The organism is Roseibium algicola (genome assembly GCF_001999245.1).
Classification (GTDB): domain Bacteria; phylum Pseudomonadota; class Alphaproteobacteria; order Rhizobiales; family Stappiaceae; genus Roseibium; species Roseibium algicola.
On sequence record NZ_CP019630.1, the window covers coordinates 908,008 to 964,467 of the forward strand.

Annotated in this window: 54 protein-coding genes and 2 pseudogenes (2 of these 56 cut by a window edge); 21 read left to right on the forward strand and 35 right to left on the reverse strand. The window is 58.5% G+C overall.

Going from position 1 to position 56,460, the window contains the following annotated elements:
* The 3 genes in view from B0E33_RS04290 to B0E33_RS04300 are tightly spaced (at most 34 nt apart) and all read right to left on the reverse strand, a layout consistent with a single transcriptional unit that may run on beyond the window.
* Positions 1-36, reverse strand: partial view of a KpsE/RkpR family capsule polysaccharide export protein gene (locus B0E33_RS04290; RefSeq protein WP_077290522.1) — the start only. 1,290 nt of this gene lie to the left of the window's left edge; only the first 36 of its 1,326 coding nucleotides appear in the window; its start codon is at positions 34-36; its stop codon lies beyond the left edge, outside the window.
* A 34-nt stretch (positions 37-70) separates the two neighbouring features.
* Positions 71-730 carry an ABC transporter ATP-binding protein gene (locus tag B0E33_RS04295; protein WP_077290523.1) on the reverse strand — a complete coding sequence of 220 codons (660 nt, stop codon included), beginning with the start codon at positions 728-730 and terminating at the stop codon, positions 71-73.
* Positions 727-1,515 (reverse strand): ABC transporter permease, encoded by a 789-nt coding sequence (locus B0E33_RS04300; RefSeq protein ID WP_077290524.1) that lies wholly within the window; start codon positions 1,513-1,515, stop codon positions 727-729. Before B0E33_RS04300 ends, B0E33_RS04295 begins: the two co-directional genes overlap by 4 nt.
* 595 nt (positions 1,516-2,110) lie before the next feature.
* Between B0E33_RS04300 and B0E33_RS04305 the strand changes: the two genes are divergently transcribed.
* Entirely contained in the window at positions 2,111-3,403 is a 1,293-nt protein-coding gene (locus tag B0E33_RS04305) for an Hsp70 family protein (RefSeq protein ID WP_077290525.1), read from the forward strand.
* A gap of 69 nt (positions 3,404-3,472) precedes the next feature.
* On the opposite strand, the gene B0E33_RS04310 is transcribed toward B0E33_RS04305, so the two are convergent.
* A complete protein-coding gene (locus B0E33_RS04310) occupies positions 3,473-3,823 on the reverse strand; it encodes a DUF1905 domain-containing protein (protein WP_206051407.1) in 351 nt (116 codons plus the stop codon).
* A 30-nt stretch (positions 3,824-3,853) separates the two neighbouring features.
* Positions 3,854-4,372 carry a glycine cleavage system transcriptional repressor gene (locus B0E33_RS04315; protein ID WP_031269595.1) on the reverse strand — a complete coding sequence of 173 codons (519 nt, stop codon included), beginning with the start codon at positions 4,370-4,372 and terminating at the stop codon, positions 3,854-3,856.
* A gap of 317 nt (positions 4,373-4,689) precedes the next feature.
* Between B0E33_RS04315 and B0E33_RS31345 the strand changes: the two are divergent.
* Positions 4,690-5,187: pseudogene (locus B0E33_RS31345) on the forward strand (Tll0287-like domain-containing protein); the annotation flags it as partial.
* 144 nt (positions 5,188-5,331) lie between these two features.
* Positions 5,332-6,135, forward strand: a pseudogene (locus B0E33_RS04320) (PP2C family protein-serine/threonine phosphatase); the annotation flags it as partial.
* A 145-nt stretch (positions 6,136-6,280) separates the two neighbouring features.
* Here the strand turns inward: B0E33_RS04320 and B0E33_RS04325 are convergent.
* Positions 6,281-7,681 (reverse strand): PepSY-associated TM helix domain-containing protein, encoded by a 1,401-nt coding sequence (locus B0E33_RS04325; protein ID WP_077290527.1) that lies wholly within the window; start codon positions 7,679-7,681, stop codon positions 6,281-6,283.
* Between the two features lie 85 nt (positions 7,682-7,766).
* Positions 7,767-8,141, reverse strand: coding sequence for a DUF2946 family protein (locus B0E33_RS04330; RefSeq protein ID WP_077290528.1), 375 nt, complete (start codon positions 8,139-8,141; stop codon positions 7,767-7,769).
* 406 nt (positions 8,142-8,547) lie between these two features.
* Between B0E33_RS04330 and B0E33_RS04335 the strand changes: the two genes are divergently transcribed.
* The 9 genes from B0E33_RS04335 (at position 8,548) to B0E33_RS04375 (ending at position 16,275) form a co-directional block, all read left to right on the forward strand.
* Positions 8,548-8,787: a DUF6732 family protein gene (locus B0E33_RS04335; protein WP_031269597.1), complete on the forward strand. Its 240-nt coding sequence runs from the start codon at positions 8,548-8,550 to the stop codon at positions 8,785-8,787.
* Positions 8,784-9,947, forward strand: coding sequence for a sirohydrochlorin chelatase (locus B0E33_RS04340; protein WP_077290529.1), 1,164 nt, complete (start codon positions 8,784-8,786; stop codon positions 9,945-9,947). Before B0E33_RS04335 ends, B0E33_RS04340 begins: the two co-directional genes overlap by 4 nt.
* 22 nt (positions 9,948-9,969) lie before the next feature.
* Positions 9,970-10,611, forward strand: coding sequence for a precorrin-8X methylmutase (locus B0E33_RS04345; protein ID WP_077293142.1), 642 nt, complete (start codon positions 9,970-9,972; stop codon positions 10,609-10,611).
* Position 10,612: 1 nt separating this feature from the next.
* Entirely contained in the window at positions 10,613-10,867 is a 255-nt protein-coding gene (locus B0E33_RS04350) for a hypothetical protein (protein ID WP_077290530.1), read from the forward strand.
* Positions 10,864-12,078 (forward strand): precorrin-6y C5,15-methyltransferase (decarboxylating) subunit CbiE, encoded by a 1,215-nt coding sequence (cbiE, locus tag B0E33_RS04355; protein ID WP_077290531.1) that lies wholly within the window; start codon positions 10,864-10,866, stop codon positions 12,076-12,078. The genes B0E33_RS04350 and cbiE overlap by 4 nt, the downstream gene beginning before the upstream one ends.
* The gene (gene cobI / locus B0E33_RS04360) at positions 12,075-12,800 is read left to right on the forward strand and encodes a precorrin-2 C(20)-methyltransferase (protein WP_197923118.1); all 726 of its coding nucleotides are present in this window, start codon (positions 12,075-12,077) and stop codon (positions 12,798-12,800) included. The genes cbiE and cobI overlap by 4 nt, the downstream gene beginning before the upstream one ends.
* Positions 12,770-14,692: a precorrin-3B C(17)-methyltransferase gene (cobJ, locus tag B0E33_RS04365; protein ID WP_077290532.1), complete on the forward strand. Its 1,923-nt coding sequence runs from the start codon at positions 12,770-12,772 to the stop codon at positions 14,690-14,692. The genes cobI and cobJ overlap by 31 nt, the downstream gene beginning before the upstream one ends.
* On the forward strand, positions 14,689-15,462 hold the full coding sequence (cobM, locus tag B0E33_RS04370; RefSeq protein ID WP_023001619.1) for a precorrin-4 C(11)-methyltransferase: 774 nt from the start codon (positions 14,689-14,691) through the stop codon (positions 15,460-15,462). The genes cobJ and cobM overlap by 4 nt, the downstream gene beginning before the upstream one ends.
* 183 nt (positions 15,463-15,645) lie before the next feature.
* Positions 15,646-16,275 carry a class I SAM-dependent DNA methyltransferase gene (locus B0E33_RS04375; RefSeq protein WP_077290533.1) on the forward strand — a complete coding sequence of 210 codons (630 nt, stop codon included), beginning with the start codon at positions 15,646-15,648 and terminating at the stop codon, positions 16,273-16,275.
* Here the strand turns inward: B0E33_RS04375 and B0E33_RS04380 are convergent.
* Positions 16,272-17,591, reverse strand: coding sequence for a cobyrinic acid a,c-diamide synthase CobB (locus B0E33_RS04380; protein ID WP_077290534.1), 1,320 nt, complete (start codon positions 17,589-17,591; stop codon positions 16,272-16,274). The genes B0E33_RS04375 and B0E33_RS04380 overlap by 4 nt on opposite strands.
* Entirely contained in the window at positions 17,581-18,471 is an 891-nt protein-coding gene (cobA, locus tag B0E33_RS04385) for a uroporphyrinogen-III C-methyltransferase (RefSeq protein ID WP_208997758.1), read from the reverse strand. Before cobA ends, B0E33_RS04380 begins: the two co-directional genes overlap by 11 nt.
* 130 nt (positions 18,472-18,601) lie before the next feature.
* Here cobA and B0E33_RS04390 point away from each other — a divergent pair, with 130 nt between their 5' ends.
* Together B0E33_RS04390 and B0E33_RS04395 are read left to right on the forward strand one after the other, a co-directional pair.
* Positions 18,602-19,696: a cobalt-precorrin-5B (C(1))-methyltransferase gene (locus B0E33_RS04390; protein WP_077290535.1), complete on the forward strand. Its 1,095-nt coding sequence runs from the start codon at positions 18,602-18,604 to the stop codon at positions 19,694-19,696.
* The gene (locus B0E33_RS04395; RefSeq protein ID WP_077290536.1) at positions 19,686-20,447 is read left to right on the forward strand and encodes a cobalt-precorrin-6A reductase; all 762 of its coding nucleotides are present in this window, start codon (positions 19,686-19,688) and stop codon (positions 20,445-20,447) included. The genes B0E33_RS04390 and B0E33_RS04395 overlap by 11 nt, the downstream gene beginning before the upstream one ends.
* On the opposite strand, the gene B0E33_RS04400 is transcribed toward B0E33_RS04395, so the two are convergent.
* Positions 20,444-21,232, reverse strand: coding sequence for a WecB/TagA/CpsF family glycosyltransferase (locus B0E33_RS04400; protein ID WP_077290537.1), 789 nt, complete (start codon positions 21,230-21,232; stop codon positions 20,444-20,446). The two genes, B0E33_RS04395 and B0E33_RS04400, sit on opposite strands and share 4 nt — an antisense overlap.
* A 163-nt stretch (positions 21,233-21,395) precedes the next feature.
* Entirely contained in the window at positions 21,396-22,010 is a 615-nt protein-coding gene (locus B0E33_RS04405) for an LbetaH domain-containing protein (protein WP_055658374.1), read from the reverse strand.
* Positions 22,011-22,364: 354 nt separating this feature from the next.
* Here B0E33_RS04405 and B0E33_RS04410 point away from each other — a divergent pair, with 354 nt between their 5' ends.
* The 4 genes from B0E33_RS04410 to B0E33_RS04425 all read left to right on the forward strand — a co-directional run bounded on the left by B0E33_RS04410 (position 22,365) and on the right by B0E33_RS04425 (position 28,864).
* Positions 22,365-23,585 (forward strand): glycosyltransferase, encoded by a 1,221-nt coding sequence (locus B0E33_RS04410; RefSeq protein WP_077290538.1) that lies wholly within the window; start codon positions 22,365-22,367, stop codon positions 23,583-23,585.
* Entirely contained in the window at positions 23,582-24,904 is a 1,323-nt protein-coding gene (locus tag B0E33_RS04415) for a glycoside hydrolase family 5 protein (protein ID WP_077290539.1), read from the forward strand. Before B0E33_RS04410 ends, B0E33_RS04415 begins: the two co-directional genes overlap by 4 nt.
* A gap of 152 nt (positions 24,905-25,056) precedes the next feature.
* Complete coding sequence (locus B0E33_RS04420; RefSeq protein WP_139314023.1) at positions 25,057-26,370, forward strand: O-antigen ligase family protein; 1,314 nt, start codon at positions 25,057-25,059, stop codon at positions 26,368-26,370.
* Between the two features lie 145 nt (positions 26,371-26,515).
* Positions 26,516-28,864, forward strand: a complete 2,349-nt coding sequence (locus tag B0E33_RS04425; RefSeq protein WP_077290540.1) for a GumC family protein — start codon at positions 26,516-26,518, stop codon at positions 28,862-28,864.
* An 18-nt stretch (positions 28,865-28,882) separates the two neighbouring features.
* Here the strand turns inward: B0E33_RS04425 and B0E33_RS04430 are convergent, their stop codons facing one another.
* A complete protein-coding gene (locus B0E33_RS04430) occupies positions 28,883-30,700 on the reverse strand; it encodes an alpha/beta fold hydrolase (protein WP_077290541.1) in 1,818 nt (605 codons plus the stop codon).
* 152 nt (positions 30,701-30,852) lie between these two features.
* Between B0E33_RS04430 and B0E33_RS04435 the strand changes: the two genes are divergently transcribed.
* Positions 30,853-31,761, forward strand: a complete 909-nt coding sequence (locus B0E33_RS04435; protein ID WP_077290542.1) for a glycosyltransferase family 2 protein — start codon at positions 30,853-30,855, stop codon at positions 31,759-31,761.
* 31 nt (positions 31,762-31,792) lie between these two features.
* Here the strand turns inward: B0E33_RS04435 and B0E33_RS04440 are convergent, their stop codons facing one another.
* Positions 31,793-32,656 (reverse strand): polysaccharide deacetylase family protein, encoded by an 864-nt coding sequence (locus B0E33_RS04440; RefSeq protein WP_156912342.1) that lies wholly within the window; start codon positions 32,654-32,656, stop codon positions 31,793-31,795.
* Positions 32,657-32,708: 52 nt separating this feature from the next.
* Here B0E33_RS04440 and B0E33_RS04445 point away from each other — a divergent pair, with 52 nt between their 5' ends.
* Positions 32,709-34,016 carry a lipopolysaccharide biosynthesis protein gene (locus B0E33_RS04445; RefSeq protein WP_023001634.1) on the forward strand — a complete coding sequence of 436 codons (1,308 nt, stop codon included), beginning with the start codon at positions 32,709-32,711 and terminating at the stop codon, positions 34,014-34,016.
* A gap of 21 nt (positions 34,017-34,037) precedes the next feature.
* Here B0E33_RS04445 and B0E33_RS04450 read toward each other — a convergent pair whose 3' ends face one another.
* The 10 genes from B0E33_RS04450 to B0E33_RS04495 all read right to left on the reverse strand — a co-directional run bounded on the left by B0E33_RS04450 (position 34,038) and on the right by B0E33_RS04495 (position 43,994).
* A complete protein-coding gene (locus B0E33_RS04450) occupies positions 34,038-36,488 on the reverse strand; it encodes a glycoside hydrolase family 2 protein (RefSeq protein WP_077290544.1) in 2,451 nt (816 codons plus the stop codon).
* Positions 36,489-37,511: a DUF1839 family protein gene (locus B0E33_RS04455; protein WP_077290545.1), complete on the reverse strand. Its 1,023-nt coding sequence runs from the start codon at positions 37,509-37,511 to the stop codon at positions 36,489-36,491.
* Between the two features lie 11 nt (positions 37,512-37,522).
* Positions 37,523-38,431 carry an amino acid--[acyl-carrier-protein] ligase gene (locus tag B0E33_RS04460; RefSeq protein ID WP_031269603.1) on the reverse strand — a complete coding sequence of 303 codons (909 nt, stop codon included), beginning with the start codon at positions 38,429-38,431 and terminating at the stop codon, positions 37,523-37,525.
* Between the two features lie 2 nt (positions 38,432-38,433).
* A complete protein-coding gene (locus tag B0E33_RS04465; protein ID WP_023001638.1) occupies positions 38,434-39,615 on the reverse strand; it encodes an acyl-CoA dehydrogenase family protein in 1,182 nt (393 codons plus the stop codon).
* Between the two features lie 3 nt (positions 39,616-39,618).
* Positions 39,619-39,867 (reverse strand): acyl carrier protein, encoded by a 249-nt coding sequence (locus tag B0E33_RS04470; protein WP_006933785.1) that lies wholly within the window; start codon positions 39,865-39,867, stop codon positions 39,619-39,621.
* Positions 39,868-40,078: 211 nt separating this feature from the next.
* Positions 40,079-40,609: a cytochrome b gene (locus tag B0E33_RS04475; protein WP_077290546.1), complete on the reverse strand. Its 531-nt coding sequence runs from the start codon at positions 40,607-40,609 to the stop codon at positions 40,079-40,081.
* A gap of 87 nt (positions 40,610-40,696) precedes the next feature.
* Positions 40,697-41,479, reverse strand: a complete 783-nt coding sequence (locus tag B0E33_RS04480; RefSeq protein ID WP_077290547.1) for a class I SAM-dependent methyltransferase — start codon at positions 41,477-41,479, stop codon at positions 40,697-40,699.
* A complete protein-coding gene (locus tag B0E33_RS04485) occupies positions 41,476-42,528 on the reverse strand; it encodes a glycosyltransferase family 4 protein (RefSeq protein ID WP_077290548.1) in 1,053 nt (350 codons plus the stop codon). Before B0E33_RS04485 ends, B0E33_RS04480 begins: the two co-directional genes overlap by 4 nt.
* A 6-nt stretch (positions 42,529-42,534) precedes the next feature.
* The gene (locus B0E33_RS04490) at positions 42,535-42,933 is read right to left on the reverse strand and encodes a 6-pyruvoyl trahydropterin synthase family protein (protein ID WP_077290549.1); all 399 of its coding nucleotides are present in this window, start codon (positions 42,931-42,933) and stop codon (positions 42,535-42,537) included.
* 38 nt (positions 42,934-42,971) lie between these two features.
* Positions 42,972-43,994 carry a zinc-dependent alcohol dehydrogenase gene (locus tag B0E33_RS04495; RefSeq protein ID WP_077290550.1) on the reverse strand — a complete coding sequence of 341 codons (1,023 nt, stop codon included), beginning with the start codon at positions 43,992-43,994 and terminating at the stop codon, positions 42,972-42,974.
* A gap of 147 nt (positions 43,995-44,141) precedes the next feature.
* Here B0E33_RS04495 and mdoH point away from each other — a divergent pair, with 147 nt between their 5' ends.
* Positions 44,142-45,914, forward strand: coding sequence for a glucans biosynthesis glucosyltransferase MdoH (gene mdoH / locus B0E33_RS04500; protein ID WP_208997759.1), 1,773 nt, complete (start codon positions 44,142-44,144; stop codon positions 45,912-45,914).
* Between the two features lie 159 nt (positions 45,915-46,073).
* Here mdoH and ptsN read toward each other — a convergent pair whose 3' ends face one another.
* The 12 genes from ptsN to B0E33_RS04560 all read right to left on the reverse strand — a co-directional run.
* On the reverse strand, positions 46,074-46,541 hold the full coding sequence (ptsN, locus tag B0E33_RS04505) for a PTS IIA-like nitrogen regulatory protein PtsN (RefSeq protein WP_023001645.1): 468 nt from the start codon (positions 46,539-46,541) through the stop codon (positions 46,074-46,076).
* A 60-nt stretch (positions 46,542-46,601) separates the two neighbouring features.
* On the reverse strand, positions 46,602-47,189 hold the full coding sequence (hpf, locus tag B0E33_RS04510) for a ribosome hibernation-promoting factor, HPF/YfiA family (RefSeq protein WP_023001646.1): 588 nt from the start codon (positions 47,187-47,189) through the stop codon (positions 46,602-46,604).
* Positions 47,190-47,480: 291 nt separating this feature from the next.
* Positions 47,481-49,034, reverse strand: coding sequence for an RNA polymerase factor sigma-54 (gene rpoN, locus B0E33_RS04515; RefSeq protein WP_077290552.1), 1,554 nt, complete (start codon positions 49,032-49,034; stop codon positions 47,481-47,483).
* An 89-nt stretch (positions 49,035-49,123) separates the two neighbouring features.
* Positions 49,124-49,879 carry an LPS export ABC transporter ATP-binding protein gene (lptB, locus tag B0E33_RS04520; RefSeq protein WP_023001648.1) on the reverse strand — a complete coding sequence of 252 codons (756 nt, stop codon included), beginning with the start codon at positions 49,877-49,879 and terminating at the stop codon, positions 49,124-49,126.
* A 124-nt stretch (positions 49,880-50,003) separates the two neighbouring features.
* Positions 50,004-50,582 carry an LptA/OstA family protein gene (locus B0E33_RS04525; RefSeq protein WP_023001649.1) on the reverse strand — a complete coding sequence of 193 codons (579 nt, stop codon included), beginning with the start codon at positions 50,580-50,582 and terminating at the stop codon, positions 50,004-50,006.
* Between the two features lie 3 nt (positions 50,583-50,585).
* Positions 50,586-51,236: an LPS export ABC transporter periplasmic protein LptC gene (lptC, locus tag B0E33_RS04530; protein WP_208984459.1), complete on the reverse strand. Its 651-nt coding sequence runs from the start codon at positions 51,234-51,236 to the stop codon at positions 50,586-50,588.
* 45 nt (positions 51,237-51,281) lie between these two features.
* Positions 51,282-51,902: a ribonuclease D gene (locus tag B0E33_RS04535; protein ID WP_031269608.1), complete on the reverse strand. Its 621-nt coding sequence runs from the start codon at positions 51,900-51,902 to the stop codon at positions 51,282-51,284.
* A 465-nt stretch (positions 51,903-52,367) separates the two neighbouring features.
* The gene (locus B0E33_RS04540; protein WP_077290553.1) at positions 52,368-52,793 is read right to left on the reverse strand and encodes a c-type cytochrome; all 426 of its coding nucleotides are present in this window, start codon (positions 52,791-52,793) and stop codon (positions 52,368-52,370) included.
* The gene (gene cueR / locus B0E33_RS04545) at positions 52,793-53,218 is read right to left on the reverse strand and encodes a Cu(I)-responsive transcriptional regulator (RefSeq protein ID WP_055658337.1); all 426 of its coding nucleotides are present in this window, start codon (positions 53,216-53,218) and stop codon (positions 52,793-52,795) included. Before cueR ends, B0E33_RS04540 begins: the two co-directional genes overlap by 1 nt.
* Positions 53,219-53,229: 11 nt before the next feature.
* Positions 53,230-55,587: a heavy metal translocating P-type ATPase gene (locus tag B0E33_RS04550; protein WP_077290554.1), complete on the reverse strand. Its 2,358-nt coding sequence runs from the start codon at positions 55,585-55,587 to the stop codon at positions 53,230-53,232.
* A 97-nt stretch (positions 55,588-55,684) separates the two neighbouring features.
* A complete protein-coding gene (locus B0E33_RS04555; RefSeq protein WP_077290555.1) occupies positions 55,685-56,395 on the reverse strand; it encodes an ABC transporter ATP-binding protein in 711 nt (236 codons plus the stop codon).
* Positions 56,395-56,460: the final stretch of an ABC transporter ATP-binding protein gene (locus B0E33_RS04560; RefSeq protein ID WP_077290556.1), read on the reverse strand. 666 nt of this gene lie beyond the right edge of the window; the window shows 66 of its 732 coding nt (coding positions 667-732); the start codon falls outside the window, past its right edge; the stop codon is at positions 56,395-56,397. The genes B0E33_RS04555 and B0E33_RS04560 overlap by 1 nt, the downstream gene beginning before the upstream one ends.

A 56,460-nucleotide genomic window follows, 5' to 3' on the forward strand; every position in this document is an offset into this window, starting at 1 on the left:
GGCCTTTTCTCCAGGCATTTTTTCGACAGCTGACATGTTCAATCAAACCTTCAAGTATTCAGAGACCGGCCTATCGGCGTGCCATGTTGTCATTGTGCATGTTAATTGCATCGTCAATATCGTTAAAGAAGGTTAAGTTGCCATCTTCTAACACAATTCCGGTCGTGCAATATTCCTTTAGTGCACCGTTTGAGTGAGACACCATGATGATGTCAGAATTCTGGAGTTTTTCTTCAAAAACCCGTTTGCACTTTTTCTTGAAATTCGAATCGCCGACGGCCGTGATTTCGTCGACCAGATAGTAGTCAAAATCAATCCCCATGCTGACGCCAAAGGCAAGTCTGGCTTTCATTCCGGAGGAATAACTTTTTACCGGCATGTAATAGGATTTCCCAAGTTCGGCAAAATCCTGAACGTAATCGACCAGCTGTTCCGTGTCGTGCCCATAAATGCGGGCAACGAAGCGAACATTCTGCTCTCCGGTTAGAGAGCCATTGAAACTGCCCTGAAAACCAAGCGGGAATGACACGTTGGCAAGACGGATGATCCTGCCCGAGGTCGGCTTGATCGTACCCGCTATCAGCCTCAGCAATGTGGACTTGCCAGCACCATTACGCCCCAGCAGACCAATACTGTTTCCCCTGGGCACCGTAAACGACACGTCCCTTGCGATGTAACGCATCTCTCCCTTGAGCTTGAAGCGTTTGGTCAAGCGATCCAACCTGATCATTTCGCCTCCCGTAGCTGCGCGTCATAAAGCCATACCAGAAAAAATCCGAAAACAATCGAAAACACGGTTAGCCCTATGATGTAAGGCATGTCGACGTAAGACGCCCGGTAGGTGGGATAGAACCCGGTTCGAAAAAGGCCAACAATGTGAACCAGCGGGTTCCACATGAGCCATTCCCTGAAAGGATGCGGAACGGTGTCTGGCAGAAAAAACACTCCGGAAACGATGAATGCCGGCCGGTTAATAATACCCCAGATCTGCTGGTAGGTACTGCTCAAGTGAAACCATACGATGTTCGAAGCCCCTACTCCTGCACCAAGTGCAATTGCAATCAGGGAAGCCTGGAAGATGGGTGCCAGGTTGATACTCTCAAACGGAACCACGAAATAAAGTGCCCCGAAAAGAAGAGCATTTACGACGAAAAGCGTCGCTACCTGTAAAAAAATCCTTCCCAAAATCGTGTCGTAAGGCCGTACGACAGGATAGTTCAGCAGCGCTCTGTTTGCCTCGACTGCAGAACCTACTTGCTCAGAAGTTGAACGATACATGTAGAATGCGATGTAGCCGGTCGCAAAAAACAAGGTGAAGCTTCTTCCCAGTGGCGGGATATGAGCAACTGCCGAAAAAACCGTCGTCAGGATGGCGATCGTCAAAACCGGATCCAGAACCGCCCACATGTAACCGCCGAACTTGTTTCCGTAGCGGGTGGTCATTTCGCGAACGACCAACGCAAACGTGATCGCGAATTGGCGTTTCAGGCCCTGGCGCAAAGGTTCTGAGTGCATACTGTCAATCTGCAGTTATTGATCTCTGTTGACGCGTTCTTCGAATGCCAACTGGTTGTCTTGACTAGACCTTTAGACAGTTCATGTCCATCTTCTGACAGACCATATCATAACGGAATTTCGCACAGCAACATAGTGTCACGATGCCACAATGATTTCGAAGGCAGGATGAATTGTACAAATTGGAATTGCGAATGCCTGCTGCCTGAGACTGCTACCAACTCCGAGCGCGACCACCGAACCGATGAAACTCATAGTGTGCGGTGTGGGTATTTCGACCCGGTAGCAATGTCTCGAAGACAAGCTCCTGGCATCAACGCCATAATTTTCATTGAGCAATTCACCGTTCTCCAGATGGCACCTGCGAGCCGAAGGTTGGAGCCGCAACGGATGCCGGATCGAATGCCTTAAGAACAGCCATTTTCCGCTTGCGTTTTCGTTTGTTCCCGCCTATCCCGCTCAGCCATTTCACTTTTGCTGGATTGCCGTGTTCGGAGTGCCCCTACGCGCTCCTGCTTCGGTTTCGAATGAACCAACGCCATTCAATTGCAAAACGGCGTCTGTACAAAACGCTGCGACACAAAGGGACTTTGCCATGAAACAGACCATCGGACTTGATTTCGGCACCTCAAATACGGTCGCGGTTTCGGCGCAGGGTGTGGGCGCGACTGCGCCGATCAGCTTTGTTGATGGCAATGAAAGTTTCACATCGCTTCCGACCGTTCTCAGTTTTCTCGACCGGGGGCCGGCCAAGGCGCTGAATGCGGAGGTCGGGCCCTGGGCAATCCGGCAGTTTCTGGAGAGCTTTGGAGACGTGCGGTTCATCCAGTCGCTGAAGACCTTTGCGGCGAGCCGCGTTTTCAAGGGTACCGGAGTTTTTGGGGTCCGGTTCGAGTTTGAAGATCTGATGGCGACGTTTCTGCAGCGGGCTTTCGAGCGGGCCGGCGCTGCGTTTGATCCCGCGGCAACCCGGCTCGTTGTAGGCCGGCCGGTGGAGTTTGCCGGGCACAATCCGGATGAAGAGCTGGCGATGGAGCGGTATCGCAAGGCGTTTCAGAAGGTTGGGTTTGAGGACATCCTCTTTGTTATGGAGCCTGTCGGGGCAGCCTTTTCCTATGCGCAATCGCTGGAACAGGACACGACCATCCTGGTTGCCGACCTTGGCGGCGGCACGACCGACTATTCGATCATGCGATTCGAGACCGAAGCCGGGCACCTGAAAGCGACGCCACTTGGCCGAGGCGGGGTGGGCATTGCCGGTGACACGTTCGACTATCGCATCATCGACAATGTGGTGCTGCCGAAGCTCGGCAAGGGCACCAACTACCAGAGCATGGGCAAGATCCTGGAGATCCCGCCCAACCTCTTTTCCAACTTCGCCCGCTGGCACATGCTGTCGATTTTCAAGACCTCAGACGACTTCAAGGAAATGAAAAAGCTGCTGCGCTACTGCGTGGAACCGGAGAAGATCGAGCTTTTCATCGATCTGGTGGAAGAAGACCAGGGCTACCCGCTCTATAAGTCTGTCTCGGAAACCAAGGCCCTGTTGTCATCTGCAGACGAGGCGGAGCTGACCTTTGCCCCGCTCGGTTCGGACTTCCGGGCAACTGTGAAACGTGCGGACTTCGACGGCTGGATTGCGCCTGACCTGAAGAAGATGGACCTGGCGCTGGATGTCACGCTGGAAAAGGCCAGTTTGAGCGAAGCTGACATCGATCGGGTGTTCATGACCGGCGGTACCTCCTTCGTGCCTGCCGTGCGCTGCCAGTTTGCGGAGCGCTTCGGCCAGGAGCGGATTTCCGGCGGCAACGAGCTGACGTCTGTTGCCAACGGCCTTGCCCTGATCGGGGCACGCACGGACGCGGCCGATTGGGCACTTGCCGCCTGAGTTCGCCTGCCCGGATCCGGCGGAACGAGCCTGACCGACGGAAATCAAAAGTTCAAACGGCCCTCTCCGTCAGAAACCCGACGGCACCTGAAGCCACAGTAATACGTCAACGGCGTCTCCGGCTGCGATCTTCTCTTTCTTGCGCACGGCCGACTTGACCGGCAACAGGAAGGAGCCGGACGCCTTGTCCGGCCAGATGGTGGTGCTCCATTCGGCCTCGCCGATCCGCGCCTTTACCTTGATCATGCCCCAGGCGCCGCCTTTACGGCTTCCTGTGAAAAACCGGATCTGATCGGCGCAGGCCTGCGGTAACGTCACGAAGGTCCAGCCGCCTGGACCGGCGGACAGCCATAGTTTGCCGGTAAAATCCAGCCGGTCGAGCATGAAGTTGCAGCCTCTGTCCTGCCAGGCCTGGGTCATGTCGCTTCCGTCTGGCAGGTCTGAGCGACGTCAGTCAATCAGATTGATATCCGCCATCAGGTCTCCTGCCGTTTCCTGAAGTGCGTCGCTCAGGCTTGCAGGGTCCAGTCCACCTGGCAGGCGCAGGTCGGCAGATGCCTTGAACAGGGCCTCTCCCTGCATCGAGCCGGAGACGACTTCCGTTTCCAGATGCTCGATGCTGACACCCTTTTCGGAAAGAACGCGGGTGATATCCCGCAAGATGCCCGGGTGGTCCTGGGAGACGAGATCCAGATGAGCGGAAGCGCCTTCCGGCAGCTCTGCACCGGTCTGGTCGGAGCGCAGCGTGATATCGATGCCATCGGCGGAAAGAGCTTGCAGCTTTTCCACCAGTTCGTCCGCATGCAGCCCCTCGATCGCGATGCGCACGATGCCTGCAAATTCGCCGCCGAGGCGGGCCATGGAGCTTTCGATCCAGTTGCCACCAGTGCCGGCGATGATTTCCGCCATCCGCTCGACCAGGCCTGGCCGGTCCTTTGCAATGACCGTGAAAACAAGATGAGTTTGCATGATGCCCCGCTTGCGCATTGGAACTCGACCATCCTACTAGACAGCCTCAACGTGCTGAAAACAAGACTGCAAAATCTTATCTCCAGCTGTGGCCGTTGCGGCAGACAACCGTCATAATGGCGAAATTGATCGGGTTTCCCTTCAGGCTTCCTTGCCGATCCGCATTCCGTTTCAATTCATACTGAAAATCAGGTTTCCCCATGAAGCAGACAGAACCCCGCCGCGTCGACAAATTCTGGCTCACGCTCATCGAACGACCGGCGGTTTTTCTGGTTCTGGTGCTTATCGGGCTTGGCATGTTGCCTGTTGCCGTGTGGATGGACCTGCGCGCCATTTCAGATGCCTCCCTGCGCTCGCAGGCGGTTGACCTGGACCAGGCCATCGGCAAGATCCGGACCTATTACGCGCAAAACGTGATCGCCCGGGTTCAACAGGCGCCGGGCGACATCACCCCGACACACGAATATCACGAAACGCCAGGCGGCATTCCGATTCCCGCCACGCTCTCCATCGAACTTGGGGAAGTGATCGGCGGCAACGACCATAATCTGCAATACCGATTCGTGTCGGATCTGCCGTTCATGGAGCGCGGGTCACATAACCTGACACCTTTCGAGATCAAGGCACTGAACGATTTCAGACAGAGCCGTGATCCTGCAGACCTGGAGATTGCCTACGAAGGATCGATCTTCGACCGAAAGATCCAGATCGCCTCCCCCGTCTTGATGGGCGAGGCCTGCGTTTCCTGCCACAACAGCCACCCGGAAAGTCCCAAGACCGACTGGAAGACGGGCGACGTGCGTGGCCTTCAGGCGATCACCATCAGCCAACCCATTGCCGCAAACCTCTGGTCGTTCAAATACCTGCTGCTTTACTTCGGCTGTGCAGGGGCGATCGGTGCTGCGGTCACCGCCCTGCAATGGCACCAGGCAACGCGGTTTCACCGGATGAACGTCAATCTGGAGCACGCGAATTCGGAAATCGCGCATCTCAACAAGCAGCTGACGTCCGAAAACCTTCGACTGGGAGCGGAAATTGAAGTCGCAAGGCAGATCCAGATGATGGTGCTGCCGACCAAGGATGAGCTTGGCGGCATTCATGAACTGGAGATCGCGGCCTTCATGGAACCGGCGGACGAAGTTGGCGGCGACTATTACGACGTGCTGCAGTTGGACGACAAGGTGAAGATCGGCATTGGCGATGTGACCGGCCATGGCCTTGAAAGCGGTGTTCTGATGCTGATGGTTCAGTCCATCGCCGTCGCCCTGCAGGAACGCGGGCCGTCAGATCCGCGCCAGTTCCTGGTTGCACTCAACAGCGCCATCTGCCGCAACCTGAAGCGCACCCGGACCGACAAGCACCTGACGCTGTCCTTCCTCGATTTCGAACCGAACAAGGTAACCTTGTCGGGCCAGCACGAGGAACTGATCATTCTGCGCGACAACGGCCAATGCGACATCGTCGATACGGTCGATCTCGGCTTCCCCATCGGACTTGATGAAGACATCGAACCGTTCATCGAAACCAGGGAACTGGCTTTCGGCCCCGGAGATCTCATCATTCTTTATACGGATGGCGTGACCGAAGCGGAAAACCCGGACGGTGTGCTGTATGGTCTGGATCGCTTGGTCGCAAGTGCCCGCCGCCACGCTGCACCAAAGGCCGGGCGGGTGCTGGAAGGCATCCTGGCGGACCTCAAGGCCCATATCGACACACAAACGGTTCATGACGACATTACGCTGATGGTGATCCGGCACAAGTAAGCGGGCAGCATAGGCCGCAGCTTGCTGCCGCACACTGCGATCAAAATTTTGGAGGCGTGTCACCCCGGATAAGCGCAGCGCCAATCCGGGGTAACAGCAATGTTGAGGAGCAGAACAGTGGCCTCTTCAGTCGCCCTTTACGTCGTCATCCGATGGCCTTTCTCAGAACCGGCACGCGTTTGACAACAAGATAGTCCAGCGCCAGCACGCTCAATAGCGTGATGCCGACCAGCGGAAAGGCCAGGGAGACGGCCAGCATCAGGATCATCGCGCAGCGCCAATGCGGCAGGTCGTCCGGCGATTTCGGTGCAAAAACCCGAAGGGCGGAACCTTTGGGCCGTCGCAGCCACCACATGACAAGCCCGCTGACGCAAAGGAAAATCACCGACAGGCAGAATAAGGTGTTGAGCACCACGTTCCAGAGCCCCATGTCGCCTTCATGAAAGGCGATACCGATGGCCATGCCCTTGGCCGGCAGGGAATAATCCGCAAAACCGACATCAGCCAGGATCCGCCCGGTGTATTGATCGATATGCACCGTGCGGTCGACCATCGGGTTCTCTGAGTCGTTGCTCATGGAATCCTGGTTGATGGTCCAGACACCGGTTTCATTGCCGGGAAGGTTCACCCGGAACCGCCCTTCAAAGCCGATTTTCCGGCCGAACGCGGCAATACTGTCCAGATCAATAGGCGTTCCGGCAGCAATCGCGTCGGTGCCGGCATCAGAGCCGGACATCGGCATGCTTGTCTGTTCCAGCCCCCAGGGAACGTCCTTTATCGAGCCATGGTTCATCGAGGCGTGGGTGTCGTCGGACAGAGGCACGTTCGACCATTTTTCGGCTGGAAAGGTGCTCCAGGCCTGAACGAATTTCTCGCCCCAGACACCGGCCCAGGAGAGACCACTGACCAGGAAGACCAGCAGGATGAGAGAAACATAGGCGCCGATCATCTTGTGCAGGCTCTTCCAGAGCGCACGACCATTTGCGCGAAGATCCGGCACAAGAGCATTTCCACTGCCTGCCCGTGGCCACCACAGATAAAGACCGGTCACGATCAGCACGATGGCAAGGCCGGCTGCGATTTCGATCAGACGATCACCAAGATCGCCGACCAGCAGCGTCCCGTGAATGTCGTTCAGTAGGTCATACCAGCCGTCACGCCGGATCCAGCTCTCAACGACCGAGCCCGAATAAGGATCAACTGCCACCATGTAATTGGTGCCAGCGTCGTTGACGCGGAAGACATTGGCTCCGTCGGCGGTCTTGGCGCCGATCCATTCCACCAGGCTCGCGCCCTGCCCGCGCGTTGCCAGCGCAGCGCCGGCCTGCTGCGACAGCGCCACTGGTTCGCCGGCAATTGCAACCTTGATGTATTCCCCGTCGCGGCCATCAAGAACAGAAATAAACATCATCAAAAGGCCGGTGACGGCCAGCATGATCAGAAACGGCACAACATAAAGACCGGCGTAAAAGTGCCAACGCCAGGCAGCCAGGTAAAATCGGCTGGGGGTCGACGCATTTACAGCGTCCGAAGGGATGTTGCTCATGGGATCTCCACACCCGAGTGCGTCCGTGCGGCAAAAGCCGGACAGACCTCGGGTTCAAAACGAGTTCAGATAAGGTTCGGAAAGATCACGCGTTGAGCGGCGGTGCGCGGGCAAAGTTGCGGCCGCGCGGCGTGCTGGAAGCCCAGACCTTTGCAGGGAGAAAAACCGGTTGGCGGGAGATCTCTTCCTGCACGAAAAGGAAAGGCACCCTGTCAGGCGCAGCAAACGCACCGACACCGGCAAAGACGCAATGGCGGGAGGCCTTTTCCGCAGGGCTATCCTCGTCGGAACCCGGCGGAATTTCTGCACCGTTCGCATCCAGCGTAACAGTGCGAAGGCCCTCGGTGGTACACAGCGTGACGGTAAAACCGCCATCCGCGCGCACGTCCGGCATGTACCCCTTGGGCACAAGCGCCGTGACCAGAAACGGCAGCAGAAGCAGTAGCCTGGCTGCCGCCATAAGGTCCGGATGTTTTCGCCGGAAATTTTCCACGCCCCACTTACCCCGAATCGAGACAGGTTGATCACTAATCCAAAGGGATGACAAAGACAAACCGGTTCTTTTCGGGGAGCCGCAAGACGCAACGATTGCCGGTTTCAGACCATGGCTGCCTCGTGCCAATGGATGTCGCTTTCATGCTTGATCCGCTATGGCCACTCCCCTAAGGTGCGCCCACCTGACGGCGTCCCGTGGAGGGACTGAAAGCCATTCCGGATGAGGTTGACCCAAGCAGGGGACCAAGGCCGGAGCTGTCCAAGGCATCTGCAGATCAACCGGCTCCGCCGGCTTTTGCGCGTGTTTGCTTTCATTCTTCCCGACGCCTGTTGCCACGCTGCCGATCCGGCATCAGCCACTGGGGAGAGACATGATCAGACGGACCATCCTTGCAGGCCTTGCCGCCGCGCTGCCTACCTCCGCCTTTGCCCATGGGGGCCATCTTGGCGAACTCGCCGGTCATTCCCACTGGGTCGGGGTCGCAGCCCTTGCCGGTGCCGCGCTCGTCGCCGGCATCATCGCCCTCAAAGACAAGAAGCAGAAAAAAGCCGAAGACGCGCCTGAAGCCCGTCCGGAAGACGACGAGACTGCCGGAGAAGCTGCTCAATGAGCGAAAAACTCGGACTGATGATCTGCGGCCATGGCAGCCGCAACAAGGGTGCCGTAAAGCAATTTGCACAGCTGGCGAAAGGCCTGACGGCTCGCTTCCCCGATTGGCCGGTGGAATACGGATATCTGGAATTCGCCAACCCGGTCATTCATGACGGACTGAACAAGCTGCGCGAGGCCGGCTGCACCCGCGTTCTGGCCGTGCCGGGCATGCTGTTTGCCGCAGGTCACGCCAAGAACGACATTCCCTCGGTCCTGAACACCTATCAGGCCATGCATCCGGAGATGACGATCTCCTATGGCCGGGAACTGGCCGTCGACACACGCATGGTGAAAGCCGCCGCTGCCCGTGTTCAGGAAGCGATCGACGCTGCCGACAGCGATGTTCCGCTGCACGAGACCCTGCTGATGGTGGTCGGGCGCGGTGCTTCCGATCCGGACGCGAACTCCAACGTCTCCAAGATTACCCGCATGCTTTGGGAAGGCTTCGGTTTCGGCTGGGCGGAAACCTGCTACTCCGGCGTCACCTTCCCCCTGGTCGGCCCCGGTCTCGAACATGCGGCAAAGCTCGGCTACAAGCGCGTCATCGTGTTCCCCTATTTCCTGTTCACCGGCGTACTGGTCCAGCGGATCTATTCGACCACGGAAGAAGTTGCCGCCAAACATCCGGAAATCGAATTCCTGAAAGCCGGTTATCTGAACGACCACCCGCAGGTGATCGACACGATGGCCGATCGGGTGCAGGAGATCCTGCAGGGCGCAAATCTGATGAACTGCCAGATGTGCAAGTACCGCGAACAGGTCCTTGGCTTCGAAGCCGAAGTGGGTCTGGCCCAGGAAAGCCACCACCATCACGTGGAAGGCCTCGGCGCGGAAGCAGAATGCAAGCTGTGTGACGAGATCTGCACCGGAGCCTGCGAAAAGCAGGTGCAGGCGGGTGGTCATCATCACCACGACCATGGTCATCATCATCACGATCACTCCCATGACCATGGGCATGATCACGCGCATCATCATGGCCACTCTCATGATCATTCGCACGAGCATGGGCATAGCCACGGGCACGGGCACGGGCACGGGCATGATCACGATCATCACCACCACCCCTACCCGCACGCAGACCATCCGCACGGCCCCCGGTCGTTGAACCGCGGAGACTGAGGCTGCCGTGAGCACCGAAACCATGCCGTCCTACGACTATGAAAAGGACCCGGCGGCGATTTACCGCCAATCCTTTTCAATCGTGCGGTCGGAAGCAGAACTGTCTCATCTACCCGACGGGCTGAAACCGGTCGCGGTGCGTCTGATCCACGCCTGCGGCATGACAGACCTTCCGCAGGATCTTGCCTGGTCGGAGGATATCCTGTCTGCCGCGCAGGATGCCTTCGCGCGGGCCGCACCCGTCTTTTGCGATGTGGAGATGGTGGTGCATGGCGTCATTCGCTCCCGTCTTCCGACTGACTGCGACGTGGTTTGCACCTTGAATGACCCCGCGGTTCCGACCCTTGCCAAAGAGCTCGGCACGACCCGCTCGGCTGCCGCGGTGGAGCTCTGGCGCGACAGGCTGGAGGGAGCCATCGTTGCGGTTGGCAATGCGCCGACGGCTCTCTTCCATCTGCTTGAAATGATTGCCGCCGGCGGACCGAAACCGGCGCTGGTTCTGGGGTTCCCGGTCGGGTTTGTGGGCGCCGCGGAATCCAAGGAGGCTCTGATCTCCAATCCGTTCAAGGTACCCTTCCTGGCTGTTCGCGGCCGCAGGGGCGGATCGGCCATGGCTGCCGCCGCAGTCAACGCTCTTGCCGCCGGCCTGCCGGAGGAAACGTAAGATGGCCGGAGGTCCGCCGAAAGACGACGAGAAACCAACCGGATTGAAATCCGTCGGCGGCAAAAAGCCTCTGCGGTCACGCGGTTTCCTGTCCCAGCCGGGAGGTTCGGTCAAGACGCCTGCGGACGGCAGTGGTGACCAGCCGGTCCATCACCGGTCACGGGGTGCCCGGCAGGTATCGCCAAGCAGTAGCGGCACGCCACAGGACCTGTCGGTAAAACCGGTGATCAAACCTTATCGTCTGGAGGACAAATGACTTCCTCGACAGACAAGCGCCCGTGGTTGACGCTGGTTGGCCTGGGCGAGGACGGTGTTCTGGCTCCGGGTGGTGCAGAAGCCCTGGCAGGTGCAGATATCGTTTATGGCGGCACCCGACACCTGGAGCTGACGGGCGGGATCACTGCCGAGAAACGGACATGGCCCAGCCCGTTTGCAACCGTCTTCGAAGATCTGGCAGCGCTCAGGCAGAAGCGCGTCGCGGTGTTGGCGACAGGAGATCCCATGTGGTTCGGCATCGGCTCGTCCTTGCTGAAGCATTTCCCTGCGCACGAGCTGATGGTGCTGCCCTCGCCGTCCGCGTTCCAGCTGGCTGCCGCACGAATGGGGTGGGCCTTGCAGGAAACCGACTGCCTGTCGGTTCATGGTCGACCAGTCGATCTGTTGCGGGCATCGCTTTACCCGGGCGCCCGGATCCTGTGTCTAACCAGCAATGCGGAAACTCCCCGCCAGGTGGCTGACCTCCTGGCCGACGAAGGCTATGGGCGCAGCCGGATGACGGTTCTGGAGCATCTCGGCGGCACCAGGGAAAGGTGCGTCGCAGGTACCGCGGAAGACTGGTCGACCGAGGTTGCCGATTTTCACACACTTGCTCTGGATGTGATTGCCGACCCCGGTGTGCGGTTCCGTGCGCGGATACCCGGCCTTGCCGATGATGCCTTTCGCCACGACGGCAAGATGACCAAGCAGGACATCCGCGCCATCACACTGGCGGAGTTGAAGCCTCACCCAGGCGCACTCTTGTGGGATGTCGGTGCAGGCTGCGGTTCGATTGCCATCGAATGGTTGCGGGCAGCCGACCGAACCCGGGCCATCGGCCTGGAGCCGCATGTGGAACGGCGGCAAATGGCGGCTGAAAACGCTGTCGCGCTCGGCGTCCCACATCTGGAACTGTCGGACGCGACCGCTCCGGAAGGCCTCCACGATCTGCCACAGCCGGACGCGATCTTCATTGGCGGCGGCCTGACAGCCTCCGGTGTGATCAAGGCCTGTCTTGCAGCGCTAGGTCCCGGGGGACGGCTTGTCGCCAATGCAGTGACCCTGGAGAGCGAGGCAATACTCCTCTCCGCCTATCAGTCTCATGGAGGCACTTTGAAGAAAGTTTCCGTTCACCGGGCAAGCGCCGTCGGCGGCTTGACCGGATGGCGTCCCCTGATGCCCGTGACGCAGTGGAGCCTGACGAAATCATGACGGGCACACTCTATGGCATAGGTCTTGGCCCGGGCGATCCGGAGCTGATGACCCTGAAGGCGCACAGGCTGATCGCAAGCGCACGGGTAATTGCCTACCCCGCGCCCGATTCCGGTGAAAGCTTTGCCCGGTCAATCGCCTCTGATGTGATCCCTGTCGGCGTGCGGGAAATCCCGATTGTCGTACCGATGCGGGTCGACAGGTTCCCGGCACAGGAGATCTACGACAAGGCCGCCGAAGAGATAGCTGCCGTTTTGGCAAACGGTGAGGATGTCGTGACCTTGTGTGAAGGAGATCCATTCTTCTTCGGTTCTTTCATGTATCTGTTCGAGCGCCTGTCCGACCGTTTCACGATAGAAATCGTGCCCGGGGTCACCTCGCTGACAGCCTGCGCCGCTCAGTTGAGACGACCGCTGACGGCACGAAACGATGTACTAACCGTCATTCCAGGCCCGCTTCCGGACGCGGACATCCGCCGCAAGATCGAAGAAGCCCAGGCGGTTGCCATCATGAAGGTTGGCCGTCACCTGACACGGCTGAAGACCTTGCTTTCCGACATGGGGCTGCTGGAAAAGGCCGGCTACGTGGAACGTGCCAGCCTGCCGGAGCAGAAGGTTCATCGGCTCATCGACCTTGAGACCGACACCGCCCCCTATTTTTCCATGATCCTCATCTACAAGGGAGAAGAAGCGTGGACGCTTCCCCCATCCTACTCGTCCTGAACCAGGCCGGCCTCGCCGCTGCCGAAGTGATCGCCAGACGGTTTTCAACCGCCCGCATCCACGGGCTTGCGGGCCGTGTGCCGACAGCGGACACCCAGTTCAACGAGACGATCGACCATATCCGCCTGTTGTTTCAGGCCGGTCATCCGATCGTCGGCTTCTGCGCCAGCGGCATTCTGATCCGTGCGCTTGCACCGGTCCTGTCCGACAAGACAACCGAACCGCCGGTGATCGCCGTGTCGGAAGACGGCAAGAGTGTCGTTCCGCTGCTCGGTGGTCATCGCGGCGCCAACGAACTGGCCAAGCTTCTGGCCAGCGCTCTCGGTGGGCACGCGGCGATCACGACGGCTGGGGACACCAAGCTTGGTGTTGCGCTCGACGCCCCGCCCCGCGGCTGGCGTCTCGCCAATCCGGAAGATGCAAAACCGGTGATGGCCGAGCTGCTCTCCGGCGCTCCCGTTCGCCTGGAAGGCCGCGCCGACTGGCTGAAAGAGGCAAAGCTGCAGCAGGCAGACGATGCCGCCATCACGCTTTCGGCAACCGAACATCCGGAAGAAGCAAGCCCGACGCGTCTGGTCTACCACCCGCAGCGCTATGCTGTTGGCGTCGGCTGCGCGCGCGGGTGCGATGCGGCCGAACTGATCGAACTGGTCGAGACCGAACTGGCGGGAGCCAACATTGCCAAGGGCGCTGTTGCCTGCATCGCGACCATCGACCTCAAGGCAGATGAGGCCGCTGTCAATGCTCTCGCTGCGCATCTGGATGTGCCGCTTCGGGTCTTTTCCGCAGAAGACCTGCAACGCGAGACCCCGCGTCTGAAAAACCCGTCGCCCGTCGTCTTCAAGGAAGTCGGCTGTTACGGAGTGTCTGAAGGGGCTGCCCTGGCCGCGTCCGGCGCCTTTGGAACGCTGAAGGTCGAAAAGCAGAAAACCGAAAACGCAACTTGCGCCATTGCACGGTCTCCGAAGTGGATTGACACCGACACGGTCGGTCGGGCTCGCGGACATCTGTCCGTTATCGGTATCGGTCCGGGCAAGGACGACTGGCGCACACCGGAGGCCACCAAGCTTCTGGCGGAAGCAACCGACGTTGTCGGCTACTCGCTTTATCTCGACATTGTCGACCAGCACATTACCGGCAAGACCCACCACAACTTCCCGCTTGGCGCGGAAGAGGATCGCGTCCGCTTTGCGCTGGAAGAAGCCGGCAAGGGCAAGAATGTCGCGCTGATTTCCTCCGGTGATGCCGGCATCTACGCCATGGGTTCGCTGGTCTATGAACTGTTGCACAGGAATGAGGAGTATGGCGGTGTGTCGGATGCCGCCAAGCGGGTCAGCGTCACAAACGCGCCGGGCATTTCAGCCCTTCAGGCCTGCTCGGCCCGTATCGGCGCGCCGCTTGGCCATGATTTCTGCGCGATCTCGCTGTCCGATCTCCTTACCCCGTGGGAGGTGATCGAAAGGCGCCTGAGGGCAGCAGCCGAGGGCGACTTCGTGATTGCCTTCTACAACCCGGTGTCCAAACGCCGCCGCACGCAGCTTGCAGCCGCAAAGGAAATCCTGCTGGAGCACCGCTCGGCAGCGACACCGGTCATTCTCGGCGTCAATCTTGGCCGGCCGGAGGAAACCATCCGCGTCACCAGTCTGCATGCGCTCAGCGTCGACGATGTCGACATGCTGACCACCGTGCTGGTCGGTTCGACCAACACCCGCACCGTCATGCGCGGTGACGGGAAACCTTTCGTCTATACACCGCGCGGTTATGCCAAGCGGATCGACGCACCAAAGCCGGTGGAAGCAGCACCAGTTGCCATTGAAGCCGCGCCTTCGTCCCTGATGGAAGACGTAACGACCGACATTTCCGACATTCTCGAAACGGATGACAAATCATGACCGTTCATTTCATTGGCGCCGGACCTGGCGATCCCGATCTCATCACCGTTCGCGGCCTGAAGCTCATCCAATCCTGCCCGGTCTGCCTTTTCGCGGGCTCGCTGGTACCTGAACAGATCGTTGCCGCCGCACCGGAAGGTGCACGCGTCATAGACACGGCCCCGATGACGCTTGACGAGATCATCGACGAGATCAAGGCTGCCCATGAAAAGGGCCAGAACGTTGCCCGGGTTCATTCCGGCGACCCTTCCATTTACGGTGCAACGGCGGAGCAGATGCGCCGTCTGGACGCACTCGGCATCGATTATGATGTAACACCGGGCGTGCCGGCCTTCGCGGCCGCGGCCGCTGCACTCAAGACCGAGCTGACCATCCCCGAAGTTGCCCAGACCATCATTGTCACCCGCACGGCAATGAAATCCTCGGCGATGCCGAACAACGAGGACCTGGACACGCTCGGCAAGAGCGGGGCGACCCTGGCAATTCACCTGTCGATCAGGAACCTGCGGGAAGTCGAACGTCAGTTGACGCCGCATTACGGTGCCGATTGCCCGGTGATCGTCGCCTACCGTGTCGGTTGGCCGGATGAGGCCTTCATTCACGGCACATTGTCGACCATTGCCGCAGAAGTGCGTGCCTCCAAGATCACCCGCACCGCGTTGATCTTCGTCGGCCATGCCTTGAAGCCCGCAGCTGACTTCCGCGACAGTGCCCTTTACGACGCCGACCACGTGCATGTGCTGCGCCCGAAGAAGAAGGCGAAAGCCTGAGGAACCGGCGGAACTAAACCACTTCGCGGCCTTCCTCTGTCTGTCATCATCGACAAGCGGGAGGTCGCGAAACGCTTCGCAGGTTAATCGAGCGAATATTTGCCTGTCCGAGAGCGCTCATTTGCATACCGCTCCCGCCCTCGCCTAATCTCAACAGGATTAAGACCGGCCAGGAGCAGCCCCATGACAGATGAAAACCCACTTCTGAAACAGGCGATTTCTCTCAGCGGTGATCCCGATGCCATTCGCAAGTTCTACGCGGACTGGGCGGAGACCTACGATGCCGACCTGCTTCAGACCATAGGGTATGTCGGTCCCAGGATTGCAGCGGAAGCACTGGTCAAACGCCTGCCCAAAACGGCGCTGGTTCTGGACGCAGGCTGTGGGACCGGCCTCGTCGGGAGCGAGCTTGTCAGTCGCAATTCAGCCCTGACCATTGACGGCATCGACCTGACGCCGGCAATGCTGGAGCTGTCGCGCAGTCGGGGGACCTACCGCAATCTTTCCCAGGCCGACATGATGGGCCCGCTCTCGGACATTGACGACAACATTTATGACGGCATCGTCAGCGCGGGCGTCTTCACGAATGGCCATGTGGGGCCGGAAGGGATCGACGAACTGCTGCGCATCGCCAAACCGGGTGCTCCTATCGTCCTGACAGTACGCGATAGCGCCTGGGCGGCCGACGGCTTCAAGGCCAAGGTCGAGAAGCTGGAACAGGACGGCAAGACAAGGACGCTGGAGATCACCCATAATCCCTATCACACCAAGGAAGACGTCTATTGCGAGCTGGTCGTGCTTGAGGTGGTTTAGGCGCGAGCGATGACATGGGCAAAAGAGCCCATGACCGATCCAGCGCACAGCCCCATCTGCACCAGTTCGTTGCCTTCGGCATCTTCCGCTGAAAACAGCCGCTCCGCCCCGCCTTCCGACATTATGGAGGCATAGTGGAATTCGTGTGCGGATAGCGGCATTTGCCAGGGCAGGCCACGGAGTGGCATGACTTTTCGGTACCCGAGGTGACGCTTGCGGGTCTGAAACGAGGTCTCCAGCGGCAAAAGCCCCAGCATTTCGTGGCGTGTGCCATCGGCATCGATCATGCCCTTGCCGAGTGTCATGTAGCCACCACACTCGCCATAGATCAGCTTTCCGGTAGCTGCGGCCCGCAAAACCCCAGCCTTGAACCTGTCTGCCGCAGCCAGCTTTCCGGCATGTAGCTCCGGATAACCGCCGGGGAGAAAAATTGCATCGGCATCAGGTGACGGTGCTTCATTCGCGAGTGGCGAGAAAAACTCGAGCCTCGCGCCCTGCTTTCGCCAGAACTCCAGCAGATGCGGATAGGAAAAGGCAAAGGCAACGTCCCAGGCAATGGCAATGCACTGGCCAAGCGGCGCAGGCAGGTTTTCCCTGTTATCACCGGCAGGGCTCAGTGGTGCAGCCAATGTTTCCAGGCGGTTCAGGTCTACATTCCGGGTACACAGGTCGCTCGCCTTTTCCAGAAAGGCCTCCAGATCCGGATGCTCCCCCGCCTGGACAAGCCCCAGGTGGCGTTCGGGAAGGCCTAGTTCCTGAGCCCGCGGCAAGACACCCAGAACATCGATGGCGAGCGGTGCCAGCGCTGCGCGCAACATGGCTTCGTGGCGCGGGCTGCCAACCTTGTTGAGAATAACGCCTGCGAGATTGATATCCGGCCGGAAGCTTTGAAACCCATGAACAAGCGCTGCGACCGACTGGGCCTGTTTGCCGCAATCGACGACGAGAATCACAGGTAGATGCAGCGTTGCCGCCAGGTCGGCAGCCGAGCCCTTGCCGCTGGCAGCTCCGTCGAAAAGCCCCATGGCGCCTTCGACCACGAGAACGTCATGACTGTCGGCTTGACGGTGGGCAAGCATCTGCAGTGTCGCCGGGTCCATAGCCCAGGCGTCCAGGTTGATGCAGGACACACCACTGGCAGCTTCGTGGAATTTCGGATCGATGTAATCCGGGCCGGATTTGGCCGAAACGACCGAACGCCCGGCGGATTTCAGCGCCCGCAGCAAGGCAAGCGTCAGTGTGGTCTTGCCAGCACCTGACGATGGCGCCGCGATCAGAACACCCTTGGCGCCTGCCTTGGCAGTGTCAGCCGGCATCGGCAGAACGGGAGGATATGCGCAGGTCTAGCGGGTCACTGTCCAGCAACTTGCCCGACAGGGCGCCGAGCCAGTCGAGCCCCTTGCGCAGACGGACAACCTCACCGACACAAACAACTGCCGGAGGTTCGATCCCGGCAGCCTTCGCCTCTTCAGCGCAGCGGCCCAGCGTGGTTTCCAGAACGTCCTGGCCCGCAAGGGACGCATTGCACACGATACCCACAGGTTCATCCACAGATCGTCCACCGGCAATCAGTTTGCCGGCTATGACGTCCAGGTGCTTCATCGCCATATACATGACAATGACAGGCGAACCCTTGGCGATACCATCCCAGTTGATCGCGTCCGGGGTGAGGCCCGTCTGGTCATGACCTGTCAGGAAGGTGACTGCCTGATTGCAGTCCCGGTGGGTTGCAGGAATACCCGCATAGGCCAGACCACCGATACCGGCGGTGATGCCGGGAATGATGCGGAACGGCACACCGGCCTCGACAAGGCCGAGCGCTTCCTCGCCACCGCGGCCGAAGACGAAAGGATCGCCGCCCTTCAGGCGAAGCACCCTTTTGCCTTCGCGGGCGTAATCGATCAGCTTCAAGGTTATGTCGCGCTGTTTCGGGCTCGGTTTGCCGCCGCGCTTGCCCGCGTAGTCTGTCACGGCTCCCGGTTTGACCCAGGCAAGAATGCTCTGATCGACAAGGGCATCAAACACGACAACATCGGCCTGGCGCAGACCATTGAGCGCATGCAGGGTCAATAAGCCGGGGTCGCCCGGACCTGCACCGGCAAGCCAAACCCAGCCGGGTTCGAACACGGGTAACCCACCTGGCAGGTCTCCCGGCAAGCCTTCATGCGGTCTGTTGTTGTCGTCTTCTCCAGTCATGGTTCCTGTTTACCCGTGTGGCCCGGTAACGCCAAGCGCTTCGGCGATCAAAAACGATGCGAAAACGACATTTCATCGCGCACATAAACTAATATGCACAAAGCGGAATTTCATCGTCTATAGAAAGAGCATGTCGAAGGAAGAGCCAAAAGAGCTGCGGCGGGGCTGGACGACGGGAGCCTGTGCGACAGCAGCCACCAAGGCGGCGTATCAGGCCCTTTTGACCGGCGATTTCCCGGATCCGGTCGAAATCACCCTGCCCAAGGGTGGCACGGCGTCCTTTGCGCTGACCCGGCATACGCTTTCAGGAAAATCGGCTTCCGCCGCCATCGTCAAGGATGCGGGGGACGACCCCGACGTGACCCATGGCGCCTTGGTCAGTGCAACCGTCAACCTGTTGTCTCCTGGTTCTGGAGTAGTTTTCAGGGCCGGAGAAGGTGTCGGTACCGTCACAAGACCTGGCCTGCCAATCCCGCCGGGTGAACCTGCCATCAATCCGGTGCCGCGCCAGATGATGCGGACGGCAATCGATGAGGTTTCCCAACTGAATGGCGGGGCCGGCGATGTCGAGATAACGGTCTCGATCGAAGGAGGTGCAGAGCTCGCCCTCAAGACGATGAATCCCAGGCTTGGCATCCTGGGGGGCTTGTCCGTACTTGGCACGACCGGCATCGTCCGGCCGTTTTCCTGCGCTGCGTGGATTGCGTCCATTCATCGGGGCATCGATGTTGCGCGCGCAGTCGGGCTGTCACATGTGGTTGGCGCAACCGGCGCCAGTTCCGAAGACGCGGTCAAGGCCCGTTACGATCTGGATGAAACCGCCTTTCTCGACATGGGGGATTTCGCCGGCGGTTTGCTGAAGTACCTGCGCAGTCATCCGGTCGACCGGCTGACCCTCGCAGGCGGATTTGCGAAGTTCACCAAGCTGGCTCAAGGGGCGCTCGATCTGCATTCGGCCCGCAGCTCCGTCGACTTCGAATTCCTTCAGGATCTTCTGCGTCAGGAGAACGCTTCCGCTGATCTGATCGAACAGGCCGCCTCGGCCAATACGGCCAAGGAGGTGCTGGATGCCTCCCTGGTTGCCGGTATCGATCTCAGTGGCCCACTTGCGCGGCGAACGAAGGACGCCGTCCGCCAGATCCTGCGCGATGCGCCGGTGGATGTGGAAGTTCTGATCACCGACCGCCAGGGCAAGGTGCTGGGAGAAACAGGCTTTGACCGCTAAGGCAGATCATATCCTGCTGCTCGCCGGAACAAGCGAAGCCCGGCAATTGGCCAGAACGCTGGCGGAAACATTTCCGGAAAGTCGCCTGACCGCCTCTTTTGCCGGAGCGGTTCGCGATCTGCCTGATCTTGGCGTCCCGACACGCGTCGGCGGTTTTGGCGGCACCGAAGGTCTGCTTGCCTTCATGCGGCACGAAAGGATCACCGTCATTGTCGATGCGACCCATCCCTTCGCTGCCCAGATGAGCCGTAATGCGGCCGAAGCCGCCAAGATGCTCAAGGTACCGCTTGTGCGCCTGGAGCGGCCATGCTGGCACCCCGGTGAAAGCGACGCCTGGAAAAATGTCCTGACGATGGACGATGCGGCCAAGGCCCTTCCTGCTGGCGCGCGCGCCTTCCTGGCCATTGGCCGCAAGGAGATCGAGCGCTTCACCCATCGAAACGATATTTTCGGCCTTGTCCGGATGATCGAGCCGCCCAAAACACGACTACCTTCCGCCTGGGAGCTGATCCTCTCCCGCCCCCCGGCATCTGCCGACGAGGAAGTTTCGCTGTTTCTGGAAAAGAACATCACTCATATGGTGACGAAAAACAGTGGTGGCAGTCGTTCCTATGCCAAGATCGAGGCTGCGCGGACCTTGAAACTTCCCGTCATCATGATCGCCCGGCCAGAACTACCGGAGGCCGAAACTGCTCCAACGAATTCAGCGCTCGTTGACCGGTTACGGCAGATCCTTGCACGTGGGAGCTAGCGCGAAACGCCGGACCTGGAAAATCTAATTTTCATCAGGGCAAACAGAAAACGCGGTATGCCGATGACATAGCGGCGGAACAGGCGGCGAGGTTCCTGCAACAGGCGGAACAGCCACTCAAGGCCGGCGGCCTGAACAATCTTCGGTGCGCGGACAACGGCCCCGGACATGAAGTCAAACAGCGCCCCGACCCCGATCGCGACAGGTACAGCCAGCGCCGACCGATTTTCAACGATGAAAGTCTCTTGCCTGGGGTTCCCCATGGCAACAAGCAAAAGGTCCGGCTTTGCCTCGTTGATCCCCTGGCACAAGCTGTCCAGTTCATCGCTTGCGAAATAGCCGTCCCGGTAGCCAACCACCTGGTGCTTCGGATAGGCAGTCTCGATATGCTCCTTGGCAAGGCGAACCTGTTCTTCCTTGGCGCCGAGCAGATAGATTCGGAGCGGAATGCCGATGTTCGCCAGGATCCGGGGAATGAGGTCAGTCCCGTTCAGATTTTCCGGAAACGGCTCTTCCCTGAGCAGCTTGCTGGCAAGGCTGATACCGATTCCGTCGTTCAGAAGCGTCATTTTCTGGAGTGTTGCAGCGTAGCGAGGATCATCCATCGCTGACAGGAGCGTATGAGCGTTGCAGATGGCAATATCGAGATTCTGCCGCTTTTGAACGGCGGCCTCGACAAGCTGGATGGCATCCCGGGAGCGAAGACGCCCGATGGCAAACGGACCGATAGCGGTTGCTTCGATCCGGCACCCCAGCAGTTCACTCTCGAAATCTCTTGCCAGCATTCCGTTCCCAGTCTCCCCTTTACGTTCGTCCCGGTTACGACGGCGGCGAACGCATTAGAGCAATATCCGATCGGTCTCTAAGCAGTTGTAAACATAGCCGTTAGAAAGTTCGTAGTTACCGATATTTAATGGGCCTGACGGGCACGTTGAATCGGAGGGAAAATCAGTCGGCGGTTTCCAACGGTTCACGCCATCCCCGCTTCGGCACGTCACTACGCTCAAACCGCGCCCGCTCCTTGAGCGCCTTGGCAGGATTACCTGCATAAACAGTCCATGGAGCCAGGTCTTTCACCGTTACCGCACGCGCTCCCAGAACAGCTCCCTCACCGACACGAACCCCGGGGCCAACAAAGGCTTCAGCGGCAACCCAGCTATAGGCCTCCAGAACAATGGGTTTTGCGATCAGCAGGAACTTGTCGTCGTTGATGTCATGCGTTCCCGCGCAGATGTGCGCGCGCTTGGAGACGACACCGTACCGGCCGATCGTGACAGGACCCATGTTGTAGATATCCGCGCCGTCTGCGATCGCGGCGAAATCCTCCAGGATCAGGTTGCCCGGATGCCATATCCTGGCGGATGGAGCCACATAGACACCCTCCCCCACTGTCGCTCCGAACTGTCGCAAGAGCCAACGGCGCCAACCATGCAACGGCTGCGTCCAGGAGGCCAGAAGGAACCAGACTATGCCCCAGAGGATACGGAATAGCCTGTTCTTCAGGCCGAAGCTTTGCGCGCCGAGCGCCCTGGCGTCCCTGTCTTCGTCGATCTGGTTCGGCATTCATCGTCCTCCTGCGCAGCTCCCTCCAGCAGGTTGTTCGTGAAACGTGTTCCCGGCCAACATGGGGACGCCCTTCAACCTTGGGGGCTGCCTGCCGGCAATGTGACGAACTGTCGTTTAAAGTTAGTTATTTTTGTCGATTGTACATTTTCGGTGTCCCGTGACGCTCCAGAATGAAGCCGTTGGTGACGCAAGGTCGCGGCATTCACTCTTTATTGAAACGTGATGAGAGAAGTTTGCCCCGAAAATGACGATCAAACAGGCTGATAGAACGACCTGCGGCCTTGTTGCAATCAAAGACCGATGAGCGCGGCGCAACCGTTCTGCCGCTAATATTCGCTGCCGAGGGAAACAATGGACACAAGAGCAGAATTCGGTGAACCGGGTGCAGCAGCACCTCTCATCCTGCATCTGAGCGCCGACTACCCGAACCCGCAGCAATTCCATCGCAGAACCACCGCAATCGAGCGTCTCGTCACCGGCGTGGACTTTGGCAGACACATCGTCGTCACGATGGACCGGACCAGCTTGCCCTGGCAGGCCAGCTTCAAGGATTGCGGTGAGATAAAAGGCGTGCGGCTATTCTCCTACCGCTATTTCGGCCTGCCGATGGGTATAGGTCTCGCATCGGCGATGCGACGTATCGCAAGACATGTGTTTAAGACGCTGAAGACCGAGCGTGAGACACCTGCCCTCGTTCACGCACATAAACTCTCGTTTGAAGGCATCGCGGGACTGTGGCTGGCGGAACGGTTTGGACCGGATACCCGGCTGTTCATTTCCGTTCGCGGTGAATCGGAACGCAAGATACTGCTGTTCAAGCCGACGTACCGGAGCCTGATGCGCCGGATCGCGGCACGTGCGGACAAGATCTATCATATCTCCGCCTGGTTCCGGGACACCTACCACACGTATGTTCCAGCGCAGCCTGAGAAGGAAAGACTGCTTCCAAACATCGTTGGAAACTCCACCAGCAAAGTGCCGGTAAAGGATCCGATCCCCCGGTTCGTCAGCGTGTTCGATCTGGACATGCGCCGCCGGAAAGGAATGTCCGACCTGCTGCAGGGATTTGCCGTTTTCCAAAAAACACACCCGGACATCGGGCTGGACCTGATCGGCCCCGGCAGTGCGGAGGCCGTGGAAGCGGCGAAAAAGGAAATTGCCGAACTGGGGCTCGGCGACAGCGTACGGATCCTTGGACCGATGAACAGCAAGGACCTGTTCGAGGTTCTGCCGCACTATCTTGCGATGGCATTGGTCAGCTACAACGAGACCTTCGGGATGGTCTACCTGGAAGCGCTGTTTGCCGGTTTGCCGATTATCTACGGCAAGGATACGGGTATCGACGGTTATCTTGACGACATCGATGTCGGTATCGGCGTGAACCCCGGTGATGTCGCTGGAATTGCGGCCGCTTTCAAGGAATTGGCGGAAAAATCAGCTCACTATCGCAGCCAGATTGTGGCAAGCGAGCAAATCTTGCACGACCGGTTCAACCCTGCAATGATCCTTGAAAGTTACCGTCAGGACCTGGAAGCTGTCTTGACCCCAGATCAACAACGGAGCCGCACGTGACCGCAAAAAAGTCGAAGCGCCTATGGTCCTGGCTGACCGCGCTTGCTTTTGGTCTGGCTTTCCTCGTTTTCCTTGGTGGTTTCCTGTATCTGGACGAACGTCAGAATGCCATCGCTGCCGGAACTCAGGCAGCGAAGGAGGAGACGATGTCGATCCCCAAATTCAAACGGGGTATCAATGTTTCCAGACTGCAAAATTTTGCCTATCGGGATCCCGAGCGGCCGGGAAAATATCTCTGGCCACCGTTCCGGGGCGAATTGTCCAAGGTCTCCGACGCCGAACTTGAACGCCTGCGCGCGCTCGGGTTCGACTTCATTCGCTTTCCGATCGACGCCGGCGTCTTTCTGGCCGCGACGGACAGCGAACGCCGCATATTGCTGGATGATACGAAATCCATAACGGTTCGCTTACTGGACAGCGGCTTTACCGTGATGGTTGATCTGCATCCGGCTGCATATCTCACGGAATGGGCACCTGTCGACATTTTGAGCGATGCACCCGATGGCCCGCGCTTTCAGGCTTATTCCGACCTTGTGGAAGAAGTCGCCAAGCGGATCCGCGATCTGCCGACGGACAAGGTCGCACTGGAACTGATGAACGAGCCGCAGGGCGTCTGTTTCGAAGAAGACAGACAGGACTGGTCTGTCTCTCAAAAGCAGCTGTATGACAGGGCGCGCAGTGTTGCGCCAGACCTGCCGATTGTCCTTACCCCGGGCTGCTGGCGGTCCATGGAAGGCCTCGAGTACATGAGTCTCGACGGCTATGACGACAAGATCATCGTCGACTTCCATTTCTACGAGCCCTTCTATTTCACCCATCAATCCCTCCCCTGGGTATTGGACCCTCTCCGCTATATCGCGGGCCTCAGCTATCCCTGGACGGCGGGTGACGTGGAGACTGCCGAAGAGAGGACTCGTCAGCATATCGCCGCCCTAAAGGCAGCCGATGTCGACGTTCCCGACTATGCCTTCGACAAGGCGATGGACGGTGTCAGGGACTACTATAAACGTGAAAGGCCCGACCGGAATTTCATTGAAAGCCGCTTTGACACGATCTCGCAGTGGGCGGAAAAACATGACATTTCCCCGGATCAGATCGTGCTTGGTGAATTCAGTGCTATCCGTCCCCCGAAAGGACTTCCGGACGATGGAAGCAGGCTTGCCTGGATCAAGGACGTCCGCACAGTGGTGGAGGAACGCGGCTTTGGCTGGGCCTTGTGGGACTACTACGAAGGCTTCGGTCTGATGACCGACAACGTCAAAAGAACCGTCGAGCCGGCTATGGTCGATACCTTGGGGCTCAACGCAGACGCGCTATGAACCGCGTCATCCAGGCACGACAGTTGATGCGGAATTTGCAGTCGACTGTGCGAAATCGTGACTGATAGATTGAGCTGACAGCTGCGAATCATACCTAGTGGTGCGGGCCGGCAGAAAGCTTCTGCAGCTGCAATTGATCTGGAGACTGGGATTTGACAGTTCACCCCGTTGAACAGTCCGGGCCACAGGCCGCCATGCACGGGCAAACGTTGCTGGACAGGATCTTCAACTGGATTCCGGTGCTGCTGCTTGCCTATCCGATGTTGATCAGCCCATTCTTTCTGGTGTCGTCCGGAGGTGAAGACACCGCGGCCAACATCAGCGCGTCAAAGTCCAACGCACTGAACCAATTGTTCTGGATCTGCCTGTTCATGGTTCTGCTGGTATCGGCGGGGCGGCGCTTGCTCAACGCGTTTACGGTTCTGAAAAGTCCGCTTATCTGGATCCTGATGCTTTATCTGCTGCTCGCTGTCACGAGCGTGCTCTGGTCTCATGCACCCGGAATTGCGTTTCGCCGCGTGGTCTTGCAGATCATCATTGTGATGAGCCTTGTGATTTCGGTTTCTTTTACGGACGACGCCCGCTCACTGCTAAGCCGACTGATGCTGCTGATGAATACCGTTGTTCTGATGAATGCGGTTGCAGTCGTCCTGCTACCGCCGACACCTATCGGTCACGCAGGCATCTACACCCAGAAAAACAATCTGGGCGCGGTCATGGCTTTGGCCATGATGTTCAATATCTACGGGTTTCTGGTTTCGCGCGGTTTTCTGAAACGTTTCGGCATGCTGATCATTTCGGCACTGGCTTTTGGCCTGCTTGTTCTCAGTCAGTCGAAAACATCCCTCGGGCTTGCCGTCCTCATGCCGGTCATCGCCTATATTGCAGTCGGCATGGCGTTCCTCTTCCGTATCAATGCGGCATTGCTGCTGATTTTCGGAGCGGTTACCGGCGCCGTTCTTCTGTCCTTCCTCTCGCTCCTTACGCGGTTCGGGTTCTCGGACCTGTCTCTGTTCCTGTTCAATGACGAGACCTACACCGGCCGGACGTTCATCTGGGCGTTTGTCGTGGATGTGATTTCCAGAGCCCCGGTACTTGGCCAGGGCTATGCGTCTTTCTGGGCCACGGGGTCCGATTCAATTGCCTTCCGTGAGGCGCCGGGTTTCGTCATTTTGCTGATCCAGGCTCATAACGGTTATCTCGATGTCATGCTCGAACTCGGCATTGTCGGAATTTCGCTATTGTTCCTGGTTATCCTGACCGCTCTGTTTTCCGCAGCCCGGGTCGTTTCCCTGGACTACCGGATTGCCTTTCTCTGCTATTCGTTGATCCTCTTCGTCACCTGTCACAACATGCTGGAGAGCGCCTGGTTTCGTTCTTTTTCCCTGAACTGGCTGATTTTCTTGCTTGCCGCGCTGCTGCCGCATGCAGTGGTTCGCACCTGGGACAATCGTTCGCAGAACTAGTGCCCCCCCTCTCTGGCCGCAGGCAAATGACAGCGGGCTTCGTGGTGTCGGAGCACCGTAGTCTTGCCGCAAATTAGCAGTTCACTAACCATAAGTGCTTACAAGCAATAAGACGCATGCCCGCGAGGACATAAGGTGACTTTTTGTGGACCCCAGACAGGTAGAAAACCCGGCTTACGATAAGGCGGCCCTTCAAGGCCGCGATGCCATTGCTCTGGACATCCTGTCCATTTTTCAGGTCTTGCGTCGCCGCATCTTCCTGATCGCGGCAATTGCATTTGTTTTTGCAGCGTTGACTGCCGCCTACTCCCTGACCATCACACCGATCTTCAGAGCCTCCTCGCAAGTCCTGTTCGACCCAACTGTCCGCCAGCCTTTCGATGACCCGAACCGCCCGAGCCGCACGGGACAAGGCTCGGAAGTGATCGACAGTCAGATGTCGGTCATCCATTCCGACACAGTGCTGCGCCCCGTCGCCCGGGAAAACAACCTGGCTGAAGACCCTCATTTCGGCGAAGGCAAGCCGGGTCTGATTAGCCAGTTCAAGAGCCTGATCTTCGGGGCAACCAAGAAGGACGCGGCAACGCTTGAAGCGCAGGAGACCGCCGCGGTCGAAGCTCTTGCAGATGCAACCAACGTCAAGCGCGTTGGTCAGACCTTCGTCATCAATATTGCCGCGGAATCTCCTTCACCGGTCCAGGCTGCCGTTCTGGCGAATTCGATCGCCGAAAGCTATCTGTCCGACCAGAAACGGCAAGTTGACCTGGCTTCGGACGAAGCTGCCGCCCAGATCGATGATCGCCTCGTGGATTTGCGGGAACGCCTGAGGCAAGCCGAAGAAGAGATCCAGAAATTTCGCGCGGCCAACAAGCTGCAGAACTCCGACGAGGGGTCGCTGCTGACGGGACAGGAACTGACCGGACTGAACTCCAGGCTCATCGATGCCCGAGCAGCACTGGCGGAAGCAACCGCCAAATACGATGAAATCCAGCGGGTTCTGCAGAGCGGTGTCGACGCGGAATCCATCGGAGATGTGGTCAATTCCCCCACGATCTCCTCACTTCGCCAGCAATATGCCACGGCTGCACGCACGGAAGCTCAGCTGATGGCCGATCTTCTGCCCTCACATCCCTCTGTCGTGCAGGCAAGATCCCAGCTGGAACGGTTACGCAATCTCATCCGGGACGAAATCAGGCGGATTGCGGAATCCACACGCATCGATGTCCAGGTCAATCAGGAACGGGTTTCCAGGCTCGAGCAGCAGCTCGATTCCACGCGAAATCTTTCTGACGTCGACCAGGCGGCTTCCATCAGGTTGCGTGAATTGGAAACGGAAGCACAGGCAACTCGGCAGCTTTATGAGATCGCCCTGAGCCGAGCCAAGGAAATATCGCAGCTCGACCAGGTTGTTCTCCCTAACGCCCGCATCATTTCACCTGCCATTCCGCCGGAAAGCCCGGTCTACCCGAAACGGAAGATCATGGTGGTTCTGGCCGGAATCCTGGGTCTGCTGTTCGGCACCATAATCGCGGTTGGCGGCGAAGCCATTCGCATTGCTAAAAAACACCTGTTGCCGGAGATCCTGCAGAACCCCCAACCTGCAATTGCTGTGGCCGACCCTGCGCAGTCGCTTGCTCCCGTAACCACGGCTGTCGACACCTCCAACGATGCACGATCATCAGTGGGGTTGCCGGGATCGCGGACGAGAAGCAAACGCACTCCCTCCAGGCAGGTGTCCCAATCAGAACCCGGGCTGAAAGTTATCAGCCAGTTGCCCTGGCTGACGGAGACCGACGAAAACGGCAGTGTCCGTCCGCTCAGTTCTGACGCCATCTCTGCCGTACAAGACGCGATAGAGCAGTTTTATTCGGACGAAGCCGGACCTGGATGGTCTTTCGGACAAGGCGTTGACCAGATCGTTGCATCCATCCAGAGCGCGCCTGCCCAAAACGGCACCCGTATCGTCTTCCTGACCTCTCCCGCCCTTGGTCATGGCCAGACCATTGCTGCCCTTGCCCTCGCTCTCGGGGCGGCCCAGCGCGGATTGCACGTGCTCCTTGCCGATGGGGAACCGAAACAGCGAATGCTCAGCCATGACCTGAGCATCGACGATATGGAAGACATTGGCGGAACGCTTCGCGAAAGGGTCGTCGACTACGACGAGCTGGATATTTCCTTTCTGTCGCTGGTCTCCGGATTGCCGAAGTACAAGCACCACCGGATGAACATCCGCGAAGCTTTCGATTTCGCAGACATCGCGCGTGACTACGATCTTGTAATCATCGATGGCGTTGCCCTGCCGCAACTTGTTGAAGATGATCCGCTCGCAGGTCTTTCGACGCAATTCCTGGTCACGGTTGCCGAGCGTGAAGAAGATCAGATCTCGATGCCGATCCTGTCGCGTGACCTGCTTACGATCGCAGAAGGTCGACCTTCCGGTCTCGTGCGAACGATGACCGGCACTCCGCCGCCATCACGCCGTAAATACGCGTGAAACGGATCAGCTGACGCATCACTTGCGAGATCTTGAAGCGGAGACTTTCGCAACGAAGTCAGTCAACAAGGCGAACATCTGTTGACGGGCGGCGATAGGTGTCAGGTTATGATCCGCATCCTGCAGGCCGTGCATCTCGATGTTCGGATAGGCTTTCAATCCATGCCGGTCGACGCCGAACCAGTTGTGTAACTCAAGAAGCCCCCGGTCGTTGTCGCTATAGACGAGGGACACCGGGACATCACGTTGCTCGAGTTTCTGAAGGCGACCGGTCAGGACGTTGAAGAGCCGGTAATGGCGTGACAGATTGCCAAGAACAGGAGCCAGGGTTCGGTCGACCTTCAACTTCACGGGTCGGGTTACCTTTTTCAAAGCGGAAACCAGATTGATTTCCCCTGACAGAACCCGTTTCAGGGTCGCTGTATCGACCGCCTTGCGTCCATAACTGGACAGCGTCTGTATCGGCTCACGGATAGCCTTGTCCACGTTTTCGTCCGGATCCCAGACCAGTTTGCGTGAGTTCACCAGAAAGGCCGCAGTGACGCGGTCATCGTCTGCAGCCGCCAGAAGGGCGAGATAGGCACCGCTGCAACGGCCGAACAGGATAATGTTCTTCGCCCCGGTTCGTTCCTTGACGAACCCGACGGCGGCTCTGACATCCTCCAGTTGCCTGTCGGAATAAAGAACCTGGGACGACTGATCCGGCCAATAACAGCTCTCACCGATACCAGCCAGATCCGTGCGCAGGACCGCGCAGCCGCTTTCTGCAAGAGACCTGGCAAAGCCGACCGACATGCGTGCCCAGCCAATGGAATGGTCATATCCGGAATTGAGCATGATCACCGCCGTTTCCGCACATTTGCCACGGGGGCACGCGAGCACGCCGAAGAACATTTTGTCGGGCCCGAAACGCAGCGCTTCCTCCTCGACACCTGGCAATGGCTCCGACACGGCAGAGATTTCGGCAAGAGCTGTAGTCTCCAATTGCCCTGCCGGGAAATTGGCCTTCACCCAGGCTACGATCCGATCCAGCGTTTGAACCGGGGGGACGGACAGGGTCGGGTCGGACACATAGTCGACGTACCCCTCAAACGACAGGTTCTCGAACTGCAAACCGTTTTCGACGTAGTGATCTGCAAGTTTCTGATCGCCCGGATGGTCGGCCCTTTGAACAAGCAATGTTTTCAATCCGGAGGGCAATTCCGTCTTGTAGAGATTGAGCGATTTGATTTCGTCGGCCGTTGCGGCCGAGAGCACGAAACCACCAGCCATCAACCCGCCCTCGGGACCATCCGACGCACTGACCAGGAACGTCGGCTGCGTCAACGCAGTCCAGGCTGCGAGTTCCCGCAGATAAGCTCGTCCCTGGGCAACCGGCGCCAGTAGCACTTGTCCTGCAATCTCTCCGTCTGCTGCCAGGTTGCTTGCGAGACTTGCACCTATCCCCTGTCCGACCACGACAACCCGATCCGGGTTTGCCAATCTCTTGAGTTCGGAAAGGGCTGTTCGAACGGAAGCCTGCCATGCCGACTTGTCCTGAATGTCCGCGCTGTCACCGTGTGAATTCGCGGTTGCCGGATAGTCGAACCGCAGACATGGGTACCCGGATGCAGCGAATTTTTCGCCGAGCATCCTGTAGCTTTTCCGGGAACACAGCTCTTCATACCCCCAGGGGCTCAAAAGCAGGATTGCTGTGCCCCCCGCAGCTGGATGAAAATAACCAGCAAGCCAATCGAACGAGATCGGCAAGGCCACAGCAGACGTTCCGGCAACAGGTGTGGCAGAGGAGGTATCAAAACCTTGCCGGTTCATATCACGTGCGAGCTCCAGCTTCATGGCGGGTGAAAGGCGGTCCTTCCAAATTCCGGGGCATCTTGCGCCTTTTTTCTAAGCCATTGTTTAATAATGCTGCAGGAACTTCTGGTGCATTAAAAGATCGTCTCACATCCTGTTGATTGCTTCCAACTCTGCTTCGGAGCCCAGTCTGAATGGAAAAAGTTTCCGTCGCCATAGCGAGCATTGGCCGTGAAACCTTGCTCGATACGTTACGTTCCCTGGCGGCGGTGACCAAACCGGTCGGGATAGAGCTCAACGTGCTGGTGGCCGATGATTCCAAATCCGGTGCGGCGACCAAACTCGTTGCCCGTCATCCCATAAAGTCGCTGGACGTGACCTGTCTTGCCGTGGCGAGCGGTAATATCTCTTCAGCCCGCAACGCATTGCTCGACGCAGCTGATGGCGACTGGCTGATATTTGTCGATGACGACGAATGGGTGGAACGCGATTGGCTGGAAAAACTCTTCGCCTGCCAGAAAGACTTCAACGCAGACGTCGTGATCGGCCCGGTAAAACCACGCTATCCTGACAATACGCCCGAGTGGATGCGGCGTGCGAACCCGCTTTACACCGACTGGGGGCACCGAGGAAAACGGCTTTACACCGGCCGGGGCGGCAACACGCTGGTGCGGGTTGGTTTTGTTCGTGCGCTGGAACTGAGATTTGATGAAGCCTATGGCCGGACGGGTGGCGAAGACACCATCTTCTTTGCTCAAGCAGCCGAACGCGGGGCACGTATCTTTGCCACGGACGATGCGATTGCCCACGAACATGTTCCACAAGACCGATTGTCGACGAAGTTCATTCTCAGCCGCGCGACAAGGTCAGGCCAATCCTATGGCCAGATGCGCCTCGCCCGGCATCCAGACCCTTTCTGGCACGTTTTTTTCGCATTTGGAGCACTGGCAAAATGTGCCGTTGCCGGTGTTTTAGCGCTCGCATTCCGGCTTCTCGACAGGGGGCGTTCTTTCCGGATGCGGCAAAAACTTGCGCTCAACACAGGCAAGCTGCGCGCTGTATTCAACCTGCCTCTTGCAGAGCTCTATAGAAAACCGGATTGAACCAGCTGGCGCCTACGCCTCGGGCATGCCTTCAAATGCGGAATTTCGCGCGCCGTGCGAAGGCATAGAGGGAGCTTTTCAGGCGTTTCTTGGCGGAAAACATCGGCGGGATGTCACGATCCGGGTCAAAGCCATTTGCAGGCGAAAAGCGCGGACAGAACCATGCCGTCTGATAGGCAAGTCCCGGTGTGCTTGTGAAGACCCGCCGGTACCCGGCTTCCTTGAGACGATGCAAAACGTTCGCGTCAAGAGCACCGAACGGGATCGCCGCTTCTGTGACAGCAGCCCCTACCGCATCCTCGATTTTCTTTCGAGCGTCATAAAGCTCCCGTTGAAAGCCCGCAGCATCCAGCTTGCGCCAGTCGACATGGTCGTGGCCGTGGCTGCCGATGACCGATCCCGACGAAACAATCTCCCGCATCTGTTCCGCGGTCAGATAGCCCTTTGCCCCGATACGTGCAGCCAGAACGAAAAAACGACCTGGCCGGCCCGCCTCCACAAGGGCTGGCAACCCAACCTCGTAATCAGACAGGTTGCCGTCATCAAAGGTGATTTCCAGCTTCACTCCGTGTTTCTGCTCAAGTGCAGGAAGGCGTTCAATTGTGCGCTGGTAAGTCTCTATCGGGACGAAGTAATGGCTCTCTTCCGGCGAAACAGGCACCGCTGGTACACCAATACCGTGGAAAGTGAGAACCTGCGTTTTTGCCAGCATTTTTTCTCCGCCTTTTCGAACAGGACGCCAGATCCTTGACGCAGGGAAGTTAAAATAGTTTGTGCAGGTTCGCGTTGCCTGCCTATTAACGGCGCAGTCAGGTTTGGCACCTAGTTTCTGTTGTGACTTATCCGGGGGGCAGATACACAAAATCGGCTCCTGCGGCCCAAGGCCAGCGGCCACGGGTCCCGCTTTTTTCGATCAACGGCCCACGCCTCGAGGCAATTTCGTGTCAATGAATTCCAGTTCGGCATCGAGAAAATTTCGCGCGCTTTATGACAAGGCCCTTGGCCTCTCAAGACGCCCGCTTGTTGCCAATACAATTTCCTACACGATCAATTTTGGTCTCTTGCTCGTCATTCAGCTCGTCTTTTTCCTGTTCATTTCGCGCGCCTTGGGGGCAGCAGACTACGGTCTGTTCATCACCATCGTCAGTGTCTCCATCATGGCCGGTTTCCTGGTCGGGTTGGGCAGTGAATACCTTCTCCTCCAGAGGGTCGCGGTTGAGCCTCAGTCTTTCGACAGATACCTCGGGCATTCCCTGATCATGATGGGACTTACCTTTCCGTTTGTCCTGCCCGGGACAATCGCTTTGTTGTACGTCCTCATCGGCGATACCGTTCCGCTATCGACTATCGCGATTGTCACTGTTTCGGATCTGCTCCTCACAAAACTGGTGATCTTGTCCGCGCAATCCTACATGGCCTTCGACCGGGCCAGAAAACAGATTGTCATCAATGTTCTGGCTGCTTCGTTGAAACTCGCTTTCCTGTTCGTTGCCACGCTTCTCCCCGGAAGTCTCACGCTCCAGGAATGGGCGTGGTGGTATTTCGCCGCCGGAATTCTGTCTGCTCTTGCGGCTTGCTGGCTAGTTCTGCGTGATCTCGGCCGGCCGACCTTCACCCTGATCCGGGACGACCTGAAACTCAGCCTTCTCTATTGCATCGAGTTTTTTGCCATCGGCGGCATGAAGGATCTGGACAAGCCGGTGGTCGTTCACACTTTGAGCGCAGATGCAGGCGGGCAGTACGCAGCCGGGTTCCGCATCATCGACGCAGCCTCAGCGCCCGTCAGAGCGTTTCTCTATGCAACCTACACCCGCCATTTTCGCCAGGCACAAGATGGGCAGGCAAGCAGCCTTGCTTTCGGCGTCAAGCTGTTGCCGGTGACGGTATTCCTCGCCCTGCCGGTCGCAGTTTTCCTGTTACTGATCGCCGGTTTCATTCCCCTTGTTCTGGGTGAAGATTTCGCAGAAACACCGACCGTCGTTATGTGCCTTGCGTTTTATCCGCTCCTGATGGGGCTTTCCGGTGTAGGGGCGGACATCTTGCGAGCCACCGGTCGTCAACGCGTGCGGATGGCGCTGCTTATCAGCACCAGCCTCCTGCTGATACCCGTCGTCAGCCTTGGCGCTGCGTTGGGAGGCCTGGCCGGGGCAGCGCTTTTCCGCTTTGGCGTCCAGATTGCTTTGACCGCGGGCACCTGGTTCTTCATTTTCTGGACAAAGGCACCTGCTCCCGAACCAGACGAAACCGCAGGCTGATCCGTCGCTTCCAGAAAGGCGTCAGAAGGGCACGCGCCCGGCGAAGTTCAAGGCCGTAAGTTGCCCTTTGGGGGCTGCCTGATCATCGCGTTCTTCGTCTGGCGTTTGTTGCAGTTGAATGCACTTCGCCTCGCCCGGAGCCAGATGGAACCAGTTATCCTCCGCCTCAAATCCGGGAATGGCAACGACGGTCGATTGCAGGAAGCGCTTGGCACGGATCATCAGCGACCAACTGCCAGCCTCGTCCTGTTCCACACTCACCTCGGGCGCATCGAAATGGCGATGCAGTCCTCGGCCGAGAGGGAAATGATGCGCCTCGGAAATGAGTTCTCCGGTTTGCGTATCGAACAGGCGCACCACGGTTACATCATGTGAGGGTGGGCCGAAACGATAGGCGTAGGTGACGTCGAAGAAGGCTCCGATCAGGTCCACCGCATTGAGCGTCTGCGCACTGTTTGGCGCCAACAACAGCCCCTTTTCTCCTGAAACCACCGGCACCTGGCCATCCCGCAGGCAGGCAATGCTGATCCTGACCGGCTTTTCCTCTGCCCTTTCGTTAAGGACGTGAATGGCAAGGCCGTTCGTGCCTTCGTCGGTGACACAGGCAATTACCGGCCTGAATGCGCGCTTGAGGGCATACCACGCGGGTTTGGGCCGTCCGGCTGCATCAACAAGTCCCCACCCGGCACCAATCAAGAGGTCGGAAAGGGTCCAGACCAGTGCCCCCTGGCAATTGGTCCCGGGCCGTCGCCATTCGGAAAAGGTCTCGGACATGACCTCACCGGTGACCGCCCGTCCGAGCTCGAGGTATCTGTCCGGATCGCCGTATCGCAGCGCGGCCGGATCGACACCGTAGAGCAGCTTCAGATAGTGATCGCGCACATCCTCGAAGTCCCAACCGGCTCCACGATCACGCGGCACCCGTGCCTTCCAGCGTGGATCATGCCCCGGTTTCACCGGCAATCCTTCTTCCAGGCTTTGCTGGACGGGAATATTGGAAAACGCAAGGCACTCACCTGCAAAGCGGACATCGGCCCGTCTTGCGTCTTCCAGAGGCCGCAGATACGCCCCGACGCCGTAATAGTGGGCGATGCCTTCGTTGGGGGAGAACGGCAGGACCCCGCCGCATGGCGAATTTGCTGCATAGGGCACATCCGGCCGCAGCTCTGTGGCAATAGCCGGCAAGATCTCCTCGCACAGCGGCCCCTTCCAGCGATCCTCGGAAAGCCCCATCATGGCGCCCTGCTGGTAGATCTCGCTTCCACCGCACAGAACGGCAAGTGAAGGGCTGCCCATGCTTTCATCCAGCTGATCGCGCAGTTCCGCTTCGATCTCCGCGACGAAGGCGGCATCCTTCACGGGGTAATCGTAGTTGGCGAACTGAAAGTCCTGCCAGACCAGCAGGCCCAATTCGTCACATAGCTCAAGGAAGGCGCGGCTCTCGTAAAGCATCGTCCCGCCGATGCGCAGCATGTTCATGCCTGCGTCCCGGGCTTTTTCCAACAGAGGGCGATAGGTTTCGCGGCTGGACGAGAGGTTCAGGAGATCCGCATTGGTCCAGACGGCGCCCCGGCAGAAGACCGGCACACCGTTGATCTTCAGGCCGAAGCTGCGTCCATCGGCACCGTGGTCCGCCTCGATCCGGCGGAAGCCTGTCTTGCCCAGTGAAAGAGTATTGTCAGCGGCCTGAACGGTTACGTCGTAAAGAGCAGGCTCGCCGTGTGTGTGTGGCATCCAGGGCTTGGCGCCCTCAGGACGGACGGTCGCCGCATAGCAACCGTCGTCCTGAAGGCTCATCTTCGCCGATGCTCCCGCGCAAGTCAGCACCGGAACGGCATCCGTATTTTCGAGCCTGACCGTAACTGACAGCGCGGCTGTGCCATCCGGAGCCAGGTCCGCAAGAATATGCTTTTCAACAATACGCGGCGTCGTCTCGGGTTCGAGCCTGATTGGGCGGTATGGGCCAACCGCATGGATTTCCGGGCACCAACCGGGCATGTGACCGAGAAGCGTCGTCCGCACGAGCCTCAGCCCCTGGCTGGTTGCCAACTGAGGCTTCCACCGGGCGCGCGGCCCCTTTGCGTTCAAGTGCGGCTCTAGCGCGCGAAAGCAGATTTTCAGAACGTTGCGATCGGCCAGTTCCACGGGAACATTGTATTTGCGGAACATGTTCCGGCTGGACAGCACCTCAACGTCGTTCAGGAAAACCTCGGCAATGGTCGCCAACCCCTCCAGGTGCAAGCTATATCGGCCCGGCGGGGCGTCGAACCAGGCTTCATACCAGACGTCCTTGCCATGAAGGGGAACGGGATTTTCCGGGTCGTAAAGTCCTGCATCCGTCAGAGCACCGGCGACGGTTCCCGGAACGTGTGCCGGAACGAAATCCCACTGATGCCCCGTCGAAAGCGAGGTTTCAAAGGCACCGGGCTCTGTCATCGACAGTGCCCAGGTCACTTCACCCAGGTCGATCATTCAAGCCCCGGCAGCGCTGACTACGGGAGTAAAACGTGTTTCCTGATCACCGTAGTGGGTGTCGAGAAGTTGCATCAGGTTGTCCCAGGCGTTGACTGCCGGCAGCAAGCCTTCGTCCAGCCCCTGAAACTTCTTGCGCATGACGGCGCGCGCCAGTTTGAACTGCACCATCTTGCAGGTGGAGGAAATGGTCTTGGCCATCTGCACACCCTCGGTCAGATCGTCCCTGCCTTCCGCCACCAGCCATTCGAGATAGGACGAAAACAGCTCGAAATTCGCACCGAGCTGGCGCAGCGTGTTGAAGGCATACAAATGGAAGAAGCCGAACTCGCGTTCGCAGATCTTTTCCACCTGCGCCGGGAACACCTGTGCAAAGGCAGCAATCGGGTTCTGCTTTGGGCGGCGCTTCAGGTGATGGCGCAGAAGACCTTCCGAAACGTTCAGGATGTGAGTCGGCGTTGGCAGTGTGTCCGGAACCTTCACGAATTCCGTGTATGGCAGGAACGGCGTCGGCTTTTCATGTGCGCCGCGCTGGAACACTCCGTCGAAATCGTCACCTTCCAGCCGGTGCAGGCCCAGACCATGGAAATATTCCATCGTCCTGGCTTCAAAATCCATCCAGTTGACTGCGATCGTGGTCTTGCCGTGGGCCTCGTGATAACCGACACCGTGTGTGTCCGGCAGGAAATAGCTGTCGACTTCGACCAGTGACAAGCGGCCCCGTTCGATCTGTTGCCGGACGTGGGCTTCCACCCGGTCGTAGATCGCAAGTTCGGTAACCTTGAGACCATAAAGCGCTTCCAGATCCTCCAGCGGCACCTTGAAGAAGGTGAACTGGTCTCCTTCAAAATCCTGGGTGACCGAATAGGACAGACAAGCCTCCGCCGGCAGACCAAGCGACGGCAATACCTCGATCCAGACATCAAGATAGCAATTGGTTTCGGGCCAGTCCCGGTCCTGGGAATGGAGCGGGCTACGCACGTAGGTCGCCGCATTGAAGCGGTCAAACACGGCTTGCGTCATGTTGCGTCCCCTCATCCCCAAAGCGTGGCACGGACGCCTTCAGGCCATTTGGACGTGTCGAAACCATGATGGCGGAAGAGCGCCAGCGCCAGTCGTTCCAGACCGAAGCCGACACAGGCGGTGTGCGCAGGCGTTCCATCAGCCTGACGGATGTTCCAGGCCTTGCCGAAATTATCCATGTGGTAATTGAAGCTCATGCAGGCCGTCGGTTTTTCTTCCGACGTGATCGGCACAAGCATTTCGAACTTCAATTCCTGTTCACGCTGGCCGGACGCCATTATCTTGCCGGCTCGGCCGAAAAACGGATCGTTGGCGACATCGACGTTATGCGGGAGCTGCAGCCGCTCCATCATGTCCGAGCCGCGCTGTTTCCAGGTCTCGCGGAAATCCATGGTCTGTTCGGCAGAACCGACGCGCACGTATTCACGCTGGCGGAACATCTGCATCCGCGCCGGATCCTTGGAAGGCTCGTGGCGGAAACAATAGGACTGCAACGCGACGTAGGCTCCCTCTGCCGGCAATGCACCACGGCGCGAGAGGATCGGATAAAGCGGATAGCAGGCAGCGGGCGTCAGTGCTACCTGGGTCGGTTTCTGATCCTTGGACCAGTCGTCGCCAGCCGCCATGCATTGCAACAGCCCCATGTGGTCATGGTCGTTGCCGCAAAAGGCATGCACTGTTCCTGCCAACTGCGGGAAGTTCTTCATGTAACCGCTGGTTTCGAAATCCTGCATGGTCATTCCCGGCGGGAACACCATTGCTTCGGAGATCTCGTCCTGACCGTAGGTGAGGGCAAATTTTTCGAAACGGGCAATAACGTCTTCAAATTCGCCGCTGCGGGCGTAGAGGCCGTCGACGCCGCTGTCATGCAGGACGCCTTTGGCAAAGAGCTGATCCAGAAAAGAGACTTGCGCGTCCATCATTACCCCAAAAGACTGGTGTCTTGTTTGTTGACCAGGAGCATCGTGGACGTGTTGCCCAGAATACGGTCGTTGGAAATCATCAGCTGCGCCGAATGGGCGTCACGCAGGTGGCGTCCGAGGCTGAACGGCGTACCGTTCTTGTAGCCTGCGATCCCGCAGATCAGCATGCAGTGGTTGATGATTGTCAGGATCGTCTGTGACGTGCCGATCTTCACGTTGTTCATGGCAACGGAGAAGCTCATGGCATTGAGCGCATCGCTGTCGCCCTTGCAACCTTCGAACTGTTTCAGGCCGGCAACGACGTTGGCCTTGACCAGCTGCAGCAGGCTTGACGCCTCCGCCAGACGCAGTGCTCCCGGAGGAACCTGGCCGGGAGCCTTGCGCGCAGCGTTCTTCACGAATGCCTGCCCTCGGGCAACCGCATCAGCAGCGATGCCATACCAGAGCGCGCCCCAAAGAAGATGGGAAACGGCCAGCATGGATTGGGCCGCAATCTCCGCAAACGGGCGCGGCAGGATCTGGTCAGCCGGAGCTTCCGCCTTGAAAATATAGCCGTCGGAGCAGGTTCCACGCATGCCGAGCGTATCCCATTTGCTGGTCTGCTCAAGCGTGTACTGATCCTTCAGGAAAATGGTCGCAACCTGGTCGGAATGAGCCGCGTCGACATGCCGGCGGGAGGTCACCATGATGGCGTCCGCATTGGCGCCGTAGGAAATCACGGTCGCATCCTTGGTCAGGCGCACGGTGTCGCCCTCGACCTCGACCGCACAGATCGAATTGCGCAAGTTGCCACCGATACCTGCCTCACTGGTTGCTGAGGCGATCAGAAGCTGCTCATCGCAGATCCGCTTCTGGAAACCTTCGTGCCAGGCACTGCCTACGGCGTAATCCGCCAGGCTGGCAATCTGGATCTGGTGCATGGCATAAGTCATCGCGGTGGCCGCGCAGGCTTGTCCAAGAATTGCGCAAACATCAGCAATCTCGGTCAGCGTTGCACCTTCCCCGCCGAATTCCGGACGGATCATGACACCCATCAGGCGTTCCGCTTTCAGGGCGTTCATGCCTTCAACAGGAAAGCGGCCTTCCACATCAACCTTGTCGGCAAACTCGGAAGCGACCTTGGCGGCCCGCTTGGCGCGATCTGCCAACCCCATGGCAGTGATCTTGGCTGCGGCGGTCATGGATTACGCAGCCTGCTCTTTCAGGATTTCGGTAAGAGCTGCGTCGATCGCATCAATGGAGGAGAAAGACTTGCGGTTCAGCAAATGCTCCGGAAATTCGATATCGAACTCTTCCTCGAGCGCCAGCATCACCTGGACGGATGCAAACGAAGACAGACCGGCATCGTAGAGGTCAGCACCGTCCGCGACGTCGTCGATAGAAACCGGCAAATTGCCGTGTTTTGCCAGCAGGGTCCGAATGGTCTGTTTCATTTTAGTCCTTACCATTTTCTAACGGTTACACTTGAACCGGTCCTTGGGTTCCGAGACGTCATTTAGGCCAAAAAACGATAAACTGTAATTAAAGGGCATGGTAAAAAATTACAAAACAGGAACTATTAAAATTTGTTAAGTTAACACTTCCTCAATCATAAAAAATCTTTCAAGACACTCAACATTACCGCAGAGTATTCATTCCAAAAACTTAAATCATTCTACCGAGAACACCGTCCTTGCGCACAAGACCGTGATGAAGCGCGGCGGCAATATGCAGCACCACGGCGGCAGTGAAGAGCAGCCCGAGCGCAAGATGAATCTGAAAAAGCTGGTCTGCCAACGCACGGTCCTTGGCGACAATCGCCGGCATGGTGAACAGGCCGAAGACCGAGATTGCCGCACCGTAGGCGGAGGTAGCCACCCACCCGATGAAGGGATTGACCAGCAGAAAACCGTACAGAAAGGCATGGGTAGCCTTGGCGGCAAATTGCTGCCAGAGCGGCATGCCTTCCGGCAAGGGGGCGGGTTTGTGGGTCAGCCGAAAACCGAGACGTACCAGGGTCAATATCATCAACACGATGCCGACCGAGCGATGGTAATCAAACAGCTGGTTCTGCAAGGGGCCGCTGTCGATCCGGATCATGACAAGGCCGGCAGGCACCATTGTCAGCACCAGAATGGCGGTCAGCCAATGGATCAGCCGGGCAATCGGGCTATAGCGTTCATCACTTGCGCCCATATCGCACCTCTCCTCTCCTGCCTGCACACAGTTTAGGCAGACCACCCGGTTTCAACAAGTCCCGGAAGGAAGCCGGATACCCGTGTCTTACGGCAAGGCAGTGAAATCGACGTGACCGACGCTGAGAGTGAGTTGACCGGAAGTGATGTGTTCCTGCCGCAGCGACCACCATTGCGCCAGTTCCGTCTCGTCCAGCGCGACTTCCCTGCCGACGTTGCACCAGCCCCCGAGAAGCTCTTTCAGGAAATCCGCTGACGAACTGTCTGCCTGCCAGTCAGACCGGCCCTGCACCACCTTGTAGCCTCGATCCCGAAACAGTTCGATGGCACGCATGGCAGCGGCCGGACCGAGGGCTGGACCAAACCCCTTGTCAGACAGCTGATGCGTGTTGTGTGCGGCCAACAACGCGGCATCTAAGGGAAGTTGCGGGGTGAACACCGCGCGGCCATCGTAGGTCAGGCTTGCCAGAAACGGTTTTCGCGCCTTCACGACCTGATCGACCAACCGGACAAGAAACGGCTCTGCGACCAAGTCCAGAAAAGCGGATGTAGTCACCGCGTCAACCTCGGCAAACGGCAGCTCCTCCAGATCGCTCGCAAGGTCGATCTGCCGCGTTGTTACCCTGTCCTGCCAGCGCTGCCCGGCAACTTCCAACAGAGCCGGATCGTAATCGGTCAAAAGCCATTCGATCGAAGTGCCTCGATGCCGAGCAAAAGCCGAGACAGTCGAGCCTGCTCCACTTGCGAGATCCATTATGCGCATCGGTTGACTGCCGAGAGCCGTGAAGAATGCGGTTTCAACGTCCTCATTGCGAGCCGCCAGATCGACCGGTTCGCGCAAGGCAAGCCATGCTGGAGAAAAACCACTCATCGCCCAGTATCCTGCAACAGGTCTGCAAACTTCCGTGCCGCATCCGTCCAGTCCGGCAAGAGTTCAGCAGCCTTTCTGGCTTCAGTGCTCAATCCCGCACGTTTCTCGCGGTAGGAGATGAGTGTTTCGAGCGCGTCACGCAAAGCATCGACATCCTCGACGCCGCAGTAGATGGCAGCCTTCTCCGGAAGTGTTTCCTTCACCGCGCCGCCACCGCTACCGATTACCGGCAAACCGTGGGCAAGCGCTTCGGTATAAGCCATGCCGTAGCCCTCATACCGGCTTGCGAGCACGAATACCTCTGCCGAGCGATAAAAGTCGCCAAGGTCTTGCGCCGGAACAGCCCCGTGAAAGGTAATCCTGTCGAGAAGTTCCAGCTCACGCGCCTGGCCTAAGAGCGCCTGGTAACATTCAGGATCCGCCTCAAGCCCGCCGACGATATCCAGATGCCAACGCAACTCCTTGAGGCTTGCAAGCGCGGTCAGCAAGAGATCGTAGCCCTTGCGTGGCAGCAAGGTGCCGACCGACAACAGCCTCGTGACGTCGTTCTGTGGTCGTTCATACGGCTCAGGCTTTTCCGTGCCGGGCAGAACTGCGGTGATGCGGTCCGAAGATATACCGAAAAGCTCTTCAACCTGGGTGCCTGTTGCGGGACTGGTCACGATGACATGACGGGCAAAAGCCAGCACTTTGTTTTCGCTCTGGAAAAGGGCTTCAGCCTGTTCCTTCGACAAACCGTTTTCGACACAGAGCGGGTGGTGCACAAGCGCAATGAGAGTGATCCGGTCCTGCAGTCTTTCCATGGCTCCCGCCATTACACCAAGTGCGAGACCGTCGACGACAACAAGCGACCCTTCCGGCACCGACGACAGCCGGGCTTCGGCTTGCCGAAGCGTTTCTTCGGTGGGAAACGGAAAGCCGTCCCCAAGCGAAACCAGATCAACCTCCCAGCCAAGCGTGCGCAGACCGGCGACGATCCTGCGATCGTAGCCGTAGCCACCGGTCGGTGTGTTGAAATCTCCGGGATAAGCAAAGACAAGCGCGGGCATGAGTTGTCAGATCCCAGCTTCGTACCAGGCGCGCGCGACGTGGGATTCGGAAATCGTCACGCGGATCGCCTTCAGTTCAGATCCCGGACGTCCGAGCTTGTCCGCTCTGGCAGCCTTGGCCAGGTGATCATGGATGTGCTTTGTCAGAAACTCGGTCGTGGTGTTGATGCCCGCAAATTCCGGCACCTCGTCGAGGTTCTTGTAATTCAGAGGCTGCAGGACTTGCTTCAACGCATCATGCGCCCGGCCGATGTCGATCACCACGCCGTTGGCGTCAAGGCTGTCGGCCAGAAACGCGGCATCGATGACAAACGTGGCGCCGTGCAATGCCTGGGCCGGACCGAACAGTTCTCCCTTGAAGGAGTGGGCAATCATGACGTGATCGCGTACTTCAACTGCAAACATCTTATCATCCTGAAATCATGAGGAAAATTGAGAGCTTTTCAAATGACGGCTTGGTTGGTTCCGTCATATACGACGAGGGCGGCAAGCACATCTGACGCCTTGTTCAACAAATCGGGAAGACGATCCGGGAGCTCGGCAAACGCCACCTTGTGGGTGATGAGACGGTCGAGGGCAGGATCGGCCAGGAGGCCAAGAGCCGTTTCCAGTCTGCGGCGGTAAGTCCAGCGGGCCTGCCGATCGATCGGGATCGTTCCAACCTGACTGGAAACAAGCTTCAGGCGGCGGCAGTGAAAGTCTGCTCCCAGCGGAGCCGTGACCGCATGCGCGCCGTACCAGCTCAGCTCGACGATGGACGTACCGTCGCCGGCACAGGCAAGCGCCGTCGCCAGTCCCGCCGACGTGGCGCTTGTGTGAAACACCAGATCCTGGTTAGCCGGCGCATCTTCCGGCAGTGCAAATTCCAGACCCAGCCCGATGGCAACTTCCGCTCGGTCAGGGTTTGTATCCACGACAGTTACTTTTGATCCGGGTAACCGTCCGGCAACGTATGCGGTCAAGAGACCGACGACACCACCGCCGACCACGCAGATGTGATCCCCCGGTGATGGTTTTCCGTCCCATAACGCATTAAGTGCCGTTTCCATGTTGGCCGCCAAGACGGCTCTTTCGGCGGAAACGCCCTGGGGAACCGGCACGCACGACATGGAGGGGAGCGTAAAGACGCTTTGATGAGGGAAGAGAGAAAACACAAGACAGCCGTTGAGATCCGGGTCTCCTGCTATGACCCTGCCGACGTTTGCGTATCCGTATTTAACCGGAAACGGGAAATCTCCCTCTTGATGCGGCGCCCGCATGCGCTGCCATTCACTCGACGGAACGTCGCCGCGAAAGACAAGGCCTTCCGTTCCCCGGCTTATCCCGCTAAAGAGCGTTTCGACCAGCACTTCGCCGGTTTGCATCTCATTCAAGGAAACAGTCTCCAGTCCGCATCGACCGGGCTCGGTGTACCACAGCGCCTGCGGTTTACCTGTGTCGCGCGTCACCGGTACGTCTGCGGTCATCCTTTATCCTCTGCGGTCATCAACCCTTGCCTTTGTCAACGTTAGGACATTTTGACATGCGCACTATTGCGATGATCGCTCCGATTGGAAGTCAAAAAAATGTTTCGGGTCTTTGACATGCCAAAATTCAATGGATCAATTGCTCCTATGACCGCACGGCGTTTGACGTTCGCGGCCCTTATCGGGCTCAGTTTTGCCGGCCTCGCCACCTTGATGACGCTGACGCTTTCTCCTGGTGGATATACGGCGCTCGACCTTTTCATTCTTGTCTGCTTCATGATCACCCTGCCCTGGACCATCATAGGTTTCTGGAATGCGGTGATCGGCCTCCTCATCATGCGGCTTTCCAGAAACCCTGCTGATGCAGTCTGCCCGATCGAGCACGGCGACCCCACACAGCCGCTGCGAAGCTCGACAGCGCTGCTGTCCTGTGTCCGCAACGAAGATACTGAAAGCCTGGAAACCAATCTGAACGCCATCGTGTCTCACTTGATACGCGCAGGCGAAGCAGACCGGTTCACCCTTTATGTGCTCAGCGACACCAATATGGACGACGTTGCCCTTCAGGAGCAGCAGATGACGTCCCGGCTGAAAGATCGCTTCGAAGGCCAGATGGAGGTGGTCTATCGGCGGCGCACGGACAATCGCGGTTTCAAGGCCGGCAACATCGAAGACTTCTGCGAACGTTGGGGCGATCGACACGAGTTTGCACTGGTGCTGGATGCCGACAGCTACATGTCGGCCGACGCCATTGTCGGACTGGTGCGGCGCATGGAAGCCAATCCCCGGCTCGGCATTCTGCAAAGTCTTGTGGTTGGCCTTCCAACAGACAGCGCCTTTGCCCGCGTCTTCCAGTTCGGCATGCGGCTTGGCATGCGTTCCTACACCATCGGCAGTGCCTGGTGGCAGGGTGACTGCGGCCCCTACTGGGGACACAACGCCATCTTGCGGATCAAACCTTTCAAGGAAAGCTGCCGTCTGCCGGAACTGCCCGGGAAGGGCCCGCTCTCGGGAACCATTCTTTCCCATGATCAGGTGGAAGCCGTCCTGATGCGCCGCGCCGGCTACGAAGTGCGCGTACTGCCGCTCGAAACGGGTAGCTATGAAGCCAATCCGCCTCATCTGCTGGAGTTTATCCGCCGTGACCTGCGCTGGTGCCAGGGCAACCTGCAATACCGCCGGCTGATCGGGCTTCCTGGCCTCAAACCCGTTAGCCGGATGCAGCTGGTGCTGGCTATCCTGATGTTCCTCGGCTCTCCTGCGTGGCTGGGCTTCATGACATCGGCGGCCATCCTCGGCATGGTCACTGACTACATGCCATATCGCCCTGACACTGGTGCCCTGCTCTTCTTCACCGTCCTGACGATGGTGTTCGCGCCGAAACTGGCAACCGTCGCCGACGTGCTCGCCCGTCCGGACCTTCGCAAGGCCTTCGGCGGGCCGATACGTGTCGTCGTGAGCGTTCTTGCGGAAATCGTCTATTCGGCAATGCTGGCACCGATCATGGCCGTGGCGCACTCACTGTTCATGGGTGGGCTCCTGTTCGGCAAAACCATCGGCTGGGGTGCGCAGGCACGTGGTGTCCAACGACTGCCGGTCTTGCTGGCAGCCCGCAAGCTCTGGCCGCAGACACTCTTCGGACTTGCAGGTCTTGCCTGGCTTTCCACCCAGCCTATCGATCTGGTGTGGCCGGTCATTCCCGTGGCCATCGGGCCGCTTCTGGCAGCTGTCATCGCGGTGACAACCTCGACCAGAACACTTGGCCAGATCGCGATCCGTTCAACCCTGTGGCGTATTCCCGAAGAGACCAATCCACCTGCAGAGCTCGCAGACCTTCACCTGCTGGCGCTTACCAAAGGTGCGGTCGCCGTCCAGCAGCAAGGGCTCGTTCAGGGCGATGCCAATCCGGCGAAGGCCTGACACGGATCAGGCTCGCGCACTGGGACCTGCCTAGTCCTTTGAGGGCTGGGTGACACCAGGTGAACCGTCCAAAGCCTCCTTGCTGGCTGAACGCGCCGCATACGAACCAAAAGACCGGCCTCGCAGCCGGTCTTTTTGCGTCAGAGACTTTGAAACGGATTAAGCCGCGTTGGAAGAAGCCAACGGCTGGGTCAGAAGATCGTAGATCTCTTGCGCATCATGGGACGCGCGAATGCCCTGGGTGACAGCGCCGTCGCGGAGCTGGCGTGCAATTCGGGCCAGAGCCTTCAAATGGTCGGCACCAGCGCCTTCCGGCGCCAGAAGCAGAAACACCAGGTCAACCGGCTCATCATCGAGAGCATCGAAATCGACTGGTTTTTCCAACTTCGCGAACAGTCCTACCAGACGGTCGAGCCGTGTCAGCTTGCCGTGCGGGATCGCAATGCCGTGACCGACACCTGTAGAGCCCAAACGTTCGCGCTGAAGAAGCGTGTCGAAGATTTCCCGTTCGGAAAGACCGGTCAGTTCAGACGCCTTACCGGCGAGTTCCTGAATTGCCTGTTTTTTGCTTTTGGCCTTGAGCCCGGCAATTACCGCGTCTTTACCCAGAAGATCACCAAGATCCATTAGTCCGCCTACAAGTTTCAGAAGCCGGCTTCCCTGAGGAAGCCGACCCCATCCGCATCCTTATTCGGCAGCCTGATTGGCTACCAATGCTGGATCTATCCAGCCAATATTGCCGTCTGGCCTGCGATAGACAACATTGACACCGCCATTTGCCGCGTTTTTGAACAACACGACCGGCGCTTCGGTCAGATCCAGCTCCATTACCGCCATACCGACGGTCATCGTTTTAACTTTCGCGGAAGTTTCGGCAATCACCAGCGGATTGAAATCCACCGGCACTTCCTCGTCTTCCTCGGGCGAAGCCAGCACATAAGATGCTGCTTCCAGAGCCTCCCGGTCGTGGCCGTTGGGGCCATGATGGTCCTTCAGCTTGCGCTTGTAGCGGCGAAGCCGCTTTTCGATCTTTTCCGCAGCCATATCGAAACTGGCGCGCGGGTCCTGATCCTGCGCGGACACTTGAAGCACAATACCGGTGTCCAAATGCAGGCTGCATTCAGACTTGAAGCCTGTGCCCTCCCTGCTGAGCGTAACGTGGCCTGTGAAGCCGCCTGTGAAATATTTTTCCAGAGCGTCTTCGATTCGGTCTGTGACGTGGACGCGCAGTGCATCGCCTACATCGACATTCTTACCCGAAATCCGCAAAGCCATGGGGACCTCTTCTTTTTCTATTGACCGATAGGTCACCGGCGTTGCCGCCGGTGTTGAAACGCGAGACGTTTCAAGCTTACAGAATGGACCAGTCAGCGCCGAAGCGCCATCCCCTGTTTACGTCACGAGGGCGGTGCTATAATTGCGCTCGCTCAAAGAGTCAATTGATTATGAATTAAAGAAACAAAGTTGAAAAAGAGCCGTGTAATTGCCTTGTATTGTTTCAGTGGAAATCTCTGAAACATTTTAAATATTGCACCATTGAGCCCTAACGGCAGATCACATCAGGACTTAAAGTCGCACGTTTTTTTCACGCCGGCGCTGAACGGACGAACCGATCTTCATGGCTTCGCGGTATTTGGCGACCGTCCTGCGGGCAATATCGACACCGTCGTCCTTCAGAATTTTGACAATCGTATCGTCCGACAGGATCGACTTCGGATCTTCAGCATCGATCATCTGCTTGATCCGGTGCCGGACCGATTCCGCCGAATGGGCATCGCCACCCACCGTTGCGGAGATGGCGGAAGAGAAGAAGTATTTGAGCTCGTATATGCCGCGCGGGGTCGCCATGAACTTGTTCGACGTCACCCGGCTGACCGTCGATTCGTGCATGCCGATCGCTTCCGCGACGGTCTTCAGGTTGAGCGGACGCAAATGGGCGATGCCGTAGGTGAGAAACCCGTCCTGCTGCCGGACAATCTCAGTCGATACCTTGAGGATCGTACGGGCGCGCTGATCAAGGCTCTTGGCCAACCAGTTGGCCGTCTGCAACGAGTCCGTGAGATATTCCTTCTCCGTCTCGTTTCGGGCCGTCTTGATGACCTTGGCATAATAGGTCTGATTGACGAGGACTTTCGGCAGGGTGTCCGAATTCAACTCGATCGCCCAGGTGCCGTCGTTGGCCGGGCGCACGAAGACATCCGGCACCACCGGCTGCACCAGCGCCGATCCGAAGAGACTGCCGGGCTTGGGATCGAGTGCGCGGATTTCCGCGATCATCTCGACCAGATCCTCATCATCGACACCGCAAACCTTGCGAAGCCCCGGCAGATCGCGTCTGGCCAGCAGTTCAATATTGTCGATCAGCGCTTCCATGGCCGGATCGTAGCGGTTCTTGTCGATGAGCTGCAGCTTCAGGCATTCGGCCAGGTTACGCGCAAACACGCCCGCGGGCTCAAAGGTTTGCAAGATGGCCAGAACGCTTTCCAGCCGTTCGGTTTCGACCCCGAGCTGCTCCGCCGTCTCATCGAAATCCAGGTAGAGGTAGCCGTTTTCATCAAGTGAGTTGATCAGGTGGGTCGCTATCAGCTTGTCGGCTTCATCGCCGATCGCCAGATGCATCTGTTCTTCAAGAGACGTGACCAGCGAGGCTTCGTCGGCAACGAAGGCCTCCAGATTGTAATCTTCAGAAGCACCGCTGCTGCCGGCGTTCTTGTAACTGTCACCGGCCTTCAGAAGAGCCGGGTCTGGCGATGCAGGCACGCCGGGCTCGTCGGGAAAGACGTTGCCCAGGTCGGTATCCATGCGTGAGGCAATGGCCTCCGACCCGGTTTCCAGATCGTTCTGCATCCAGTCGCCGGTATCGGGCTCGTCGCCCTGGCGGGTCTGATTGTCCGCGCCATCGCCGAACGCGTCTGCAGCGGCATCCCTGCCGCCATCCCCCTCGCCTCCGCCTTCGGTGATGTCGTTCTTTTCCAGAAGCGGATTTCGTTCCAACTCGGCTTCGACATAGGCAACGAGATCGAGATTGGACATTTGCAACAGCTTGATCGCCTGCATCAGTTGCGGCGTCATGATCAGCGACTGACTTTGTCGCATCTCCAGCTTGGTTGAAATGGCCATCGAGTTCCCAGGCAAGCGTTATTTCAAGTTGGTCTGCTTTTTGCTTCTTGATTGCAGACCGAGTGTATAACGTAGCTGGCGGCGTGTCATCAAAGCGTAAACTGTTCACCCAGATAAAGCCGGCGCACATCCGGATTGGTGACAATTTCCTGGGGGAGCCCTTCCGTCAGAACCTCGCCCGAAGCGATGATGTAGGCGCGGTCGATGAGGCCAAGCGTCTCGCGAACGTTGTGGTCCGTTATCAGAACGCCAATGCCGCGCTGGGTCAGGTGACGCACGAGCTGCTGAATATCCCCTACCGCGATGGGGTCGATACCTGCGAAAGGTTCGTCGAGCAGCATGAAGGACGGGCGGCTTGCAAGTGCACGGGCAATTTCCACGCGGCGGCGTTCACCACCGGAAAGGGCTATACTCGGCGATTTCCGCAAGTGGGTGAGGCCGAATTCAGCCAGCAGCTCGTCGAGCTCCTCCCGGCGTTTCTGCCGGTTCGGCTCGATCACTTCCAGAACGGCGCGGATATTTTCTTCCACCGTCAGGCCACGGAAGATGGACGCTTCCTGGGGCAGATAGCCGATGCCGAGCCGGGCGCGCCGGTACATGGGCATACGGGTGATGTCGAAGCCTTCCAGCGAGATCTTGCCCTGATCCGGCCGGATCAGCCCGGTGATCATGTAGAAGGTCGTGGTCTTGCCGGCACCGTTCGGCCCCAAAAGGCCGACGGCTTCACCAGGCTTCACGGACAGGCTCACATACTTCACCACCTGGCGGCGGCCATAGGTCTTGCCGATGCCATCGACGACCAGCGCCTGCGACAGTTCTTCGCCATCGTGGCCCGTTTCCGGCATGCTTCCCTGCAATCCGTTATACTCCGAAGACGTTCTCTTCACTGGCGCGCCGTCCATCCGATCATTGCCGCGGCTTCACATAAGGTCTGTGGCCGACACTGTCGAGTCGAACCAGCCGTCAATATCAGTTGCCGTTTTGGTCGTTGTTCACACTGTTAGGCTGAATGCGCACCTTGACGCGGCCGCTGCCCTGGCCGGACACCTTGCCATTGCCGGCGCTCAGATTGGCCTGGCCGGTCTTCAGATTGACGGTCAGCCTGTTCCCGACGACAACATTCGGTCCCTGGCTGAGCACGACTTCCTTGCCGGTCATCACCATGACTTCCTTGTTCATGTCGAAGCTGGCTTCGTCGCCCTTCGCGGTCTGGTCCTTGGAGGTGATGAACACGCCTCCCGCCGCTTCCAGCTTCGAAATCTTCTGCTGGACGGCGCTTTCTTCCGTCTTCTCAGCACCTGAGCCGACGTAGAACACCTTGAGCCGCTGCGTCTTGAGGCTGGTTTCACCCTGCGTGACCAGCACATCGCCAACGAAGGTTGCGGTGTTGTTGTTGTCTTCTACCCTCAGTTCACTCGCCTCGATCTCGATTGGCTCCCCATCGTTCGACCCGAAGCCGGCGAAGGCATCGGAGAAGGTCTGGGCATGGGCCGAACCGGCAAGAAGGGCTGCGGCGGCGGCAATCGTCATGCGTTTCAGAAAAGTCATCTCTTACTGTCCTTGCGAAGCAGGATTGAGGGTCATCTTGATACCGTCGGAAAACCTGACGATTCCCTTGGCTTTATCATAGTCGAGTTTGCCCGCCACGACACGGCCCTGATCGGAACGAATGGACACGACCTGCGAGGTCTTCAGAGCCCCGTTGCTGAGGTCGATTTCCACTTCGGACAGGTCGACCGTGTAGCCTTCACTCCATTCAAGCTGAATGCCTTCATAGAGCCGCAAGCTCTCCGTCGCGTTGTTGTAGGTACCTTTCAGCGCCACAATCTGCGCACTCTGGTCCTTGCTGAGCGTGATGTCGGCCCGAATGGTCTCAAGATCGATGACGCGCGGGTCACTGAGGCGCTGGATCGCCCTGTAGGCGGTTACCCGGTAGGAGCGGTCACCATCATGACCCGACAGTTCGGGATGATCCATCACCAGCCCCTCGCTGGTCAGCATCATGTTGGTGGCACCAAGCCCGCTGAGCACGTTGAACAAGACCACGAGTCCGACCATGACTGCCAGAATCAACAGCCCGACGCCAGGAAACAGCCAGCGCATGATGCGCACCATCAGGCTGTGCCGGCGCGCGGCTCGTTGGGCGCGGGTCAATGGTCGCCTGGCCGCATGTCCGTGCATATGATCGCCAACAGCGCTCAATCCATTCTCCGAAATCGTGTGCCCGATCTCCTGGCACCTAAGCCATTACGAGTGGGCGAAAATATCGTTTTCTTCCCAGCCCTTCAGATCGAGTTCTGCCCGCGTCGGCAGGAAATCGAAACAGGCCCGGGCAATATGACTACGTTCTTCACGCTCCAGCATCATTTCCAGCCGTTCCTTCAAGGCGTGCAGATGAAGCACGTCCGAGGCCGCGTAGGCCAGCTGGGCGTCGCTCAAGGTTTCTGCAGCCCAATCCGAGCTCTGCTGCTGCTTGGACAACTCGACCCCGAGAAGTTCGCGCGTGATATCCTTCAGTCCGTGGCGATCCGTATAGGTCCGAACCAGTTTGGAGGCGATTTTCGTACACCAGATCGGCGAGACCTGGATGTTCAAATAGTGCTGAAGCACCGCAACATCAAACCGGGCGAAGTGGAATATTTTCGGTTTGGCCGTATCGGTCATTAGCGCAGCGAGGTTCGGCGCCTCGCTCTGGCCGCGTGCGATCTGGACCACATCGGCGCTGCCATCGCCCGGTGAAAGCTGCACAACACAGAGCCGGTCACGATGCGGGTTGAGGCCCAGGGTCTCGGAATCGACCGCCACCGCACTTGCCGTTTCATAGGCTTTCAGATCAGGCAAATCGCCTTTGTGATAGCGGATGGTCATGACGTTTCGTCTCCTCTGGCCTGTCCCGAGCACAATTTCTGTCGGTGCTCCTGCCATACTGATCCAGCAGGACACCTGTTTCTTATCTTCAATGACCGCACCTGCATTTATGCCATGACACATGAACACAGGTTGAACGACCGCAAATGTTATTGTCTGCCGACTGCCCGCAACAGGCAAACGACAGGTCGCTTATTCGAATAAGTTTTCCGTCAGGTAAAACATGCGGCGGGATGAGGCAAGTCGGTTGACCGCAGAACCATGCCGATACGTGAAGAGAATGCTATTTCTTGATACGAATTGCCTGGTGGCAGTTCATTGCAATCCCAGTCCCAAGTCGCAATCAATGCACCAGGCACTTGGCCACCGATCATCCCTCTTCCATGACCGGTTCGGAAAGATGGCGTGACAGCCGAGATCAAAAAACAAGCCGTCAGGTTCAAAGCTCGCGCCTGCCCCTCGAGTTCAGTTGATCCCGTTTGCCCGTTGAAGCGCGCGCACATAGGCAACGACCTTTTGTACATCCTCCTGGCTGACGCCATCCACGGGCGGCATATCGCCAAATGGCCAGTGGTGCGCACGCACGCCACGGGAGACTGCGAGCAGAAAGGCCCCGTCGGCGTGATGGCCAGGCTCGTAAATCTTGTGTACCAGCGGAGGCGCGATGCCATCGCGCCCGGCAGCGTTGTCGCCATGACAACTCGCGCAGTTTTCGCGAAAAAGAATTTCGCCAGCCAGGGCGTCTCCTTCCAGGGCCGGGACTTGCACCGACACCAGCGCGGCTCCACTGGCGGCAGGCGGTTGTTCCTTTCCCGACACGAGCCCCCAGAACAGAATGCCCAGCACAATAACGGACAAGATCGCTGAAACTGTCAGAAAGATCCTGCCCATCAAGCCTGCCTGCTATCTTCATCCAGCTGATCGTGGTCATGCTGGCCGGACAGATCGTCGATGATCGGACAGTTGGGCCGATCATCACCATGGCAGGCGGTCACCAGCTCTGACAGAACCTTCTTGAGTGAGCGCAGTTCCTCGATCTTGCGATCCACTTCCTTGATCTTCGCCCGGGTGATCGCCTTGACGTCGGCACTTGCCCGGTTGCGGTCCTCGTAGAGAGACAGAAGTTCACGGCACTCGTCGATGGAAAACCCAAGGCTGCGCGACCTTTGAAGGAACTTCAGCCGCTGGAGATCGGCGTCGATAAAATCGCGATATCCGTTCTCGCTGCGCAGAGGACGGACGAGGCCGATATCCTCGTAGTAGCGGATCGTCTTGACCGGCAGTCCGCTCTGTTCGGAGGCTTCACCGATATTCATTTTTCTTTTCCTTAAAGCTTCAGCGCGCGCAGACGCAGCGCGTTGCTGATAACCGAAACCGAAGACAGGCTCATGGCGGCGGCGGCCAGCATCGGCGACAGCAGTATGCCGAAGACCGGATAGAGCACACCGGCCGCCACAGGCACACCGACCGCATTATAGACGAAGGCGAAAAAGAGGTTCTGCCGGATGTTGCGAACCGTCTCGCGGGCAAGCTTCCGGGCACGCAGGATGCCTTCCAGGTCGCCCTTGAGCAGCGTCAGTCCGGCGCTTTCCACCGCGACATCGGCTCCCGTGCCCATGGCAAGACCGACATCGGCAGCAGCCAATGCGGGCGCATCGTTGACACCGTCACCAGCCATGGCAACCGTTGCCCCCCTGGACTTCAGGTCTTCAATGAGCTTTTTCTTGCCTTCCGGCAACACACCGGCGCGAACCTCGTCAATCCCCAGCAGCTTGGCTACGGCGTCTGCCGTGCGCGGCGCATCGCCCGTCGCCATGACGATCCTGATACCGTCGTCATGCAGGGCGCTGATGGCTGCCCTGGCATTTGCCTTGACCGGATCCGCAACGGCGATGAGCCCAAGAAGCTGCGCTGCCTCACCAGCCTCCTGCACCAGATACATCACCGTCTTGCCGAGCTCAGCCAGTTCTTCGGCACGATCGCCAAGATCGGACAAATCGGCGCCACTTTCGCTGGCAAAAGCGGCGTTGCCAAAAAGAACGACTGCATCATCGACCCGTGCACGCACGCCTTTCCCCGTGACGGCTTCGAAGTTTTCTGCCATGGGCAGTTCCAGCTGCTGATTTTTGACTGCCCCGAGGATCGCTTCGGCAAGCGGGTGTTCCGAGCCTTTTTCAAGCGCTCCGGCCAGCCGCAGGAGCTCCTTTTCGCTTTTGCCGGCGGCCGGAACGATCTCATCGACAACCGGTTTGCCTTCGGTGAGGGTTCCCGTCTTGTCAACAACGATCGTATCCACCGCTGCTAGCCGTTCCAGACCTTCGGCGGTCTTTACCAGAACGCCGGCCTGCGCGCCTCTGCCCGTTGCCGTCATGATAGACATCGGGGTGGCAAGACCGAGAGCACACGGACATGCGATAATGAGCACTGAAACGGCTGCGACAACCGCGTGAACGAACGCAGGGCTTGGACCTACGAACAGCCACATCACGAAAGCAAGCACCGCCACGCCGAGTACCGCAGGCACGAAATATCCTGCAACGCGATCGGCCAGCCCCTGGATCGGGGCCCGTGAACGTTGCGCCGAGGCGACCATGTCGACGATCTTGGACAGCATGGTGTCCGCACCGACCAGCTTCGCCTCCATGGTGAAGGACCCGGTCTTGTTGAGCGTTCCGCCGGTAACCTTGTCTCCCGGGTTCTTTTCGACCGGAACCGGTTCCCCGGTGACCAGGCTTTCATCGACGGATGACCCACCCTCCTTGACCACGCCATCGACCGGAACAGCCTCGCCTGGGCGAACGCGCAACAGATCCCCTGCGAGGATATTCTCCAGCGGAGCGTCGTATTCGTCACCTTCCGGCGTGATCCGCCGGGCTGTCTTGGGGGCAAGGTCCAGCAGGGCGCGGATCGCGTCGCCCGTGCGTTCGCGCGCGCTCAGTTCCAGCACCTGGCCGACGAAGACCAGCGCGATAATCACCACCGCCGCCTCGAAATAAACCGGCATATGGCCTTCCGGTCCCTTCAGCGCATCCGGAAACAGGAAAGGCAGGAAAGCGGCAATCATGGAATAGAGATAGGCTGCACCGACACCGATCATGATCAGTGTCCACATGTTGAAATTGCGAGTGACCAGAGACGCCCAGCCCCGCTGGAAAAAAGGCAAGGCTGCCCACAGGACTACCGGCGTAGCCAACAGGACTTCGAGGTAGATCGCAACGCCTTCGCCGATCCAGTCGCGGATCGGCACGCCTACCATCGGCCCCATGGTCAGGATCAGAAGCGGGACAGCCGCCAGGGCACTAACCCAGAGCCTGCGGGTAAAATCGACCAGCTCATGGTTGGGTTCGTCGGAAACACCGCTCTGCGGTTCCAGTGCCATCCCGCAAATCGGGCAGGTTCCCGGACCTTCCTGGACGATTTGCGGGTGCATGGGGCAGGTATAAAGTGCGCCCTTGGCGGACTGTTCCGCCTCCATCGCCTTTTTCTTCCTGCTATTGCCGGACACATAGAAATAGGGATCAGCCTCGAACTTGTCGTGACACTTCGGACTGCAGAAGTGGAACTCCTCGCCCTTGTATTTCAGGCTCGGCTTGCCTTTTCCAAGAGTAACCGACATGCCGCAGACCGGGTCCGTGACCTTGCCTGCCTCGCCAGTCTGGTTCGGCTGGATCTCTGTATCCTGCATGATGTTCGCCCTGATGGATCTTCGATCTCTTCATCAGATAGGCCCTCCAGTTGCTGGAAGGTCAAGGCGGACAATTGCTTATTCTCCGGCCCGGTGTTTATCCCGATCCGAGATAGGCTTTCTGTACAGCCGGATCATTGAGCAGGGCAGATGCCGTATCAGCGCCTGTGATCAGGCCGTTTTCAATCAGATACCCCCTGTCCGCGATCGCCAGGCTTCGCTTGGCGTTCTGTTCGACCAGAAGGACGCCGATGCCGGTTTCCCGGATGCGCGACAGGTTCTCGAAGAGTTCGCCCGACAGGAGTGGAGACAGGCCAAGGGACGGCTCGTCCAGCATCAGGATGTCCGGGTTCGACATCATGGCGCGGCCGATAGCCACCATCTGCTGTTCGCCACCCGACATGGTTCGAGCGGTCTGGTTGCGCCGCTGTGCCAGCTTCGGAAAGAGAGCAACCACCTTTTCCAGGTTCTCCTGCCGGCTTGCTCGCGCCCGCTCCGGATAGGCACCCAGCATCAGGTTTTCCCAGACGCTGAGATCGCCGAATATGCCTCGGCCTTCCGGCACGAAGGCTATTCCAGCCTCGACGATCCTGTCCGCTTTCATCTGGCGAAGGGATTGGCCAGCGAGTGCTGCCTCACCACTGACCGTTCCTTCACTGATCCCGGCGACGGCCCGCAACAGCGAACTCTTGCCGGCCCCGTTTGCGCCCAGAATGACGACGATCTCGCTTTTCGATGCGGTCAGGCTGACACCCTGAAGGGCTGCATGAAGACCATAGGTGACAGTGAGCCCGTTGATATCCAGCATCAGCCGTCCCCCAGGTAGGCCCGGATGACTTCCGGGTCGGAAAGCACGTCTTCCGGTGTGCCTTC

What these genes read in the sequence shown, in the direction of transcription:
- B0E33_RS04295 (WP_077290523.1), bottom strand. Translation starts at nt 730, where the DNA reads ATGATCAGGTTGGATCGCTTGACCAAACGCTTCAAGCTCAAGGGAGAG.
- B0E33_RS04300 (WP_077290524.1), bottom strand. Translation starts at nt 1,515, where the DNA reads ATGCACTCAGAACCTTTGCGCCAGGGCCTGAAACGCCAATTCGCGATC.
- B0E33_RS04305 (WP_077290525.1), top strand. Translation starts at nt 2,111, where the DNA reads ATGAAACAGACCATCGGACTTGATTTCGGCACCTCAAATACGGTCGCG.
- B0E33_RS04310 (WP_206051407.1), bottom strand. Translation starts at nt 3,823, where the DNA reads ATGACCCAGGCCTGGCAGGACAGAGGCTGCAACTTCATGCTCGACCGG.
- B0E33_RS04315 (WP_031269595.1), bottom strand. Translation starts at nt 4,372, where the DNA reads ATGCAAACTCATCTTGTTTTCACGGTCATTGCAAAGGACCGGCCAGGC.
- B0E33_RS04325 (WP_077290527.1), bottom strand. Translation starts at nt 7,681, where the DNA reads ATGAGCAACATCCCTTCGGACGCTGTAAATGCGTCGACCCCCAGCCGA.
- B0E33_RS04330 (WP_077290528.1), bottom strand. Translation starts at nt 8,141, where the DNA reads ATGGCGGCAGCCAGGCTACTGCTTCTGCTGCCGTTTCTGGTCACGGCG.
- B0E33_RS04335 (WP_031269597.1), top strand. Translation starts at nt 8,548, where the DNA reads ATGATCAGACGGACCATCCTTGCAGGCCTTGCCGCCGCGCTGCCTACC.
- B0E33_RS04340 (WP_077290529.1), top strand. Translation starts at nt 8,784, where the DNA reads ATGAGCGAAAAACTCGGACTGATGATCTGCGGCCATGGCAGCCGCAAC.
- B0E33_RS04345 (WP_077293142.1), top strand. Translation starts at nt 9,970, where the DNA reads ATGCCGTCCTACGACTATGAAAAGGACCCGGCGGCGATTTACCGCCAA.
- B0E33_RS04350 (WP_077290530.1), top strand. Translation starts at nt 10,613, where the DNA reads ATGGCCGGAGGTCCGCCGAAAGACGACGAGAAACCAACCGGATTGAAA.
- cbiE (WP_077290531.1), top strand. Translation starts at nt 10,864, where the DNA reads ATGACTTCCTCGACAGACAAGCGCCCGTGGTTGACGCTGGTTGGCCTG.
- cobI (WP_197923118.1), top strand. Translation starts at nt 12,075, where the DNA reads ATGACGGGCACACTCTATGGCATAGGTCTTGGCCCGGGCGATCCGGAG.
- cobM (WP_023001619.1), top strand. Translation starts at nt 14,689, where the DNA reads ATGACCGTTCATTTCATTGGCGCCGGACCTGGCGATCCCGATCTCATC.
- B0E33_RS04375 (WP_077290533.1), top strand. Translation starts at nt 15,646, where the DNA reads ATGACAGATGAAAACCCACTTCTGAAACAGGCGATTTCTCTCAGCGGT.
- B0E33_RS04380 (WP_077290534.1), bottom strand. Translation starts at nt 17,591, where the DNA reads ATGCCGGCTGACACTGCCAAGGCAGGCGCCAAGGGTGTTCTGATCGCG.
- cobA (WP_208997758.1), bottom strand. Translation starts at nt 18,471, where the DNA reads ATGACTGGAGAAGACGACAACAACAGACCGCATGAAGGCTTGCCGGGA.
- B0E33_RS04390 (WP_077290535.1), top strand. Translation starts at nt 18,602, where the DNA reads ATGTCGAAGGAAGAGCCAAAAGAGCTGCGGCGGGGCTGGACGACGGGA.
- B0E33_RS04400 (WP_077290537.1), bottom strand. Translation starts at nt 21,232, where the DNA reads ATGCTGGCAAGAGATTTCGAGAGTGAACTGCTGGGGTGCCGGATCGAA.
- B0E33_RS04405 (WP_055658374.1), bottom strand. Translation starts at nt 22,010, where the DNA reads ATGCCGAACCAGATCGACGAAGACAGGGACGCCAGGGCGCTCGGCGCG.
- B0E33_RS04410 (WP_077290538.1), top strand. Translation starts at nt 22,365, where the DNA reads ATGGACACAAGAGCAGAATTCGGTGAACCGGGTGCAGCAGCACCTCTC.
- B0E33_RS04430 (WP_077290541.1), bottom strand. Translation starts at nt 30,700, where the DNA reads ATGAAGCTGGAGCTCGCACGTGATATGAACCGGCAAGGTTTTGATACC.
- B0E33_RS04435 (WP_077290542.1), top strand. Translation starts at nt 30,853, where the DNA reads ATGGAAAAAGTTTCCGTCGCCATAGCGAGCATTGGCCGTGAAACCTTG.
- B0E33_RS04445 (WP_023001634.1), top strand. Translation starts at nt 32,709, where the DNA reads ATGAATTCCAGTTCGGCATCGAGAAAATTTCGCGCGCTTTATGACAAG.
- B0E33_RS04450 (WP_077290544.1), bottom strand. Translation starts at nt 36,488, where the DNA reads ATGATCGACCTGGGTGAAGTGACCTGGGCACTGTCGATGACAGAGCCC.
- B0E33_RS04455 (WP_077290545.1), bottom strand. Translation starts at nt 37,511, where the DNA reads ATGACGCAAGCCGTGTTTGACCGCTTCAATGCGGCGACCTACGTGCGT.
- B0E33_RS04460 (WP_031269603.1), bottom strand. Translation starts at nt 38,431, where the DNA reads ATGGACGCGCAAGTCTCTTTTCTGGATCAGCTCTTTGCCAAAGGCGTC.
- B0E33_RS04465 (WP_023001638.1), bottom strand. Translation starts at nt 39,615, where the DNA reads ATGACCGCCGCAGCCAAGATCACTGCCATGGGGTTGGCAGATCGCGCC.
- B0E33_RS04470 (WP_006933785.1), bottom strand. Translation starts at nt 39,867, where the DNA reads ATGAAACAGACCATTCGGACCCTGCTGGCAAAACACGGCAATTTGCCG.
- B0E33_RS04475 (WP_077290546.1), bottom strand. Translation starts at nt 40,609, where the DNA reads ATGGGCGCAAGTGATGAACGCTATAGCCCGATTGCCCGGCTGATCCAT.
- B0E33_RS04480 (WP_077290547.1), bottom strand. Translation starts at nt 41,479, where the DNA reads ATGAGTGGTTTTTCTCCAGCATGGCTTGCCTTGCGCGAACCGGTCGAT.
- B0E33_RS04485 (WP_077290548.1), bottom strand. Translation starts at nt 42,528, where the DNA reads ATGCCCGCGCTTGTCTTTGCTTATCCCGGAGATTTCAACACACCGACC.
- B0E33_RS04490 (WP_077290549.1), bottom strand. Translation starts at nt 42,933, where the DNA reads ATGTTTGCAGTTGAAGTACGCGATCACGTCATGATTGCCCACTCCTTC.
- B0E33_RS04495 (WP_077290550.1), bottom strand. Translation starts at nt 43,994, where the DNA reads ATGACCGCAGACGTACCGGTGACGCGCGACACAGGTAAACCGCAGGCG.
- mdoH (WP_208997759.1), top strand. Translation starts at nt 44,142, where the DNA reads ATGACCGCACGGCGTTTGACGTTCGCGGCCCTTATCGGGCTCAGTTTT.
- ptsN (WP_023001645.1), bottom strand. Translation starts at nt 46,541, where the DNA reads ATGGATCTTGGTGATCTTCTGGGTAAAGACGCGGTAATTGCCGGGCTC.
- hpf (WP_023001646.1), bottom strand. Translation starts at nt 47,189, where the DNA reads ATGGCTTTGCGGATTTCGGGTAAGAATGTCGATGTAGGCGATGCACTG.
- rpoN (WP_077290552.1), bottom strand. Translation starts at nt 49,034, where the DNA reads ATGGCCATTTCAACCAAGCTGGAGATGCGACAAAGTCAGTCGCTGATC.
- lptB (WP_023001648.1), bottom strand. Translation starts at nt 49,879, where the DNA reads ATGCCGGAAACGGGCCACGATGGCGAAGAACTGTCGCAGGCGCTGGTC.
- B0E33_RS04525 (WP_023001649.1), bottom strand. Translation starts at nt 50,582, where the DNA reads ATGACTTTTCTGAAACGCATGACGATTGCCGCCGCCGCAGCCCTTCTT.
- B0E33_RS04535 (WP_031269608.1), bottom strand. Translation starts at nt 51,902, where the DNA reads ATGACCATCCGCTATCACAAAGGCGATTTGCCTGATCTGAAAGCCTAT.
- B0E33_RS04540 (WP_077290553.1), bottom strand. Translation starts at nt 52,793, where the DNA reads ATGGGCAGGATCTTTCTGACAGTTTCAGCGATCTTGTCCGTTATTGTG.
- cueR (WP_055658337.1), bottom strand. Translation starts at nt 53,218, where the DNA reads ATGAATATCGGTGAAGCCTCCGAACAGAGCGGACTGCCGGTCAAGACG.
- B0E33_RS04550 (WP_077290554.1), bottom strand. Translation starts at nt 55,587, where the DNA reads ATGCAGGATACAGAGATCCAGCCGAACCAGACTGGCGAGGCAGGCAAG.
- B0E33_RS04555 (WP_077290555.1), bottom strand. Translation starts at nt 56,395, where the DNA reads ATGCTGGATATCAACGGGCTCACTGTCACCTATGGTCTTCATGCAGCC.